This is a genomic window from Clostridium mucosae, assembly GCF_024622765.1.
In the GTDB taxonomy this organism is placed as follows: Bacteria; Bacillota; Clostridia; order Clostridiales; family Clostridiaceae; genus Clostridium.
In genome coordinates this window covers 1-57,671 of the sequence record NZ_JANKAF010000015.1, presented here as the reverse complement: position 1 = coordinate 57,671, position 57,671 = coordinate 1, and the positions used below count along the sequence as shown (strand labels likewise).

At 28.2% G+C, this 57,671-nt stretch carries 49 protein-coding genes and 3 pseudogenes (1 of these 52 running past the window's edge); 45 read left to right on the top strand and 7 right to left on the bottom strand.

What is annotated here, in order from left to right; all coding sequences use genetic code 11:
- Nucleotides 1–1,714, top strand: partial view of an AAA family ATPase gene (locus NSA50_RS19895; protein WP_257446293.1) — the 3' portion only. 1,421 nt of this gene lie to the left of the window's left edge; the window shows 1,714 of its 3,135 coding nt (coding positions 1,422–3,135); the start codon falls outside the window, past its left edge; it ends in the stop codon at nt 1,712–1,714.
- A 144-nt stretch (nt 1,715–1,858) separates the two neighbouring features.
- Nucleotides 1,859–2,660 (top strand): annotated as a pseudogene (locus NSA50_RS14915) (Rpn family recombination-promoting nuclease/putative transposase).
- A 242-nt stretch (nt 2,661–2,902) separates the two neighbouring features.
- Here the strand turns inward: NSA50_RS14915 and NSA50_RS14910 are convergent.
- Nucleotides 2,903–3,790, bottom strand: coding sequence for an AraC family transcriptional regulator (locus NSA50_RS14910; RefSeq protein ID WP_257446290.1), 888 nt, complete (start codon nt 3,788–3,790; stop codon nt 2,903–2,905).
- 142 nt (nt 3,791–3,932) lie between these two features.
- Here NSA50_RS14910 and NSA50_RS14905 point away from each other — a divergent pair, with 142 nt between their 5' ends.
- Nucleotides 3,933–5,279, top strand: a complete 1,347-nt coding sequence (locus tag NSA50_RS14905) for an MATE family efflux transporter (protein WP_257446287.1) — start codon at nt 3,933–3,935, stop codon at nt 5,277–5,279.
- 216 nt (nt 5,280–5,495) lie between these two features.
- Nucleotides 5,496–7,133, top strand: coding sequence for a hydroxylamine reductase (gene hcp / locus NSA50_RS14900; RefSeq protein ID WP_257446284.1), 1,638 nt, complete (start codon nt 5,496–5,498; stop codon nt 7,131–7,133).
- Between the two features lie 346 nt (nt 7,134–7,479).
- Here the strand turns inward: hcp and NSA50_RS14895 are convergent, their stop codons facing one another.
- The gene (locus NSA50_RS14895) at nt 7,480–7,983 is read right to left on the bottom strand and encodes a TetR/AcrR family transcriptional regulator (RefSeq protein ID WP_257446281.1); all 504 of its coding nucleotides are present in this window, start codon (nt 7,981–7,983) and stop codon (nt 7,480–7,482) included.
- Nucleotides 7,984–8,118: 135 nt separating this feature from the next.
- Between NSA50_RS14895 and NSA50_RS14890 the strand changes: the two genes are divergently transcribed.
- From NSA50_RS14890 to NSA50_RS14860, 7 genes are all read left to right on the top strand, one after another.
- A complete protein-coding gene (locus NSA50_RS14890; protein WP_257446278.1) occupies nt 8,119–8,253 on the top strand; it encodes a hypothetical protein in 135 nt (44 codons plus the stop codon).
- Nucleotides 8,250–9,221 carry an alpha/beta hydrolase gene (locus NSA50_RS14885; RefSeq protein ID WP_257446276.1) on the top strand — a complete coding sequence of 324 codons (972 nt, stop codon included), beginning with the start codon at nt 8,250–8,252 and terminating at the stop codon, nt 9,219–9,221. Before NSA50_RS14890 ends, NSA50_RS14885 begins: the two co-directional genes overlap by 4 nt.
- 13 nt (nt 9,222–9,234) lie before the next feature.
- The gene (locus tag NSA50_RS14880; protein WP_257446273.1) at nt 9,235–10,188 is read left to right on the top strand and encodes a poly(ethylene terephthalate) hydrolase family protein; all 954 of its coding nucleotides are present in this window, start codon (nt 9,235–9,237) and stop codon (nt 10,186–10,188) included.
- A gap of 404 nt (nt 10,189–10,592) precedes the next feature.
- Nucleotides 10,593–11,261: a Crp/Fnr family transcriptional regulator gene (locus NSA50_RS14875; protein WP_195263231.1), complete on the top strand. Its 669-nt coding sequence runs from the start codon at nt 10,593–10,595 to the stop codon at nt 11,259–11,261.
- A 428-nt stretch (nt 11,262–11,689) separates the two neighbouring features.
- Nucleotides 11,690–13,117 carry an NAD(P)/FAD-dependent oxidoreductase gene (locus NSA50_RS14870; protein WP_257446269.1) on the top strand — a complete coding sequence of 476 codons (1,428 nt, stop codon included), beginning with the start codon at nt 11,690–11,692 and terminating at the stop codon, nt 13,115–13,117.
- 10 nt (nt 13,118–13,127) lie between these two features.
- Complete coding sequence (locus tag NSA50_RS14865; RefSeq protein ID WP_195263233.1) at nt 13,128–14,381, top strand: NAD(P)/FAD-dependent oxidoreductase; 1,254 nt, start codon at nt 13,128–13,130, stop codon at nt 14,379–14,381.
- A 1-nt stretch (nt 14,382) separates the two neighbouring features.
- Complete coding sequence (locus tag NSA50_RS14860) at nt 14,383–14,742, top strand: DUF1667 domain-containing protein (protein WP_195263234.1); 360 nt, start codon at nt 14,383–14,385, stop codon at nt 14,740–14,742.
- Between the two features lie 149 nt (nt 14,743–14,891).
- Here NSA50_RS14860 and NSA50_RS14855 read toward each other — a convergent pair whose 3' ends face one another.
- Nucleotides 14,892–15,398 (bottom strand): hypothetical protein, encoded by a 507-nt coding sequence (locus NSA50_RS14855; RefSeq protein WP_195429396.1) that lies wholly within the window; start codon nt 15,396–15,398, stop codon nt 14,892–14,894.
- 146 nt (nt 15,399–15,544) lie between these two features.
- Nucleotides 15,545–16,048 (bottom strand): GNAT family N-acetyltransferase, encoded by a 504-nt coding sequence (locus NSA50_RS14850; protein WP_257446266.1) that lies wholly within the window; start codon nt 16,046–16,048, stop codon nt 15,545–15,547.
- Between the two features lie 283 nt (nt 16,049–16,331).
- Between NSA50_RS14850 and NSA50_RS14845 the strand changes: the two are divergent.
- From NSA50_RS14845 to NSA50_RS14825, 5 genes and pseudogenes are all read left to right on the top strand, one after another.
- Nucleotides 16,332–16,602, top strand: a pseudogene (locus NSA50_RS14845) (ACT domain-containing protein).
- Between the two features lie 13 nt (nt 16,603–16,615).
- Nucleotides 16,616–17,979 (top strand): annotated as a pseudogene (locus tag NSA50_RS14840) (DUF711 family protein).
- 249 nt (nt 17,980–18,228) lie between these two features.
- Nucleotides 18,229–18,984 carry a flavodoxin family protein gene (locus NSA50_RS14835; protein ID WP_257446264.1) on the top strand — a complete coding sequence of 252 codons (756 nt, stop codon included), beginning with the start codon at nt 18,229–18,231 and terminating at the stop codon, nt 18,982–18,984.
- A 33-nt stretch (nt 18,985–19,017) separates the two neighbouring features.
- Complete coding sequence (locus NSA50_RS14830; RefSeq protein WP_257446261.1) at nt 19,018–20,250, top strand: hypothetical protein; 1,233 nt, start codon at nt 19,018–19,020, stop codon at nt 20,248–20,250.
- Nucleotides 20,251–20,407: 157 nt separating this feature from the next.
- The gene (locus tag NSA50_RS14825; RefSeq protein ID WP_257446259.1) at nt 20,408–20,926 is read left to right on the top strand and encodes a hypothetical protein; all 519 of its coding nucleotides are present in this window, start codon (nt 20,408–20,410) and stop codon (nt 20,924–20,926) included.
- A gap of 212 nt (nt 20,927–21,138) precedes the next feature.
- Here NSA50_RS14825 and NSA50_RS14820 read toward each other — a convergent pair whose 3' ends face one another.
- Nucleotides 21,139–21,780, bottom strand: coding sequence for a TrkA C-terminal domain-containing protein (locus NSA50_RS14820; protein WP_257446256.1), 642 nt, complete (start codon nt 21,778–21,780; stop codon nt 21,139–21,141).
- Nucleotides 21,781–22,032: 252 nt separating this feature from the next.
- Here NSA50_RS14820 and helD point away from each other — a divergent pair, with 252 nt between their 5' ends.
- The 12 genes from helD (at nt 22,033) to holA (ending at nt 37,811) form a co-directional block, all read left to right on the top strand.
- A complete protein-coding gene (helD, locus tag NSA50_RS14815; RefSeq protein WP_195429400.1) occupies nt 22,033–24,315 on the top strand; it encodes an RNA polymerase recycling motor HelD in 2,283 nt (760 codons plus the stop codon).
- Nucleotides 24,316–24,472: 157 nt separating this feature from the next.
- A complete protein-coding gene (locus NSA50_RS14810) occupies nt 24,473–25,645 on the top strand; it encodes an FprA family A-type flavoprotein (protein ID WP_195429402.1) in 1,173 nt (390 codons plus the stop codon).
- 277 nt (nt 25,646–25,922) lie between these two features.
- On the top strand, nt 25,923–28,232 hold the full coding sequence (locus tag NSA50_RS14805; RefSeq protein WP_195263244.1) for an AAA family ATPase: 2,310 nt from the start codon (nt 25,923–25,925) through the stop codon (nt 28,230–28,232).
- A 522-nt stretch (nt 28,233–28,754) separates the two neighbouring features.
- Nucleotides 28,755–29,090, top strand: coding sequence for an anti-sigma F factor antagonist (gene spoIIAA / locus NSA50_RS14800; RefSeq protein ID WP_195263380.1), 336 nt, complete (start codon nt 28,755–28,757; stop codon nt 29,088–29,090).
- 14 nt (nt 29,091–29,104) lie between these two features.
- Entirely contained in the window at nt 29,105–29,536 is a 432-nt protein-coding gene (gene spoIIAB / locus NSA50_RS14795; protein WP_195263245.1) for an anti-sigma F factor, read from the top strand.
- A 9-nt stretch (nt 29,537–29,545) separates the two neighbouring features.
- Nucleotides 29,546–30,301 (top strand): RNA polymerase sporulation sigma factor SigF, encoded by a 756-nt coding sequence (gene sigF, locus NSA50_RS14790; protein WP_195263246.1) that lies wholly within the window; start codon nt 29,546–29,548, stop codon nt 30,299–30,301.
- A gap of 185 nt (nt 30,302–30,486) precedes the next feature.
- Nucleotides 30,487–30,957 (top strand): stage V sporulation protein AC, encoded by a 471-nt coding sequence (spoVAC, locus tag NSA50_RS14785; RefSeq protein WP_195263247.1) that lies wholly within the window; start codon nt 30,487–30,489, stop codon nt 30,955–30,957.
- Between the two features lie 18 nt (nt 30,958–30,975).
- On the top strand, nt 30,976–32,010 hold the full coding sequence (gene spoVAD / locus NSA50_RS14780) for a stage V sporulation protein AD (RefSeq protein WP_195263248.1): 1,035 nt from the start codon (nt 30,976–30,978) through the stop codon (nt 32,008–32,010).
- Nucleotides 32,011–32,025: 15 nt separating this feature from the next.
- Nucleotides 32,026–32,382 (top strand): stage V sporulation protein AE, encoded by a 357-nt coding sequence (gene spoVAE / locus NSA50_RS14775; RefSeq protein WP_195263249.1) that lies wholly within the window; start codon nt 32,026–32,028, stop codon nt 32,380–32,382.
- Between the two features lie 169 nt (nt 32,383–32,551).
- Nucleotides 32,552–35,050 carry a P-type ATPase gene (locus NSA50_RS14770; protein ID WP_257446245.1) on the top strand — a complete coding sequence of 833 codons (2,499 nt, stop codon included), beginning with the start codon at nt 32,552–32,554 and terminating at the stop codon, nt 35,048–35,050.
- A 168-nt stretch (nt 35,051–35,218) separates the two neighbouring features.
- A complete protein-coding gene (locus NSA50_RS14765; protein WP_257446243.1) occupies nt 35,219–36,763 on the top strand; it encodes a ComEC/Rec2 family competence protein in 1,545 nt (514 codons plus the stop codon).
- Between the two features lie 16 nt (nt 36,764–36,779).
- Nucleotides 36,780–37,811, top strand: coding sequence for a DNA polymerase III subunit delta (gene holA / locus NSA50_RS14760; RefSeq protein ID WP_195263252.1), 1,032 nt, complete (start codon nt 36,780–36,782; stop codon nt 37,809–37,811).
- Nucleotides 37,812–37,856: 45 nt separating this feature from the next.
- Here the strand turns inward: holA and rpsT are convergent, their stop codons facing one another.
- A complete protein-coding gene (gene rpsT / locus NSA50_RS14755) occupies nt 37,857–38,120 on the bottom strand; it encodes a 30S ribosomal protein S20 (RefSeq protein ID WP_008677290.1) in 264 nt (87 codons plus the stop codon).
- A gap of 175 nt (nt 38,121–38,295) precedes the next feature.
- Here rpsT and gpr point away from each other — a divergent pair, with 175 nt between their 5' ends.
- The 4 genes from gpr (at nt 38,296) to lepA (ending at nt 43,017) form a co-directional block, all read left to right on the top strand.
- Nucleotides 38,296–39,270 (top strand): GPR endopeptidase, encoded by a 975-nt coding sequence (gene gpr / locus NSA50_RS14750; protein ID WP_195263253.1) that lies wholly within the window; start codon nt 38,296–38,298, stop codon nt 39,268–39,270.
- A 78-nt stretch (nt 39,271–39,348) separates the two neighbouring features.
- A complete protein-coding gene (locus NSA50_RS14745) occupies nt 39,349–40,449 on the top strand; it encodes a stage II sporulation protein P (protein ID WP_195263254.1) in 1,101 nt (366 codons plus the stop codon).
- A 64-nt stretch (nt 40,450–40,513) separates the two neighbouring features.
- Nucleotides 40,514–41,071 carry a hypothetical protein gene (locus tag NSA50_RS14740; protein ID WP_257446240.1) on the top strand — a complete coding sequence of 186 codons (558 nt, stop codon included), beginning with the start codon at nt 40,514–40,516 and terminating at the stop codon, nt 41,069–41,071.
- Between the two features lie 137 nt (nt 41,072–41,208).
- The gene (gene lepA, locus NSA50_RS14735) at nt 41,209–43,017 is read left to right on the top strand and encodes a translation elongation factor 4 (RefSeq protein ID WP_257446238.1); all 1,809 of its coding nucleotides are present in this window, start codon (nt 41,209–41,211) and stop codon (nt 43,015–43,017) included.
- A 124-nt stretch (nt 43,018–43,141) separates the two neighbouring features.
- Here the strand turns inward: lepA and NSA50_RS14730 are convergent, their stop codons facing one another.
- Nucleotides 43,142–44,053, bottom strand: coding sequence for a patatin-like phospholipase family protein (locus NSA50_RS14730; RefSeq protein WP_257446235.1), 912 nt, complete (start codon nt 44,051–44,053; stop codon nt 43,142–43,144).
- A 218-nt stretch (nt 44,054–44,271) separates the two neighbouring features.
- On the opposite strand from NSA50_RS14730, the gene NSA50_RS14725 reads away from it, so the two are divergent.
- The 13 genes from NSA50_RS14725 (at nt 44,272) to rpsU (ending at nt 57,168) form a co-directional block, all read left to right on the top strand.
- A complete protein-coding gene (locus tag NSA50_RS14725) occupies nt 44,272–44,541 on the top strand; it encodes a hypothetical protein (protein ID WP_195263258.1) in 270 nt (89 codons plus the stop codon).
- Nucleotides 44,542–44,637: 96 nt separating this feature from the next.
- Nucleotides 44,638–45,795 carry a radical SAM family heme chaperone HemW gene (hemW, locus tag NSA50_RS14720; RefSeq protein WP_374940977.1) on the top strand — a complete coding sequence of 386 codons (1,158 nt, stop codon included), beginning with the start codon at nt 44,638–44,640 and terminating at the stop codon, nt 45,793–45,795.
- A 189-nt stretch (nt 45,796–45,984) separates the two neighbouring features.
- Nucleotides 45,985–47,016 (top strand): heat-inducible transcriptional repressor HrcA, encoded by a 1,032-nt coding sequence (hrcA, locus tag NSA50_RS14715; RefSeq protein ID WP_195263382.1) that lies wholly within the window; start codon nt 45,985–45,987, stop codon nt 47,014–47,016.
- Nucleotides 47,017–47,034: 18 nt separating this feature from the next.
- Entirely contained in the window at nt 47,035–47,646 is a 612-nt protein-coding gene (gene grpE, locus NSA50_RS14710) for a nucleotide exchange factor GrpE (protein WP_257446230.1), read from the top strand.
- 56 nt (nt 47,647–47,702) lie between these two features.
- Nucleotides 47,703–49,559, top strand: coding sequence for a molecular chaperone DnaK (dnaK, locus tag NSA50_RS14705; RefSeq protein ID WP_195263260.1), 1,857 nt, complete (start codon nt 47,703–47,705; stop codon nt 49,557–49,559).
- Nucleotides 49,560–49,670: 111 nt separating this feature from the next.
- Nucleotides 49,671–50,801 (top strand): molecular chaperone DnaJ, encoded by a 1,131-nt coding sequence (dnaJ, locus tag NSA50_RS14700; RefSeq protein WP_195429411.1) that lies wholly within the window; start codon nt 49,671–49,673, stop codon nt 50,799–50,801.
- A 181-nt stretch (nt 50,802–50,982) separates the two neighbouring features.
- On the top strand, nt 50,983–52,533 hold the full coding sequence (locus NSA50_RS14695) for a nitrite/sulfite reductase (RefSeq protein WP_257446226.1): 1,551 nt from the start codon (nt 50,983–50,985) through the stop codon (nt 52,531–52,533).
- A 150-nt stretch (nt 52,534–52,683) separates the two neighbouring features.
- Nucleotides 52,684–53,181 carry a thiol peroxidase gene (gene tpx / locus NSA50_RS14690; RefSeq protein ID WP_257446223.1) on the top strand — a complete coding sequence of 166 codons (498 nt, stop codon included), beginning with the start codon at nt 52,684–52,686 and terminating at the stop codon, nt 53,179–53,181.
- A gap of 163 nt (nt 53,182–53,344) precedes the next feature.
- Complete coding sequence (prmA, locus tag NSA50_RS14685; protein ID WP_195263264.1) at nt 53,345–54,286, top strand: 50S ribosomal protein L11 methyltransferase; 942 nt, start codon at nt 53,345–53,347, stop codon at nt 54,284–54,286.
- Between the two features lie 18 nt (nt 54,287–54,304).
- Nucleotides 54,305–55,057 (top strand): 16S rRNA (uracil(1498)-N(3))-methyltransferase, encoded by a 753-nt coding sequence (locus NSA50_RS14680; RefSeq protein WP_257446218.1) that lies wholly within the window; start codon nt 54,305–54,307, stop codon nt 55,055–55,057.
- A gap of 2 nt (nt 55,058–55,059) precedes the next feature.
- Entirely contained in the window at nt 55,060–56,364 is a 1,305-nt protein-coding gene (mtaB, locus tag NSA50_RS14675; protein WP_257446216.1) for a tRNA (N(6)-L-threonylcarbamoyladenosine(37)-C(2))-methylthiotransferase MtaB, read from the top strand.
- A 165-nt stretch (nt 56,365–56,529) separates the two neighbouring features.
- Nucleotides 56,530–56,871 (top strand): histidine triad nucleotide-binding protein, encoded by a 342-nt coding sequence (locus tag NSA50_RS14670; RefSeq protein ID WP_195429419.1) that lies wholly within the window; start codon nt 56,530–56,532, stop codon nt 56,869–56,871.
- 120 nt (nt 56,872–56,991) lie between these two features.
- Nucleotides 56,992–57,168, top strand: a complete 177-nt coding sequence (gene rpsU, locus NSA50_RS14665) for a 30S ribosomal protein S21 (RefSeq protein ID WP_003441547.1) — start codon at nt 56,992–56,994, stop codon at nt 57,166–57,168.
- Nucleotides 57,169–57,671 lie beyond the last annotated feature (503 nt).

Here is a 57,671-nt window from a genome sequence, read left to right as displayed (position 1 = left end):
AAGACATGTAAAAGGAACAGCATATTATGAAAGTGCAGATAAAGAATATAATGAAAAGAAAAATAATTATGAAAAGCTAGAAGATGCCTTTAGAAGAAATCAAGCAGGAATATTAGCTAAAGACTTAATAGAAGGAGAAAATTGCCCAGTTTGTGGGTCTACTCATCATCCAAAGCTTGCAGTTATAGAAGCTGAAAGTATAAATGAAGTAACAGTAAAAGAAGCTAAAGCATTAGCTGACAAGTTTTATGAAAAAAGAGAATCTTATTATAGAGAATTAACTAAGATACAAGCAGAGATAAATTCACTTAAAGAAGAAACGATAAAGCCTATATTTATAGAAATATTTAATAGTGAAAACTTCAAAGATGATATTGAAGGGGCTATAGAAAAGACCAATTTTGAACTGAAAAATAATTGTAGCAATTTAGATAAAATAACTAATAGGAAAAAAGAAATTGAAAAAGTAGTGTCTTTAGAATCAAGTAAATTAAAGCAAAAGCAAGAAATAGAAAAATATACTGAACAGTTACGAGTTGAGCTAGAAAATAAAAATAAAGAACTATTAGCAAAAGAGGGAGAATTAAAAACACAAGAAGCAAATTTACAAAATATAGTTAGTGAATTTAAAGGAACTATAAGAAGCCTTAAAGAGTTAGAAGAGGAACAATTAAAAGTAAATAGTACTCTTGAAAAGCTAAAAGAGGATTATATAAAAGCAGAAAAAGACTTTAATAATATAAAAACTATTTATGATAAAGAAAATGGTAATAGAAGTTCATTGGAGAAAGTTACTGAAAATGCAAAGTCAGAGCTTGATGATGCTTTGAATATGTTTAAAGAAAAGGTTCTAGAATTAGGATTTGAAAATTACAATGACTATTCTTCAAGTAGAATGACAGAGGTGGAAATTAATGCATTAGAAAGAGATATAAATAAGTTTAATATGGATATATCTAATGCACAAAAGGTCTATAATTTATCTTTAGAAGAGTGTAAGGACTTAAATAAAGTCGATATAAGAAATATAGAAGAAACGTTAGAAACTAAGAATAATGAAAAGATTAATTTAGAAAAAACTGAAAAGGAAATTTACTTAAGAATAAGCCAAAATAAAAGAATCATTGGAGAATGTATTAATTACAGTAAATTAATAGAGGCAGATGAAGAAAAATATAAGACTGTAGGTAAGCTTGCAAAAGTGATAAACGGAGATAATCCAAGAAAAATAAGTTTTGAAAGATATGTTTTAGCAGCATATTTTGAAGATATAATTGAAGCTGCTAATATTAGATTTGCCCAAATGACTTGCAATAGATTTGAGCTTTTAAGAAAAGAAGAATTAGGAGATAAGAGAAAAGGGCAAGGATTAGATTTAGAAGTGTTTGATAACTATACAGGTAAGTCTAGAGATGTAAAGACTTTATCAGGAGGAGAATCTTTTAAAGCATCATTATCTATGGCATTAGGCCTTGCAGATGTGGTTCAAAGTTATTCAGGTGGAATACAATTAGATACTATGTTTATAGATGAAGGCTTCGGAACCCTAGATCCAGAATCCCTTGATTCAGCCATCGAATGCTTAATAGACCTACAAGACGATGGAAGAATAGTTGGAGTAATTTCCCACGTTCAAGAACTAAAAGATAGAATAGAAACTAAACTAGAAGTAAGCTCAACAAATAAGGGAAGTAAAGCTGTCTTCAAAGTTTAGACATAAGTTAATAAGGTGAGTTAGTTGTTTAATAAAGCACTCTATAAATAGGAATTTGTCATTGAGATTGAAGGAATAATTTAATATAATAATGGCAAGAACTTAAACGAAAGATAAAATGAGAGAAGTGTAAAGGGCGGTATAATGGCAAAAAGATTAAAAGATTTAAATTTAGAAGATGATTTTTTGTTTGCGAAAGTAATGAGTGATAAGGAAATTTGTAAAGAGTTTCTAGAGAAACTTTTAGAGATTAAAATTGAAAAGATAGAAATGCCAGAAAATCAAAAAAACTATAGAATTACTTTTAGAAAGTAAAGGTATTAGATTAGATATATATGTAAAAGATGAAAATAATACTGTTTATAATGTAGAAATGCAACGTGGGAAACATAAAAATATTCCCAAAAGATTAAGATATTATCAAGGAAATATTGACTTAGACTTAATAAGTAAAGGTGAGGACTATATAAAACTTTCTAAAAGTTATATTATATTTATTTGTACTTTTGATTTATTTGGAGCAGGTAGGCATAAGTATACTTTTGAAACAGTATGTATTGAAGATAATACTATAAAATTAAAAGATGATACAAATAAGATAATATTAAATACTAAAGGGATTATGAAAGATCTAGATGATGAACTTATTGATTTTTTAGAGTATGTTGAACATTCAGATGATAAAACAGCTGAAAAAACTACAGGAACTTTAGTTAAAAATATTCATAAAAGAGTAATTGAAGTTAAAAATAATCCTAATGTGGAGGTGGAATTTATGACACTTTTAGAGCGTGATAGAGAAAAGTTAGAAGAAGGAAGAGAAGAAGGTTATGAAGAAAAGGCATTTGATGTTGCTAAAGAAATGCTTAAAGACAATGAACCTATTGAAAAAATAATGAAATATACAAAATTAAGTAAAGAAGAAATTCTTAAGATAAAAATTTGATAAGATTATATTATTGGAGACCTAGCGGTTTCCTTTTTTATTTCTAAAAATATAGTATATAATTATTGCATAAATTGGAAGTTAATGAGTGGTTTAAAAAGAGTAAGTTTAAAGGTATGGACGACTTGAAATGTGACATTAGGTCGTGTAAAATCTATATGTGACCATCAAATTAAAGAATTGTATTCGAAATTATACGAAAATCGAAAAGTTAATACATATCATTAAGTTTAATTCTCAATTTATAAATTGGTTTTTCTATATTTAGTAGGAGATATTGATAAAAACTTCTTAAAGGTTTTAATAAAATAGGACACATCACCAAATCCAACTTCATAAGCAATTTCTGTTATAGATAAATTGGTATTAAATAAAAGTAATGTTGCTTTTTGAATTCTAAAATAATTAATGTATTGAGTACAAGTTTTCCCAGTTTGAGCTTTGAAGAATCTTAAGAAATGATATTCACTATATTGCGCTATATCTGCTAATTCTTTAATTGATATAGGGTTTTTATAATTGGTTTGAATATATTTAATAACTTCTTTTAATTTTTCAACTTTAATTAAATCACTATAGTTTTCGGAACTTACATTTAGCTTTATATAACCTTCTCTAAAAATAGTAGAAAAAATTAAAAATAAACATCCTTTAATTTCTAGTTGAAATCCATAAAATTTAGTATTGTAGCTTTCTATTAAGTTATTAAAAGAATTAATTATTTTAGCATGTCCAACATTTGAAGATCTTATTATATTTGTAAAAAATAATTTGTTTTTCATTATAGGATTTACAAAGTTAATTTGAGAATAATCTAAAGTATTTCCCTCTATTAAAGATAAATTAAATACAAGAGCTATATAAGATATCTTAGTATTTTCTTTACCTATCATATAATGAATAGCTCCATTAGGAATAATAATGAAATCTCCAGTAGTTACGCTAAATATTTTAAAATCTATACAAATTTCTGCTGAACCATCAAGTATGTATATAAACTCCATTTCATCATGCCAATGTGAATAGAAATCGGCTGAATTTCTAAATTCTACATTATAGACTTCTAGAGGCAATTGAATATTTCCATGGTTAACTTGTTCTTTAAGTTGTAAATAACTTTTATTATCCATAATATCTCCTTTAAATAAAAAAAATAGCAGAATTGTTATAGCTATAAGCAGTTTTCAACGAGAAAAGTAATTCTAATAACAGTATAATACAAAAAGAAATAAATTTCATTATATTAACATCTTTATGATGGTGGAGGAGATTATGGAGGTTGAAGGAAGATTAAAGAAAGACTTAAAAAGTATAACTTGGCCATTATTTATAGAAAGCGCGCTTTTTTCTTTATTGGGTAGTGTTGATACAATAATGTTAGGAAGATATTCTGATAATGCTGTTGCAGCTGTAGGTGTATCTAATCAAATAATATGGATGCTAAATCTTATGTTTGGAATAATAACAGCTGGTACATCTATTTTAATTGCTCAATATTTAGGAGCAAAAAGTGAGCAAAAAACTATAATGCAGGTTGCAGGAATATCTATTGGTGTAAATACAATTATAGGGGTAATTATAAGTTTATTAATGTTTTTTTGTGGAACTGGAATGATGAAATTATTAAATAGCCCGCCAGAGTTAATAAATTTAGGAAATCAATATTTAAAGATAGTTGGTGGATTTATATTTATTCAAGCAATAACTATGACTTTTACAGCTATATTAAAGGCTCATAGTTTAACAAAGATATGTATGAATGCAACTATTATTATGAACATTGTAAACGTAATACTAAATTATATACTTATATTTGGGAAACTTGGATTTCCTAGTATGGGAGTTGCAGGAGCAGCTTTAGCAACTACTTTAAGTAAAGTTATGGGATTGATAATTTTAGGGAAATCTACTTATGATTTACTTTTAAATAAGTTTAGGATATCTATGTTTATGCCATTTCCTAAAGATCATCTTATAAATATACTTAAGATTGGGGTTCCATCAGCTGCTGAGCAAATTTCATATAATTTATCTCAATTAGTTATAACGAGTTTTATAAATCTTATAGGGGTAAGTAGCATGGCTGCAAAAAGTTATGTTGGGACGATAGTTTGCTTTAGTTATATATTTGCATTAGCTGTAGGACAAGGCGGAAGTATATTAATAGGAAATTTAGTAGGAAATAAAGAAGATAACAAAGCTTATAAATTATGTATTTATACAATAAAAAAGGCAGTAATAGTATCAATAGTTATGAGTATTTTGATTGCTATTTCAGGCAAGGGTATTTTAGGATTCTTAACAAATAGCCAAGATATATTATCAATAGCAGTAATAGTATTTATAATAGAAATAGTATTAGAACCTGGAAGATGTATAAATATAGTAGGTATTAATGGATTAAGAGCAACAGGGGATGTTAGATTTCCAGTATACATAGGAATATTTTCAATGTGGACATTTGGAGTTGGACTAGCGTATTTACTTGGAATAAAATTAAATCTTGGTCTTGCAGGAGTATGGATAGCTTTTGCAGTAGATGAATGGTTCAGAGGGATATTAGTATTAATTAGATGGAAAACAGGAAAGTGGAAGGGAAAAGGATTTGTGAACAATTAACAATTGATAATGCATAATTGATAATTAAGGAATAAATTCTTTCGGGGTCAGAAGTAGAAGTTCTTTATTAGGTAAGCTTAGATAAATTAAATTATAAATTTTTTTAATTTTTAATTATTTTGTAACGAGTGTTACCGAATTGAATATAAAATCCTCATATAATGTAAACATAGAAGAAACAAATTAAGATTTAGATTATCAAGGGGGATTTTTTCGATGGAAAATAAGATGTTTTGTTTCCAATGTCAAGAAACAGCAGGATGTACTGGATGTACACAATTTGGAGTTTGTGGTAAATCACCAGATTTAGCAAGAATGCAAGATCTATTAGTATATACAACAAAAGGATTATCAGAAGTTACAACAAGATTAAGAAAAGAAGGAAAAGAAATTTCAGCTGAAATTAATCACTTTATAACATTAAACCTTTTTACAACTATAACTAATGCTAACTTTGACGATGAAATATTCTATGAAAGAGTTAAAAGAGTTTTAGAAATAAAAGAAGAATTATTAAATAAGTTATCAAACAAAGATGGTTTATCAGAAGCTGCATTATGGACAGCGACTACAAGAGAAGAATATGATGCAAAATCAAGAGAAGTTGGTGTATTAGCAACTAAGGATGAAGATATCAGAAGTTTAAGAGAACTTATAACTTATGGATTAAAGGGATTATCAGCTTACATGAAACATGCTAACGAATTAAGTTATGATAATGAAGAAGTAAGTGCATTTATGCAAGAAACTTTAGCTAAATTATTAAATGATAATTTAACAGTAGATGAATTAGTTGCTTTAACTTTAGAAACTGGTAAGGTTGGGGTAGACGGTATGGCTTTACTTGATAGTGCTAATACTGGAACTTATGGACACCCAGAAATTACAAAAGTTAATATAGGTGTTAGAAATAACCCAGCAATATTAGTTTCAGGTCATGATTTAAAAGACTTAGAACAATTATTAAAGCAAACAGAAGGTACAGGAGTAGACGTTTATACTCACTCAGAAATGTTACCAGCTCACTACTATCCAGCATTTAAGAAATATGGTCACTTTGTAGGAAACTATGGAAATGCATGGTGGAAGCAAAAAGAAGAATTTGAAAGCTTCAATGGACCAATACTAATGACAACTAACTGTATAGTACCACCAAAGGATAGCTATAAAGACAGAGTTTTCACAACTGGAGCAGCAGGATTCCCAGGATGTAAGCATATAGATGGTATAGATGGACAAGCTAAAGATTTCTCAGAAATGATTGAACTTGCAAAGGAATGTAAGGCTCCAACAGAAATAGAAAAAGGAGAAATAATTGGAGGATTTGCTCATAATCAAGTAATGCAACTTGCAGATAAAATTGTAGATGCTGTTAAGTCAGGAGCAATTAAGAAGTTCTTCGTAATGGCAGGATGCGATGGAAGAGCTAAGTCAAGAAATTACTACACAGATTTTGCAAAAGCTTTACCAAATGATACTGTTATATTAACAGCAGGTTGTGCAAAATATAAATACAATAAATTAGATTTAGGAGATATCGGTGGAATTCCAAGAGTTTTAGATGCAGGACAATGTAATGATTCATACTCATTAGCATTAATAGCATTAAAACTTAAAGAAGTATTTGAATTACAAGATATTAATGAATTACCAATAGCATTTAATATTGCATGGTATGAACAAAAAGCTGTAATAGTATTATTATCATTATTATATCTTGGAGTTAAGAATATCCACTTAGGACCAACATTACCAGCATTCCTATCACCAAATGTAGCTAAAGTACTTGTTGAAAACTTTGGTATTGGTGGAATCACTAATGTTGAAGATGATTTAAATATGTTCTTAGCATAATAAGAAGATTAAAAACTGATTATTAAAGTGAATTTTATTAATGACATCTAAAAATATTAAGAAGATGATTTCTGTACTTAGCAGAAGTCATCTTTTTTTATTTGGGAAATTATGTTTATTAAAATTTATGATAGTAATTTTTATAAGTAGGAGAAATATATAGTATGTAAAGATGATTTTTACTTAATTTTAAATCTGTAAATATGTATTTTTCATAAATAAAATAATCTAATATTTAAGATCATCAGAAGCAGAGCTTAGTTTAGAAACTAATATTTATTTTTTTGTTGAATGTTCATTAGCTTTACAATAAACTGTAACCTTAAAAGACAACACTAAATATTTTTTACAGATTTCTATTTTTAAGTAGCTTTGTCATTTCTTCGCCTGATTCTTGCATTCCTCTTAAAAACCATTCTTCAATCCATCCATAAATACCATTTGCAATAAAAGCAGCAGTGTAGGCACCAAAGTTTGGATACCCCGCCTTGGGTCCTAAAGCATCCATAATAATATCTTTAAGAAAATAGAAAATGCCTCTATCTCTTAGCAACAAATAAAAATCTTTATATTCTGTAATATAGGCAAATATATCCCCAAGAATATCATCATCGGTATGTTCACTATTTTTGGGGTACTTTTTATTCCATTCATTTAATGTCAAAGACATGTACTCTTTAATGATAGTGTCTTTATCGTCAAAGTTGCGATAAAAAGAAATACGACTGACTTGAGCAGCTGTAGTAATTTCACTTATAGAAATATCCTTCAGCTCTTTTTCTTTCAATAATTTAAGTAAAGCACTGGTAATCTGCTTTTTTACATAACTGGTTTTTTCAACATTATCCACGATGTTACATTTCTCCCTTCTTTGTACCATTTTTTAAAATCCATTGATTGAGCAAAAGTGAGATGTTACACTTGTTACATGTTGATGTTACACTTGTTACATTAAGATGTCAAGTAGAGTTAGGAGGAAAGTATTATGATATTTACAACAAAACGAGTAGTTATTCTTGTTACTGTTATTCTTGTTGCTGCTGTATTAGGTAGATTGGCTGTAAGAGCTATTATGAATCTTATGTTAGGTGGCACAATGTTTGGAGGTAATTTACTATGAAAAATAAAATGAAGAAAGGAAAAAGAATGTTTATATTTATATGCATATTAGCATTTATTATTTCATTTGTTGGCTCAGCTATATTTAAAATAACCTATCAACCTAAGTGGGCTAAAAAATATTCTGTAGATTGGGATAACTCTATAGGTACAATTTATAAAGATATTTCTTACGGTGATAAAGAATCTAATAAATTTGATTTATATGTTCCAAAGGATAATTCAAAAGAAAATTATGGATTGATTGTCTATCTTCATGCAGGAGGTTTTACAACTGGAGATAAAAGTGGCGATGCAGCAATACTTGAATGGTTATGTTCTAAAGGATATGTAACTGCAGGTATAAATTATACACTTCGTACTGATGAAAATGGGGCTAGTGTTTATTCTCAATCTATGGAAATAAAAGAGGCTATGCCAGTTGTTGTAGAAGAAGCCAAAAAACTCGGCTATAATTTAAATGAAATGGTTATAAGTGGTGGCTCAGCAGGTGGAACACTTGCTATGTTATATGCTTATAGGGATGCTGAGGAATCTCCTATACCGGTTAAAATGATGTTCGAGATGGTTGGACCATCAAGTTTCTTTGCTGAAGATTGGGATGTTTATGGACTAGATAAAAGCAATGAAGCAGCTGCGGGACTATTTGGAGTAATGCTTGGTAGTGAAATAGATAAAGATATTATTGGAACAGATGGACTTCAAGAAATAATTAAACCAATATCAGCTTATGCATGGGTAAATGAAAATTCAGTTCCATCTGTAATTGCTTATGGAAAATACGATAAAATATGTCCATTTAAAACTGCAAGACATCTAGTTAATGCATTAAAAGATAATAATGTAGATTATAAATATTTTGAAGCACAACATTCAGGACATGGACTTCAAAATGATTCTAAGCTATATGAAGAATTTATGGATACAGTTATTAGCTATTTAGATAAATATATGCCAGTAGAAAAATAAAAGTGAGGTAAAAATGCAAAAATTCTTAGAAATTATTGGAGTTATATTATTAATAATAATTGGAGGAGTGTTTATTTTATTAAAAGTAATAGAATACAGAGTGAATCATTACTATAATTATTTAGAAACTGAAAAAAATTTAGAAAAGAAGTATTCCGAGTTTGGAGAGTATGAAGTATCATTTAAATCCTTTGATGCTGATAGTGATGTATTTAAAAAATATGAAATATGGTATCCAACTGATTTAGAGAATAGTAATAAAAAATACCCATTAATTGTTGTTGCAAATGGTACTGGGATAACGGCATCAAAATATAAAGCCTTTTTCAAACATTTGGCATCTTGGGGATTTGTAGTAATTGGAAATGAAGATGAAAATTCAAGAAGTGGTGAATCTTCTTCAAAATCTTTAGACTATGTTTTAAAATTAAATCAAGATAAAAATAGCATTTTCTATAATAAAATAGATACTGATAATATTGGTATTGGTGGACACTCACAAGGTGGAGTTGGAACAATTAATGCTGTAAATAACTGGGGCAATGGTAAATTATATAAAGCAATGTATACAGCAAGTGCAACATCACCATTTTTGGGACAAGAAGGCCATCTTGGTACTGACTGGGCTTATGATGTAACAAAAATAAATATACCTTATTTCTTTATTGCAGGAACAGAATATTTTGATGCAGGAGAAGCAATAAGCATAGAAGAAACAACAGGTCAAGGAATATGCCCATTATATGCGATGAAGGATATTTATAGTAAATTAACTACTGAATATAAAGTTATGGGAAGATTAGTGAATGTAGACCACGGAGCAACATATCAAAAAGCAGATGGATATATGACAGCTTGGTTTATGTATTGGCTAAAAGATGATTTACAAGCTGGTGGTGTATTCTTTGAGGAGGATTCGGAGATACTTACAAACGCTAACTGGCAAGATGTTAAAATAAATAAGTAATACACAACTCTATAAAAAAGTAGAACTCAGTTTGTACCATTCTGCTTCTAAATATTAGTATATTGTAAATTAAAAATGTATAATATCAATATTAGTTTAAAGCAGAGACTTCGCAATAAACAATATTTGTAGTTTTTAGATGTACACTTTATATCATAGCTTTTTATTTTTTTTTATGTATAATTTATGATAGTATAATATTAATAAATTACAAAGCAATTTAAATTGATAATGGACAATTGATAGTGGATAATTAAGGAGGTTTTGCACAGCAAAACTTAAATTAAATTGGTGCGCAGCACCTTTTATTTAAAAATCCCTGGGGTTTTTTCTTAATTGTCCATTATGCATTATCAATTATCAATTATAAAAATGTTCGCATTTTTATACAAAGGAGAGTTCGTATGATAGATATATTAAAGAATACTTGCTTTTTTAAAGGTATTTCTGAAGATGAAATAGGAGAAATTTTAAAAAGCGAATCATATATAATAAAATCTTATAAAAAGGGTGAAGTAATAGCAAACCAAGGAGAAAAGTGTAATAGTTTATCTGTTGTAATTGAAGGAAAGGCTGTAATACAAACTATATATGAAAATGGAAAAGTATTAACATTATCCTATTTTAATGTAAGTGATGTATTTGCAGAAGCACTATTATTCTCTAAAGAGAAGGAATATCCTGCAACAGTTATGGCTTTTGAAAATTGTAAGGTATTATCTCTTCCTAAAAAAAGTGTTTTAGGAATAATTCAAAAAAATACAAAATTTACAGAAAACATATTAGAACTTTTATCTCAAAAAATAGTTATATTAAATAGAAAAATAAATTTAATAGAATTAGATTCAATAAGAAGGAAGATATGTAAGCTTTTACTTGATAATTATAAAAGAAACAATACATTTTCATTAAAAATATCATCTAAAAAGGATTTAGCTGAAGAACTTGGAATACCAAGGCCATCTCTTTCAAGAGAGCTAATAAATATGAGAGATATGGGGCTTATAGAGTTTACTTTAAAAGAAATAACTATATTAGATCTTGAAGGGCTAGAAGATGAATTTTTTATTTAGTAATAAAAATAAATAGGCAGACCCTATGAAAGAAGTCTGCCTATTATTTGGTATATATAAATTGTAAAGGGATAACTTAAATTAACCCGTGCAACAAATATATTATAATGGAATATTTTAATAAATTAAATAGAATTTAGAGAATTTAGCATAATTGCCAAAAAAGTTTAATAATCTTTGTATAAATTCTATATGAAAAATATTATATAGATAAAATTCTGAAAACTATATGTACCATTGGAAAAATATATGATATAATGGGGTCATAATTATTTAATGTGCTAAGAGAAGTTAGAGTTAAGCATAAAAATAAGATTTAAGTCTTATTTTTGTGCTTTTTTTGTTATCTAAACACCGATTACAGTGATAATTTAAATTATAAAAAATTGGTTAAACTAAATTTAAATAATATTAATGGGGGTATATATATGTATGATGTTGCCATAATAGGAGCTGGTGTTATAGGAGCTTCTATTTTTAGAGAACTAACTAAATTTAATTTAAAAGTTGTAATTTTAGAAAAAGAAAATGATGTAGCCATGGGAACTACAAAAGCAAATTCAGCTATAATTCATTCTGGGTATGATCCGGAGTATGGAACGCTAATGGCAAAATACAATGTAAAGGGTAATGAAATGTTTGAAGACTTATGCAAAGAGCTATCTGTACCCTTTAAAAGAAATGGTTCATTAGTAATAGCTTTTAATGAAGAAGAGTTAGAATTATTAAAAGTTTTATATGAAAATGGTATTAAAAATAAAGTAAAGGGATTAGAACTCTTAAATAAAGAAGAAGTTTTATTAAAAGAGCCTAATTTAAATAATGATATATTAGGTGCATTATATGCTCCAACAGGAGGAATAGTAGGACCATTTGAATATACAATAGCTTTAATTGAAAATGGTATAGAAAATGGGGGAGAAATCAAATTAAGTAGTGAAGTTATAGGAATAGAAAAAGATGATATTTTTAAAATTAACATAAAAGATAAAGAAACAGTAGAAGCAAAATACGTAATAAATGCAGCTGGTGTTTATTGCGATAAGATTCATAACATGATATGTGAAGAGAAATTTGAGATAACTCCAATTAGAGGAGAATATTATGTAATTGATAAGAATGAAGGTAAGATGTTTGAACACACTATATTTCAATGTCCTACAAAGCTTGGAAAAGGTGTACTAGTTACTCCGACTGTTCATGGAAACTTAATAGTAGGACCGAATGCAGAAACTATTGAAGATAAAGATTCAGTAAAAACAACAAGTAAAGGTTTAGAATATATAAAAGAAACTGCTTCAAAGACAACAAATAAAATAAATTTTAGAAATTCAATTAGAAATTTTTCAGGCTTAAGAGCACATTCTGATAATGGAGATTTTATTATAGAAGAAAATGAAGATGTTAAAGGATTTATAGATGTAGCTGGTATGAAGTCACCAGGATTATCTGCTGCTCCAGCAATAGCTATAGATATATTAGATATATTAAAAAATGCAGGACTTAAGATGGATAAAAATGATAAATTTAATCCATATAGAGAGCAAATCAGATTTATGGAACTTTCATTAGAAGAAAGAGCTGAGGTAATAAAAAAGGATAGTAGATATGGAAGAATCATATGTAGATGTGAACAAATAACTGAAGGAGAAATAGTAGATGCTATAAAAAGATCCTTTGGAACTATTTCATTAGATGGAGTAAAGAGAAGATGTAGACCAGGAATGGGAAGATGCCAAGGGGGATTTTGTGGACCACGTGTTCAAGAAATTATATCTAGAGAGCTTAATATACCGTTAGAAAATATAGTTTTAGAAAAAGATGGTTCATATATTTTAACTGGAAAGTCAAGATAGGGGGATAATTATGAGTTATGATTTAATTGTAATAGGTGGAGGTCCTGCAGGTCTTGCAGCTGCATATGAAGCTTATTTAAATGGAGTAAGAAATATCTTAATAATTGAAAGAGATAGAGAGCTTGGAGGGATACTAAACCAATGTATTCATAATGGATTTGGACTTCATACTTTTAAAGAGGAGCTTACAGGTCCAGAGTACGCAGACAAGTTTATAAAGTTAGTTCAAAGTAGTGAAATAGATATTAAACTTGATACAATGGTTCTAGAAATAGAAGAAGATAAAAAAATACATGCAATAAATTCTAATGATGGCTATATGATTTTGGAAACAAAGGCAATTATATTGGCAATGGGATGCAGGGAGAGAACAAGAGGAGCTATAAATATTCCAGGGGATAGACCTTCAGGGGTATATACTGCAGGAGCAGCTCAAAGATATATAAATATGGAAGGATATATGCCGGGCAAAGAAGTGGTAATCTTAGGCTCAGGTGATATAGGACTTATAATGGCTAGAAGAATGACATTAGAAGGTGCTAAGGTAAAAGCAGTTGTAGAGCTTATGCCATATTCAAATGGACTTAATAGAAATATAGTTCAATGCTTAGAAGATTATAATATACCATTATATTTATCACATACAGTTGTAGATATAATTGGAGATAAAAGACTAGAAAAAGTTATAATTTCAAAGGTTGATGAAAATAAGAGACCTATAAAAGGAACAGAGTTAGAATTTGAATGTGATACATTGCTATTATCAGTTGGATTAATTCCAGAAAATGAGTTATCAGATAAAGTAGGAATAGAATTAGATAGAAGAACTAATGGACTTGTTGTAACAGAAAGCATGGAAACTAATGTTGATGGAATTTTTGCTTGTGGAAATGTAGTTCATGTACATGATTTAGTGGATTTTGTTACTGAAGAGGCTAAACATGCTGGAAAATCAGCTGCAAAGTATTTGAAAAACATATTAAAGAAGGAAAATTATATAAATATAAAAAATGGTAATGCTATAAATTATACTGTTCCTCAAAAGATTTGTATAGAAGATATAGATGAAAAATTGACTGTATTTATGAGAGTAAATAATGTCTATAAGGATAAAGTGCTTGTTGTTAAATCTGGAAATAAAGAAGTTACAAGGCTAAAGAAAAGGCATTTAGCACCATCAGAAATGGAGAGAGTAGTCTTAAGTAAGAAGCTATTAAGCAATATAGAAGAAGATTTAATTATTTCTTTAGAGGATGGTGAATAAAATGGAAAAGAATTTGATTTGTATATGTTGTCCTATGGGATGTCATTTAAAGGTCAACATTGAAGAAAACAAAGTAAGTGGAAATGGATGCAAGAGAGGTATTGATTATGGGATTAGTGAAATAACAAATCCTGTTAGAGTAATAACTACAACTGTTAAGATAAAAGATGGTGAACTTCCAGTGCTTCCAGTAAAAACAAAGGGAGCTATTCCAAAAGAGCTTAACTTTAAATGTATGGAACAGCTTAAAAAACTTGAAGTAGTTGCGCCTGTTTCTGTAGGTGAAATAATTCTTAAAGACATATTAGGAACAGGAATTGATATTGTAAGTTGTAGAGATATAAAAAGCATTAAAGCTTAAATAATATTAAATTTAAAATAGAAGTATAAAGGAAGAAAAATGATTAAAGATGACTGGCTATTAATAGCCAGTCATCTTATTTAACATAAATATATGTACAAATTAAAATTTATCTGCCAATTTTATAATAGTTAATTACATATTAGTAATTAATGAAGTAGCTCGATTATTTTCATTTTCATTAAAGCTAATTGAATAGCTTCAAGTATTTCCTTTTTACTTATATTTTTTTCACTACCATAATGAGGCTGTAATCTTTGAATTAATACATCACTAGCACTATTTATAGCATCTAGTTCAATATTTTTTAGGTTACTACTATCGTATTTCAATACTGATTCAAGATTATCTAAAGAATTATAAAGTGCACTACCGTTCACGCCATTTCCTGAAAGTAATATTTCACCACTCTCTAACACATTTTGTAATGCATAGACATTAATAATTAGGTCTTCTACATTGCGGTTAAAATCTTCTTCTGTTGGGGAAGCTTCCGTAATTGCATAAATAGAGTTTTGTGTATTAATAGCTAACCATAGAACTCTATCAGCATAGGTATTTAATTTATTATTGTTTAACTGAAAATATTTATAAAGAGAAAATGAAAAAAGGATTAATACCGTAGCACATATACTTATTATTATTTTTTTTCTCATGGAAAGCTCCTCCTAAAAAACTAGGTATTAGTAAATATAACTTCAATATTAATTTTTCCTAAGGGTATAACGAAACCTTATATCCTTTTAAGTCATTGATTTTACTTACTTAAAATTGATTTTGAATAGAATTTTATACGTAACATCTATAAATCTTTGCAATACATGACTTCAACAGCATCACAAAATTTTTGTGATTTATCTGTTAGAACAAATCCATGATTTTCATAAAATTTACGTGCTCTAATATTTTCTTTAAATACCCATAGCATAACTTTGCTAAATCCAGCATTTTTTATATCTCTTAAAATATAATCCATCATTACTGTTCCGTATCCTTTTCCCCAATTATCACATAAACTATGAATACAAATAATCTCTGAATATCCCTTTATTTCTTCATCCCTTGCTTTATCCCAATATGCAATACAATGAGGATTTTCATTAATGGACAATATGAATCCATTTCCAATATTTTTGCTAAGTAACATATTATATAACTCTATAGCTTCATTAATGTTAGTATATTTATCTAAATTTTCTTTAGACAAAATTTTGTTAAATGCATTTTTCCATGATTCTGTTTGAATGTAAGCCAATGTATTAGCATCACCAGCTTTTACTCTTCGTATATTAATAACGCTCATCATACTTACCATCCTTTTAATTTTATATTTTTATTATACATTAAATATGGTTATAATTACATGAAAATAAAAATATTAACATTATATCTTTAAATTCCTTCACAATAGTATGATAAATCAACACTTAATTAATACAGAGCCTAATTTTTTATTTTAAAAGAATAAAGTTTGCTAGAACCACGAATGATGGAAGTTAAAAATTGACAAACTTACGGACTAGAGATAAAATTATAATAACTTTTCAGATTATTTAGAAAAATACAATAAAAATAGGAGTTGAATATTTATGAAAGCAATTTTAACAGTAATAGGAAAAGATAAAGTAGGAATAGTTGCAGGCGTTAGTAACGAATTATTAAGATTAAACATAAACATCTTAGATGTTAATCAAACTATAATGGACAAATTACTTTACAATGATAATGATGTTAGATTTAAAAGAATCTAATTCTACCTTTGATGATATTAAAAGTGCATTAGTAACAAAAGGCGAAGAACTTGGAGTAGAGGTTAAAATCCAAAGAGAAGAAATATTTAATTCAATGCATACTTTATAATTGGAGGTTAGAGATGAATAGTAATAATATATTAGAAACCATAAAGATGATAGAAGAAGAAAAACTTGATATAAGAACTATAACTATGGGTATTTCATTATTGGATTGTATAGATTCAGATGGAGATAAGGCAAGAGAAAAGATATATAATAAAATAGTTAGTAGTGCTAAGGACTTAGTAAAAGTAGGAAAAGAAATTGAAAATGAATTTGGGGTTCCAATAGTAAATAAAAGAGTAGCTGTAACTCCTATATCAATAATTGCTGGAGCTACAGATGAAACAGATTATGTTAAGTTTGCAAAAACTTTAGATAAAGCAGCTGAAACTCTAGGTATAGATTTTATAGGTGGTTTTTCAGCTTTAGTACAAAAGGGATATACTAAAGGCGATAAAATACTAATAAATTCAATACCAGAAGCATTAGCTAAAACTAGCAAAGTATGTTCATCTGTAAATGTAGGTTCAACTAGAGCTGGAATAAATATGGATGCAGTTAGAGAAATGGGAGAAGTAATTAAAAAAACTGCTGAATATACAAAGGATACAAAGGGATTTGGTTGTGCTAAGCTAGTTGTGTTCTGTAATGCAGTTGAAGATAATCCTTTTATGGCAGGAGCCTTCCATGGAGTTGGAGAAGCTGATAAAGTTATAAGCGTTGGAGTTAGTGGACCTGGTGTTGTGCAAAGGGCATTAGAAAAAGTAAAAGGAGAATCTTTTGATGTAGTTGCAGAAACTATAAAGAAAACTGCATTTAAGATTACAAGAATGGGACAATTAGTTGCAAAAGAAGCCTCAGAAAGATTAGGAGTACCATTTGGAATAGTAGATTTATCATTGGCTCCAACACCAGCAGTAGGAGATTCAGTTGCACATATACTAGAAGAAATGGGACTTGAAGTAGTTGGAACCCATGGTACAACAGCAGCTCTTGCATTATTAAATGATGCTGTTAAAAAAGGTGGAGTTATGGCATGTAGTCATGTAGTCATGTAGGAGGATTAAGTGGGGCATTTATACCAGTTTCAGAAGATGCAGGAATGATTGATGCTGTATTAAATGGTTCATTAAATTTAGAAAAACTAGAAGCTATGACTGCTATATGTTCAGTTGGATTAGATATGATTGCAGTTCCAGGAGATACCCCAGCAGAAACAATAGCTGCTATGATTGCAGATGAATCAGCAATAGGAATGATTAACAATAAAACTACAGCAGTAAGAGTTATACCAGCTCCTGGCTGTAAGGTAGGAGACTTAGTTGAGTTTGGAGGATTACTTGGAACAGCTCCAGTAATGCCTGTAAATAAATATTCATCTTCATTATTTATACAAAGAGGCGGAAGAATACCAGCACCAATTCACTCATTTAAGAATTAGTAATAAATTGTGAATATAAAGGCTACGATAACTAGATATGTTCTATAAGCTAATAGCTTACGCAAAGAAGTACTAGGCTCATTAATGATATCCATTAAATTGGAGATATTATATAAAAATCGGAAAGTTAATACATATCATTAAGTTTAATTCGCAATTTATAAATATCGTGTATAATATAATAGAGTAATCACAAGAGAGAAGGCAAAATAAAGTGCTTTCTCTTTTGTTATTTTAGGGGGAGAAATTATGAGATGTGTTGTAATACATGGAAGTCCAAGAAGGGGTAATACTTGGGATGTATTAAATATTGCAAAAGAGGAAATGAAAAAACATGGTGAAATTGAATTTGTAGATATTGAATTACGTAAAGAAAGCATACCTTATTGTAATGGATGTTTTTTATGCATTTATAAAGGTGAAGATAAATGCCCACACAATGAAAAGATAAGTTATATAGTTAATGAAATTGAAAATTCAGATGCTATTATAATCACTTCACCTGTTTATTCAATGCAAGTTAGTGGGCTTTTAAAAATATTTATAGACCATATGTCATATAATTTTCATAGGCCAAAATTTTTTACAAAAAAGGCATTAGTAATTACTACTACTGCAGGGGCAGGTCATACATCTTCAGCAAAGTATATTAGGGATGTCTTATATTATTGGGGATTTAATTTTGTGGAAATGATACCAATAGCATATAGAGCAACAGAATTAAATGATAAAAATGTGGAAAAAATAAAATGTATATCTAGTAAGTTTAGTGAAGATTTGATATCTAGAAAAATACACAAACCAAAAGTAAAATCTATATTTATGTATAATTTATGGAGAAAATCAGGAGAAACACCTTTTAAAGAAGGAGATGCAGATTATAGATATTGGAAGAATTCAGGGCTTGCAAAATTTGTTTATCATCCTGATATTAAAATTGGAGTTTTAAAAAGAGCAATAGGGAATGCTACTTATAAATTAATGGGCGGCAAAGTAGAAAGTTAGTGTGATTATAAGATTAGACTTGGGGGATTAATAATGGACTTAATAAACTCTATATATTTAGAATGTAGTGACCAATGGTGGAAATCAGATAGATATTTCAAATTGGATATGAAAAAATATACTAATATAGAAAAGAAAAATAAAGAAAAGAACTTAGATAATTATATAGATTTAATAATTAAAAAAATAAGTGAATTTCCAAGTGAAGATAGTAAGAAGAAAGAGTGGCAAAAGGATTTTAATAAAATTATAGACGATTTTATAGAAAGTGAAGAAGAAACTTTTAAGCTCGGAATAATTAATAAAAATCTTAAGAATGACTTTTTTAATAGCACTAAAAGGTTTATAAAAGAAGCAAAACAATTTGATGATAATTTAAGTTATAGTGATATAGGGCAAGCTATGAGGAATGTTTGGATTATAAATATTCTTCAAGCAGCATTTGGAGAAAAAGTACAGTTGTCTAAGGCTATATTTGGATATAGTATGTTATATCCATATACAGATAATTATTTAGATAATACAAAGATAAATGATGCAGATAAGAAAATATTTAATAATAAATTGAAAAAGAGATTAAATGGAGAGAACATTGAAGGGAATGATTCGCATGAAGAAGATGTTTATAAATTAGTTAGTTATATCGAAGAAGACTTTAAAAGAAATGATTATAGTGAGTTATATAAATCTTTACTTTCCATTCATAAAGGTCAAATAAGAAGTTTAAAACAACAAGATATCGTTACTATTCCTTATGAAGAGGATATTTTAGGAATATCTATTGAAAAAGGTGGATCATCAGTACTAGTAGATGGATTTTTAACAAAGGGAAAGCTGAATAAAGATGAAATATCTTTTTGTATTTTTTATGGTTTCTTGCTTCAACTGGCAGATGATTTACAAGATATTAAATCTGATATAAATAATAATCATATAACTATAATGTCACAATTAGCTCCTAAATATAATTTAGATAAAATAGTAAACAAATTAATAAATTTTACAACTTTATTTTTGGAAAAAGACAGTTGTTTTAAAGGAAAAAATATACCTGAATTAAAAGAACTTATAAAAACAAATTGCATAATGCTTATATTGTTTTCAGTAGTATTAAGTAAGGAGTTTTTTTCAAGTGAATATATAAAAATAATAAATGAATATCTGCCCTTTTCTATAAAATATATTGAAAATATAAATTTTAAGATTAGAAAAAAATTTAAAAAACTAGAGTTTGAAGATGCAGTTAATTATATATTGGAAAATTAATAAAAATAACGGAGCTGTAACATAATTAAAAATGTAAAATGTAAAATGTAGAATGTAAAATTAAGGTGGTATTTCATACTGAGGTTTTGATTGAGTATAATAAATAGATAACTAATTCATAGTAATTGTTATCTATATAATGCAAAGGGGTATGTAAATGAAAAATTTTATTAAAATAATTTTACTTATGGGTATATCATTACTTTTGCTAATAGGATGTAATTCTAAAGAACAAGAAAAAACTGTAGATAATTTCATTAACAAGTTACTATCTGTAAAGACATATGAGAGTATTACATTTGGGGAGGATTTGGATAAATACGCAGAGGAGTCAAAAGCAAATTTTGGGGAATACTTTACAGAAAACGGATTTGACACTTTAATGACTAATAGAATTCTTCATTTTTATTATACTGTTATAAATGAGAATAATATAAAGGATATAACAGATATTAAAATAGTAAAAACTAAAGAATCAGAAAATGATACTTATACAAATTATGAATTTATACATTATGAATATGAAGTGTCTTATAAATTAGAAACAGATGATAAGTCAATAGATATGACAGATTATATGGTTTTTAAAGTGATGAAAGATAATACTTCTATTATCGATGAGGTGTCTATATTAAAAGAAAAAAGTAGCATTTTCACTAAATATTTAAGTGATTAAAATTACCGAGTAAGTTAATTTTAACATTATAAATAGAATAATATTTATAAATTATATATTAAGGTAGTTCAAAATGAACTACCTTAAATTTATGTCATAAATTAATAAATTAGTATAACATAGTTTAAGATAATATAAATTTAGAAGTATTTCAGTATGAAATACAACATTCATTTTAAATTTTTAAATTCTAAATTAAACATGCCCCGTTATTATAATTCTTTATCAGATGATGGTAAAGAAATATAGTTTTTAACTGTTTCTAAAACTGAATCTTCTCCAACATAAACTATTATATCTTGTGAATGTATTTTGAAGTACGGGCCAGGTGATAAGAATAAATCGCCATCCCTCTTAACAGCAATTATAGTAGCTTTTGTATTATGCCAAAAGTTAAGTTCACCAATACTTTTATCTACAGCAATACTATTTTCTTCTACTATACTTTCAAAAGGGATAATAGAACCAACATTTCTTAGCTGAGTAGCAAATTCAATTATTGCATTAATATTTTTTTCAAGCTTATTATCGATATCTTTTCTTTTCTTTATTAAATCAAAAGTGTCGCTATTTAAATGAGTAAAATCTGATTTTGTTTTGAATTTATTTAAAAATTCTTTTGCATAAGTTTTATTATTTATTATGATTCCACTTTTTTCATTAATAGTAACAACATTCATATCTTTTAATAATGCTAAGGATCTTCTAATAGTTTCTGGAGATACATTATATATACTAACTAAAGTAGTTCTTCCTGTTATTTTACTTCCTTCTAAAAATTCATTATTTATTATTCTATGAGCTATATCAATAGCTATTTTTATATAATTAGGGGTTTTTGTTTGCTTAGACAATATTAACATCTCCTTTACGTTAAGATTCTAACATACAATATTGGAAAGTAAAATACCTATTGAAATATATAATCTATAAATGAGGTAATATAAGGAATAAATGTATTGTTTGAAGTAAATAATTGGAATATAAGAAGGTTATATATTAATGTTAATTAATAATTTTTAATTGTTTAGTTATGTGCTTTATAATTGAATTTAGATTTTAATTAGCCTATAATTAAGGCATTAGTTGAATTTAGAGGTAGTGATATGAATAATAATTTGAAATTAGAACAAGAAATATTAAAGGAAAAAAGGAAAAAGATAGATAATGAACTTTTAGAGAAGAAAAAGAGCTATGAAGTTATAGAAGGCAAGTTAAAAGCTTTAACAAAAGAATCAAAGGGAAATTATAACGAAGAAAAAGAAACAACAGAAAAAATATATTCTGTATTAAAAAAAGATATAAAGAATTATGAGGAGGCTATTAAGGTTCCTTATTTTGGTAGGGTTGATTTTAGGGAACTGAGAGGCCAAGACGAAAGTATATATATAGGCAAACAATCAGTTAGTTCAACTATAGATGGAGAAGAAATAGTAGTAGATTGGAGAACTCCAGTAGCTGATTTATATTATAGTGGAACTGGAGGATATGCATATTATAAATCTCCACTAGGAATAATAGAAGGAAACCTATCTCTAAAAAGAAAATTTTTATTTAAGGAAGATTCTTTAAATGAAATATTTGATGAGGGGATAAACGAAATTATAGTAAAAACAGGCGATGAAGGAAATGACTTAGTTGATGAATTTTTAAAAATAAATCTTGAGGAAAGTAGAGGAAAAAAATTAAAAGAAGTAGTAGCAACTATCCAAAAGGAACAAAATGATATTATAAGATGGCCTAAGAATTTACCTATTATAGTTCAAGGTTCAGCTGGTTCTGGGAAAACTACTATAGCCTTACATAGACTTGCCTATTTGATTTATAGATATTCAGAAACTATGAAAGGAAAAGATATTTTAGTTCTAGCTCCTAATAAGTTGTTTTTGGATTATATCTCAGATATATTACCTAATTTAGGTGTTGATGAAGTTAATCAAACTACTTTTCAGGATTTAGTACTTAAGCATCTGAAAATTAGAAGTAAGGTAAAGGGAAAAGATGAAAAACTTAAGGAGTTAATTGAATCTGACGATGCAGAAAAATGCAAATTAATAATAAATTCATCTAAAATAAAAGGAACATTAGCATTTAAATCTATTATTGATAGATACATTGCATTATTAGAAAGTGACTCTGTTGATATAACAGATATAATGATTGGAGATTATTTATTATTCAATAAAAGAGAAATAATGAGGCTTTATCTTAAAGACTTAAAGAATTTTCCAATAAATAAAAGAAAAGATGAAATAAAAAGATATTTAGGATTAAAGCTTAAAGAGAGAATAGAAGTCCTTTGTCTGCAAGTAGATTTAGAATGGGATATAAAGATTAAAGAAATAAAAATTAAACAAGAAGATTGTGAAGATAGAAGAAAGCAATTAATACAAACTTATTCAGAAAGAGATGAAATAAAAAATAATATAAAAAATAACTCAAAAAAAGAAATGAATGAGTATTTTAAAAGCTGGAGAGGAATAACTTCTAAGGACATATATGTGGATTTATTTAAAAATGAAGATTTTTTTGAACTTGCTACTTTAAATAAAATACCAAAAGAGTTATCACAATTCATGAAGGAAGAAATTATTTCAAACTATAACAAAGGAATTATAGATGAAGATGATTTAGCACCACTTTTATATATTAATATTCTTTTAGAAGGTGTTGAAGAAAAAGAAAAATACTCTCATATAGTGGTGGATGAAGCACAAGATTATAATCCATTCCAAATTTATTTAGTAAATAGATTAACAAGAGGAAATTCTCTTACTTTAGTTGGAGACATTGCTCAAGGAATATATTATTATAAAGGGATAAAGAATTGGAGTGATATAGTAGATAAGGTCTTTGATGGAAAGGCAACTTATATGCAGCTTACTCAAAGCTATAGATCTACAGTTGAGATTATAGATTTTGCTAATGGTGCGCTAGATGCACAAGAGTTAGACTTGAAAAGAGCAAAACCTGTATTAAGACATGGAGAATTACCTAAAATAATAAAATGTAATAATAGCAAAGATGCAGTAAAAAATATAAATGATATAATTACTGAAGTTATGGATAAAGGGAAAAGTAGTATTGCAATAATAACTAAAGGTGTAGAAGAAGGAAAAACTTTAGAAAAGCTTATAAAAAAGAATTCGCAATTTAAAGCAACATTAATAAAAGGGAATGAAAAAGAGCATAATGATGATATATTGATAATACCATCCTATTTAACAAAGGGATTAGAATTCGATGCAACAATTATTTATAATCCGAGTAAGTCTAATTTTAAAAATAATTTATTAGATCAAAGGCTTTTATATGTATCATTAACAAGGGCTTTGCACTATGAATATATAATAGAAGTTGATAATATAACAGATATGATAAAAATATAAAAGTTATAGAAAAATTAAATAAAAAGTTATAGAAGAATTAAAATATAGATGATAAATACACAAAAAAAGTCGAATTGCATAATTGTTTGACAAAAGTATTTATGGTAAAATATTACTAAAATATATATAGTAAAAGATTAAAGTTGGAGGTAGGGATATGTTACAGGAAGAGCTAAAGAATAATATATATTGGGTAGGGGTTAAAGACCCGGATTTAAAAATATTTGATATAATAATGGAAACTAAAAAAGGAACAACCTATAACTCTTACGTAATAAATGACGAAAAAGTAGCTGTAGTAGATACTGTTAAAACTGGATTTTATGATGAGTTTAAAAATAATTTAAAAGAAGTAATTGGTGATAGGAAAGTAGACTATGTTATAGTTCAGCATACTGAATTAGATCATAGTGGATCATTAATAAAATTAATTGAAGATTATCCTGAAATAAAAGTAGTAGCATCTAAAGCTGCATTAAATTATTTAAAGAATATATTAAATAGAGATTTTAATGCCGTAGAAGCTAAAGAAGAGATTTCACTTGGAGAAACAAGTCTTAAATTTATAAGCGCACCTAATTTACACTGGCCAGATACTATTTTCACATATGTAAAAGAAAGAAATTTACTATTTACATGTGATTTTACTGGTTCTCATTATTGTCCAGAAGGCGGAATTACAGAAAGTTTGAACCAAGATTATTTTGTAGAAATGGAATACTACTTTAATTGCATAATGGGACCATTTAAAAAGTTTGTACTAATGGGCTTAGACAAGATAAAAGACTTAAATATAGAATGTATTGCACCTAGTCATGGACCAGTTCATGTTGCTAATATAGATAAGATTTTAAATCTTTATAAAGAATGGGCAACAGAAGCAGAAGTAGATAAAAATAAGGTAGAAATATTTTATATTTCTGCATATGGAAATACAGAAAATATGGCTAACTTTATGAAGGAAATGCTAGAAGAAAAGGGATTTAATGCAGATGTAACAGAAATAACAACTATTCCTTTAGAAGAAAGTATAGCAAAAATAGAAAGAGCAAGAGGATTTATGGTTGGATCTCCAACAATAAATCAAGATGCAGTTAAACCATCTTGGGATTTATTATCATTAGTTAATCCTATAATAAATAGAGGAAAACCTGCATTAGCATTTGGTTCTTATGGATGGAGTGGAGAAGGAGTAAGAATGCTAACATCAAGACTTAAAGATTTAAAGCTTAAAGTAGTTGAGCCAGGATTATCATTCTGTTTTGTGCCTTCAGAGCAAGATTATAAGAATGCAGAAGAAATGGTAAATAAGTTTATAGAACTGATGTAGTTAAAAAACACTAGTAAAAGAAAGATCTGTGAATAAAAAAACACAGGTCTTTTATTATTTTACAACAAAATATTAACTAAAAATATATAATTATGAAAAAGAAAGTATTAGTCATAATAAACTTTCATATATATTTAATATGATATAGATAAAAATAATTAAATTTTAAAAATTATTCCCTAAAAAAGCATCTTAGGAATATCTATATAGTAAATACTAAAAAAGGGGGGAAACTGCTTCTTAATAATTGCTAAAGCAATTTTAAAGTGGAAAATATATGAGAAAAGAGTTAACTTCACAAGAAGTAAAATTTAATTTTAAATTCAAAGAAAGTGATTTGAAAGGCAGTGTAACAAAAATTCCTGAAATAGATAGTGAGTATGAAAAGATTGGAAGAGCTCTTAATATAAATAAAGAAGGCTATAATCTTTATTTAATTGATTCATTTTCTAAGGAAAAACTAAAGAAACTGCAAGGTTATATAGAGGAGCAGTATAAATATCTGGAACCTCCAAAAGACATTTGCTATGTTTCATTAGAGGATGATAAAAAGCCAGAAGTATTATTTGTTAGTAATGGTAATGGTAAAAAGTTGAAGGACGCAGTTGAAGAAATAAGAAATAATTATATAGAAATAGTAGAGGAGTTCTATAATACTTCATCTGAAGATGAAAAGGATGAGCTTATAGAAGAAATACAAAGTAAGAGAAATGATTATATAAGTGAATTGATGGAGATGGCAAAAAAAGAAGATTTTGAAGTGAAAGTCACTAATAAGGGTTTTGCTTTTATTCCATTAATAAATGGCAAGGTAATTAGCGAAAGTGAATATGATAAATTAGAAAAAAATAAGAAAGAAGCTATTGTAGCAAAAGCATCTATTTTAAAGAAAAAAGCAGAAGTAGTTTTAGGAAAATTAAAAGATATAGAAACTAAATCAATAAAAAAGTTAAAGGAAATATATAGTGACTTCTTAGCAAAGGAAATGGAAGGATATAAGGACGAGGTTTTACTTGAATTTATAGATGATGATGCAGCTTATGAATATTTAGAAAGATTATTTATATCAATTGAAAAGGAAATTATAAATTGCTATACAATGGATATTGATGAAGATGAAGAACAACTTTATCAAGTTATAAATAAGTATGATATGCATTTACTTGTTGACAATAGTTCAAGGTCTACACCACCTGTTATTTATGAAGAAGATCCAAATATAAACAATTTAATGGGTTTTATAGAGTATGAGAATCATAATGGTGTATATACGACAGATATATCCTTAATAAATCCAGGAACTTTACTAAAAGCAAATGGTGGATGTTTAATTGTTAGAATGAGCTCACTAGCTACTAATTCATATTCTTACTACCATTTGAAGAAGGCTCTTATAACTAATAAAATAACATATGATAATTCAAAATCATATGTAGAAGTAATATCAATAAGTGGATTAAAGCCACAACCAATACCTATAAATGTAAAAGTGATCTTAATAGGTGATCAGGAAACTTATGATACACTGTATAGCTTAGATGAAGATTTTAGAAAGTTATTCCCTTTAAGGGCTGAATTTAATCCTATTGTAGAGGCAAATGATAATGTTACATCTTATATAAATAAATCTATAAAAAATAAAGTAAAGCAAAATAATCTTATGCCTATTACAGAAGATGGAATAAATGAAATAATCAAATATCTATCAAGAACTGCTAATAGTAAGACTAAAGTAAATATAGATACTACTGAAATAGAAAAATTAATGATTTTAGCAAATGATAATGCAAAAAAGAGAAAGTCATTAATGATAGAATCTAAAGATATAGTAGATATTGCATATGCTAAAGAAAGAATAGAAGATGAATATGATAAAATGTATAAAGAAAACAAAATTTTAATATCTGTTATAGGAAAAAGAGTAGGAGTTATAAATGCACTAGCTGTTTTGGATACTGGATATCATTCTTTTGGAAAGCCTATGAGGATAACATGTGTATCTCACAAAGGATCAGGAAGAATAATAGATATTCATAAAGAAAGTAGATTAAGCGGAAAAATACATGAAAAATCAATAAATATATTAAAAGGATTACTAAATAATATAATTAATCCATATGAAGAAATTCCAGTAGATTTTTATTTAAGTTTTGAGCAAATTTATGGTTTACTTGATGGAGATAGTGCATCAGTAGCAGAGATTATATGTATTTTATCTTCATTAAGTAAAAGACCTATAAAGCAAACAATTGCAGTAACTGGCTCTATAAATCAATTAGGGGAGGTACAAGCAATTGGAGGTGTTAATGAAAAAATTGAAGGTTTCTATAGGGTATGTGACTTTTTAGATACAGTTAAAAATAAAGGAGTTTTAATTCCTTCTTCAAATAAGGATGAATTAATATTAATACCAGAAATTGAGAAGTCTATAGAAAATGGGGATTTCCATATATATACTATGGATAATCTAGATGATGCAATAGAAACTTTAATATTAGAAGAAGGTGAATCATTAGAAGATTTTTATACAAGCTTACGATCAGAAATAAAAAAATATAAAAAAGTTAAAAAAGAAAAACAAGAATAGTAATATAACTAAAAGACATAGTCTTAGAAATTTATTTTAATGTAGAATTTAGTTTGTTCAATTTCAATTAATCTTGACTACTTTTACAAAGTTAATCTCTTACTTTTATAAAGGGGGTCGCGTTTCGCGACCCCCTTTTAGGCTTACACATTAATTTTTTCTTCTAAAGGGTATAACGAAACGTCATATCCTCTTAAGCTATTGATTTTACTTACTTAAGTTAGGGTTTAAATAGAATTTTTTTATCTACTATTTAAATATGCATAAAACTAAGTATTTTTAATTTTTAATAAAAATTTATAACATATATTACATAAATTTATATTGAGTAATAAATTAAATATTAAAATTTCTATTAATTTAAATATAATAAGATAAAAAAGTTATTATTTTATTTGACTATGAATAAAATAGTATGTTAAAATTATGGAAAAAGAAGGAAAATAATTTTAAATAACTATTGAGGAGGTGGGTGGTGCTGGTCGCACAATTAAATGGCTTTCTGCGGCAGCCCCAGTTTGTATGTATCTAAAATTCGATAAAAATGAAGACAAACTAGTTGTTAGCTTAATGGGTGAGTTAGATCATCATAGTGCTGAAGAGGTAAGAGTTAAAATAGATGATAGGATAGATAGAGATAACATAAAAAAAGTTATATTAAACTTTAATGGAGTAACATTTATGGATAGCTCTGGAATTGGTGTAGTTATAGGTAGATATAAGAAAATGCAAAATAGAGATGGGAAACTTTGTGTAGCAGAAATAAATAAAACTGTTAATAAAGTTTTTGAAATATCAGGTATGTATAAAATTATTGATGTATATAGCAATATAGATGAAGCTGTAGTCAATATTTAATGGAGGGGTTTAAAATGGTAGATAATAAAGTAAGTATAGAATTAATGAGTAAATCCCAAAACGAAGGGTTTGCAAGGGTTGCAGTTGCTGCATTTGTTTCCCAATTAGACCCAACAGTAGAAGAACTAACAGATGTAAAGACAGCGGTATCAGAAGCCGTAACAAATTCTATAATACATGGTTATGAAAACAAAAAAGAGGGTATAATCAAAATAGAAGCTACTATAAGTGGGGATGAAATAACTATAAGTATTGAAGATTTTGGCAGAGGAATTACAAATGTTGAGCAAGCAATGGAACCACTATATACTTCAAAGCCAGAGCTAGAAAGATCCGGAATGGGATTTACAGTTATGGAAACATTTATGGATAGCTTAGAAGTAAAGAGCGAAGAAGGTAAAGGAACTAAAGTTGTAATGAAGAAGAAATTCAACACAGTAAGTTAGGTGAAGTATATGGAAAATGGAAGTGTAAGAAAAGAGGCGTATAATTATGAAGAAAACTCACAATTAATACCTCTAGCAAAAGCAGGTAATCAAGATGCCATGAATAAAGTCATTGAGATGAATTTACCTCTTGTATCATCCATTAGTAAAAAATTCCTTAATAGAGGGTATGATTACGAAGACATATTTCAAATAGGTTCCATAGGGTTAGTTAAAGCTATAAATAATTTCGATGATAAATTTAATGTTAAGTTTTCTACCTATGCAGTTCCTATGATAATAGGGGAAATAAAGAGGTTTATTAGAGATGACGGAATAATAAAGGTAAGTAGAAATGTAAAAAGTTTAGCTAGGAAGTTACATTTTGACAAAGAACAACTAACTAAAAAATTAGATAGGGAACCAACTATTGAAGAGCTATCTGAGTTTTCAGGCGTAGACAAAGAAGAAATACTGTTTGCTATAGAATCTGCTGCTAGTATGCAATATCTATATGATACTATTCATCAAGATGATGGAGCACCTGTTTTACTTATAGACAAACTAAGTGAAAAAGGTGAAGACGATAGTGATATGATAAATAAAATTGCATTAAAAGAAGCACTAAGAAGCCTCGATAGTAAGTCAAGACAAATAATAATGCTTAGATACTTTAAGGATAAAACACAAGTTCAAGTTGCTAAGATGCTAGGTATAAGTCAGGTGCAAGTATCTAGAATTGAAAAGAAAGTATTAGTATTAATGAAACAAAAACTACAAGAATAAAGAAAAAATATTAAATTACAAATGATAACAAAGGGAAAGAAAAAAATGAATAAGTTATAATAAAAATCTTTTGAAATTATATCAAAAGATTTTTTTTTGTTGAAAAAATTTTGAAGTATATTCCAGTGTTATATTTATTATAATTGGGATAATAAAATTATACATATTTAGAAAGGAGTAATATTATGGCTAAAAAAAAGACACCAAGTGAACAACAAATATTAAATAAATTTCAAACTATTACAGATCAGACAAATCCAAAGCCTAAAATAGTTAGAAATTGTGCAAGGGCTTTTTTAGTTGGAGGGGCAATTTGTACATTAGGTCAAATTTTTCAAACACTTCTAGTTAAATATGGATTTCAAGAAGAAGAGGTTAAAATGTTGTTACCAATAATTATGGTATTTTTAGGAGCTCTATTAACTGGAGTAGGAATATACGATAAAATAGCATCTTTCGGAGGCGCTGGAACGGTAGTTCCGATAACAGGTTTTTCAAATGCTGTTGTTGCTCCAGCCATAGAATTTAAAAAAGAAGGTTTCGTGTTTGGAGTAGCAGCTAAAATGTTTACCATAGCAGGACCAGTATTAGTATATGGTATAGGAAGCTCCGTAATAATAGGTATTATTTATTATTTTATACAAGTATTAAAATAAAAAGGAGGAAGGAATAATATGAATACTAATAATTTAAATGTAAAAAAAGTTGGAAAGCAAACTGTAAAACTTCAAAATCCTCCTAAAATAATAGCAACATATTCTATTGTTGGACCAAAAGAGGGTGAAGGACCATTAAAGGAATATTTTGATGAAATATTAAATGATGATATGTTTGGAAAAGAAAGCTATGAAAAAGCTGAGAGCGAAATGATGTATACAGCAATAACAAGTGCAATAAATCGCGCTGGATTAAAAGAAGAGGATATAGATTATTTATTTGCTGGAGATTTATTAAATCAAATAACATCTTCATCTTTTGCAGCTAGAAAATTAAATATACCGTTCTTTGGATTATATGGAGCTTGCTCCACTATGTCAGAATCATTAAGTGTGGCTTCTATGATGATAGATGGAGGATTTGCTAATTATGTTGTTGCCTCTACTTCATCACATTTTAGTTCAGCAGAAAGGCAATTTAGATTTCCTTTGGAATATGGGTCACAAAGAAGTCCATTGGCTCAATGGACTGTAACTGGTTCAGGAGCTATGGTTCTTGGAAAAGAGGGTAACTTTCCAGAAGTTACTTATATAACAACAGGAGTTGTAAAAGATTATGGAATAAAAGATCCAAATAACATGGGTGCAGCTATGGCACCAGCAGCAGTAGATACCTTAGCAAGGCATTTCAAGGATACAGGTAGAGACCCTAAGTTTTATGATGTAATTGCAACAGGGGATTTGGGTAAAGTAGGTAAAGAAATAACATGTAAATTACTATTAGAATATGGATATGATATAAGAGAAAATTACTTTGATTGTGGAGATATGATATTTGATGATGTAGTTCAAAATACAGACTCAGGAGGAAGTGGGTGTGGGTGCTCAGCTGTGGTAGCATCAGGATGCTTCTACAAAAAATTAATGAGAAAAGAAATAAAAAATCTTTTATTAATTTCTACAGGAGCTCTTATGAGTACAACCTCATCTTTACAAGGTGAAAGTATTCCGGGCATAGCACATGCTGTAGCAATAGAATTTAAAGAAAAGTAGAAAGGGGAGACTAGTATGGAATATTTAAGTGCCTTTATAGTAGGTGGAATAATATGTGTAATAGGACAAATTCTTATGGACACTACTAAATTGACACCAGCAAGAATTCTAGTAATCTTTGTAACATTAGGGGTAATATTAGGTGCCTTTGGAATATATGATAAATTAGTTGAAATAGGTGGAGCGGGTGCAACAGTTCCTTTACCTGGGTTTGGAAATTCTCTTGCTAAAGGTGCAATAAAAGCTGTTGAAGAAAAAGGATTAATAGGTGCTTTTACAGGTGGGATAACAGGAACAGCTGCAGGAATAACAGCTGCAATTTTCTTTGGATACATAATGGCGTTAATATTTAATCCTAAAACAAAATCTTAATAGATTATAGTAAATATTAGAAATTAATACTTTAAAAAAATGGCCTAACAACTTATACTATAAGTGTTAGGTTTTTCTTTTTTTAGTTAAATTTAAAAAATGATACAATTAAAATAACTTTAAAAATAATAGTAATAAATGGCGAATTATTAGAGGTAGGAGGAGGAAAATGAAAAGTTATTATGGAAATAGCTGGACGAAGGTAGTAGATTCACTTGGAAGCAATGTCAATAAAGGGCTTTACGAGTATGATTGTAACTTAAGAAAAGAAGAGGATGGGGATAATAAAATTTCGCTTCCATATTCTAGAGGGGTATTTAAATTAATATTAGATATTTTAAAAGAAAAATACTTGTACTTATATTTATTACTTATAACTATTTTTTTATTAAATAAATTTTACATAGTTAGTTTACTAACAATATTTTTACTATTATTTAATTTAGGGTTTAAATTATATCATGAGATTTCTAAGGAAAAAGAAATAGAAATTTTACAAAATTTAAATACTTCCCAAGTACTAGTCTTACGAGAAGGAATAGAGAAATTAGTGGAAGCAGAAGATTTAGTAAAAGGAGATATAGTTTATTTTAGAAAAAATTCTATAATTGCAGCTGATATTCGAATTATAGAGAGTGAAAATCTTAAAGTAGATGAAAGTAGTGTAACTGGAGATCGATTTTTAAAAGATAAATTTTCAACAAAGCTTGATAATGAAATATCATCTATTGGCGAAATGAGTAACATTCTTTTTAGAGGTTCTTTAGTAAAAGAAGGTTCAGGAAAAGGGATAGTTATAGGAGTTGGAAATAATACACAACTAGGAAAGTTAATAAGAATAATAGATAATTCAAAGGGTAAAAAGGATATTGCTATAAATAAGATGGAGGAAATTTTATTTAAACTTGTATTATGCCTAATTATTGTACAAGCAATTTTTATAGTTGTATTTCCTGGGAAATTAATTGACAAAAAACAACTATTTATACAAGGGGTATTTGCAACAATTTGTATTTTTGTTCCGATTATAATAACGTATTATGGAAAATACATAAAAGAAAAGATTTTAAGGGAAGATGATATTGAACTAACAAATTTTTCAGCCTTAGATTTAGTAAATGACATAAAAATATTTTTCCTGGACAAGCTTGGGACAATAACTAAAAAAGAATTGTTTTTAGATAAATTATACACAAATGAACAAATTTATAAATCTAATACAATAGATATTAATGATATAAATATAAAAAGACTTTTAGATATATCAATACTATGTAATAATGCAAAATACAATAATGATAATAATTGGTCAAAAGGAAACATGCTTGAAGTAGCATATGTAAAATATGGAGTTGAGAATTCTATTTTTAAAGGCAATTTAGAAAGTAAAAATAAAAGGAAATTCCAAATTGATAGAGGCTCTAATGAAAATATGATAACTACAGTCAATAAAAATAGAAATGGATATAGAGCAAATTCTAGAGGAAGTTTAGAAGCAATATTAAATAGTTGTACTCATATACTTATTAATGGAATAGAAAGAGAAATGTCGTCAGAAGATATAATGAAGATTAAACTTGCAGATTTGAATTTTTCAAAAGAAGGATTAATAACAGAAGCATTTGCATATAGAAGCTTTAATTATGAGCCTTCAGAATTTGAAAATATAGAAAGCAATTTGGTGTTTGTTGGAATTATGGCTCTAGAAAATCCTTTGATTGATGATGTAGTTGATGATATTGGAAGTATTATGGATCAAGGTGTGTTACCAATTATATTTACTGAGGATAATAAAATAGCTTCTGAAGTTTTTGGCAAAAAAATAGGTCTTATATCATCACTAGAACAAATTACTACAGGTGTTGAATTAGAATCTTTAAGTGAAGAGGAAATGCTTAGAGTTGTTTCTAAAACAAGGATTTATTGTAAGCTAAACCCTGAGCAAAAGAATAAGATTATATCATTATATAATACCGATGGATATAAATTTTCTATTGAAGGCGAAACGTTAGGTGATATTTCTCTTATAAGCTTAGCAAGAGTTGGAATAGTTAAAGGAAAGCTATCCATGTTACTCAAAAAAATAGGAGATATATATACTTATAAAAGTAGTATTAAGGCTTTCTTTAAATTAAAAGAAAAACATGCTGAAGTAGAAGAGGGGATAAAAAGAGGAATAAGCATATACACCATAGCTATGCTATGTGAAATTGTATTTTTAAATTTAAAATATTATATAACAAGTGGACTAGTAGTAGACGAGTATTTTATTATATTAATGAATTTTTTTATGCTTTCACCTATAATAATCATAAATATGATATATGGGAATGATGTTTATAAAGGCAAAAAAGTAGCTTTAAGATGTATATTATTTTGTATTATACCTGTAGTTGCACTTTATTTTATAAAAGATAATTATGACATAATAGGATTTTCTTTAATGGGATTAATGCTGATTATAGATACTCTAATTAATTGTCGAATATTTAAAAGAGGAAATTTAAAAGGATTAAAGTTATTAGTATTAACTATATTCATTTATATAATATCGTTATTTATATTAATTATGATAACTAAATTTACTTACTCTATGATATTTGTTATTGTGATATCTTGGTTAATATTTATTTTTTTATTAGGAGATTTAATTATAAAAAAATGGTAAAAATTATTAATGAGGTGTTGCCATTTGGACTATGAAGAAAAAATAAATATATTACCATATATATTTATTACTTTTATATTATCAAGTTATATATTTATAATTTCAAATAAAAATATTTGGCTAGCAATACTTATTGCTAGCTGTTTTTTTATAATGCTAATATTCAAAATGAATTTGAGGTTAACTATTATTCTTATAGCTTTCTTTTTTATACCTATAATTAATAATATTTATTATTATAATTTTGAGGTTCACGAAAAGGAAAATGTGCGAATAATATCGCTTAATTCTTATGGAGCAACTGCTGAGGTATCAAAAAGAAAGATATATTTAACTGGCAATTTAAAAAATGTTAAATTAGGAGAAAGGCTTATAATAACTGGAGAGTTTACTAAAGAAATAAATAAAGAAAAAGGGGTAATAGGAGAGTTTAAAGTAGATGAATTTAAGAAATTAAATGTTGATTTAAAAGGTAAAATATATAGGATGAGAGAGTATATATTTTATGCATTAAAGGAAAAGTTAGGATATAGAAGAGCGGCAATAGTTACATCTATATCGTTTGGATATTCAGATTTTTTAGATAAAGATGATGAAGAAGATATGAAAAATCTGGGGGTACTTCATGCAATTTCTGTATCAGGCCTTCATATGGTTTTAGTTTACTCTATATTAAAAAAGATATTTGGAAGCAAACTTGCGCCTATAGTTTCTATAATCTATGTAATATTTACAGGTGCTGCTTTATCAACTGTAAGGTCCTATATAATGATGTTATTTATGGGATTAGCAACTCCTTTAAAAAGAAATTACAATCAACTTGCATCATTATCTATGGCTGGTATTGTATTGGTTTTATATAAGCCATATAGCATATTTGAAGTAGGCTTTCAATTAAGTTTTTTAGCTACTCTTGGAATAATAATATTTAATAAAACAATAAATAAAAAGTTATATAGATTTCCTAAGTTTTTAAGGGAAGGTGTATCTATTTGTTTATCATCACAAATTTTTACATTTCCAATTTTAATAATATATTTTAAAGAGTTCTCTTTGGGGTTTCTTATGGGAAATTTAATACTCTTACCTTTAATAAATATAGTAGTTGTGCTAGGAAATTTATTAGCTATTTTAGTTAAAGTTAACCTTCTGTTTAACTATATATCATTTATAACTTATTATGTAACTTTATTTATAGATATATCAACAGAGTGGCTACTAAATATAACACCAAATTCTTTATATTTAAATGAAATAGTAATTATATGCTATATTGTTATGTGGATTACATGTTACTTTTATTATAAAGGCTATGGAAGGGTTATTTATTTCCCTCTAATACTAGTTTTCTATTATTACATACTAGTATATAGCCCATTTCCTAAGATAGAATATTATAAAGATGGAATAATATCAATAAGTTTTAAAGGAGAGCGTAGTGTAGTTGCTTTGAAAAAAAGTGTGGATTTAGAAAAATATAAAATAGTAACTTTATCACAAAATTCATATAATAATTTTAATACTATAAGAATAAGTGATGGTTATCAAATGTTAAAAGATAATAAAGATATTATATTAAAAGGTAGAAATAAGAATTATGTACTTAAGATATCAAAAGGGAAAAATGATTTTAATTATGATATAATAGATTTTAAGTCAAGTAATTATGGTAAGATAATTTTGCTTGAAAATAATATTTTAGTATTTAATTAAAGAAAGGTAGATTAAGTTGATAGATTTTGATGCACTAGAAGGTGAAGTTAAAAAGAGTAAAATAGAAAATTCTTATATTTTTTGTGGTTTAGATGAGGAACTTATAAAAGAAGGAATAAACTTAATTGTAAATGATACTGTAGATAAATCTTTACTAGATTTAAATTATATAAGGTTAGATGGATTAACTACAAATCTTGATGAAATTATGAATGCTTGTGAAACAATGCCTTTTATGGGGGATAAAAAAGTTGTAGTTGTATATAGAGCAGCGTTTTTAAAAGATAAAACAGATAGTGCAAACACTAAAACTTATAATGAAGTATTAAAATATCTAAAGGATTTACCTCCTTATACAGTACTAATAATGTATTATTTATTTAATGATAAAAGAGATACTCCTAAAAAGAATAATAAAATAAAATCCTTAGATAAAGTTTCTAAAGTAGTTTATTTTGATAGGCTTAAAAAAGATAGGTATTATAAAAAAGTAGAGGAAGTATTTAAAGCTAATGGAAAAGAAATAGGAAAGATAGAAGCACGATATTTTGCTGAAAAGGTCCAAAATAATTTTGATATAATTAAGAGGGAAGCAGATAAGATTATATCCTATACTAATGGAGCTCAAATAACTAAAAGAGACATAGATAAGCTTATAGCTAATTCTAGTGAAGATGATATATTCGATTTAATTGATTTAATATCTCAAAGAAAAGTAGAAAGAGCAATTGATTTATTAGATGAATTATTATTTAAAAGCGATCAACATATGCTGATAATAAGCAATATAGAAAATAATTTCAAAAGACTATATGAAATTAAAGTTCTTAGTCAAAATGGAGTTAATATAAATGATCTTGCAAGTAAGTATAGGCTACCAACTTTCATATGCGAAAAGCTTGTTAACCAATGTAATAAATTTACTATAAAGCAATTGCAAAAATTAATGGAAATTTGTTTAGAAACTGAAAAAAAGCTGAAAACATCTGGTGTAGATAAAACTATGGAGATGGAACTAATGCTTTTTAATATATTTATGGTAAAGTAATCATAAAAAATAATAGCCGGTCCAATGGACCGGCTTCTTATTTGATTACGCCATAGCGTTTAACTTTGCAGCTAATCTTGATTTCTTTCTAGCTACCATGTTCTTGTGACATACTCCTTTTTGAGCTGCCATGTCTAAAGCTTTAACAGCCTTAGGGAAAAGAACGTTAGCTTCTTCTGCATTATTTGCAGCAACAGCAGTTTCAAACTTCTTTATAGCAGTCTTTAAAGCTGATTTTATCATTCTGTTTTGAGCAGTTTTAGCTTCTGTAACTTTAATTCTCTTTTTTGCTGATTTAATATTTGCCATTCTAAATTCACCCCCTTAATAATTTTATAGGGTCTCTTTGCAGTTTTGGGGAAATCTGCGTTCGAGTTCGTTTTTAACATACTAGATTATATCATTGAAAGTTTATAAGTTCAAGTATTAAATTATAACATTAAGGAAAAATAAGAGGGATGGAAGATTTTTAGGAGGTATTTTTATGATAAATGTAAGAACAGATTTAGCTATAGAAGCACGAGATATGTATACAAAAGAAAATAAAAGAGATCTTGATGGAGTTATTGTAGAAGAAGAGAAGGAAGATGATATAAAAATAACTACAGTAACTATAGAAAGTGACGAAGCAGGAAAGGAGCTTGGAAAACCTAAAGGGAATTATATTACTATAGATTTCCCGGAATTCACACATTATGATGGAGAATCTATGGATAAAGTTTCTAAGGTTGTTGACAATGTATTAAAAAGATTGGTTGATATATCAGAAGATAAGACAGCTTTAGTAGTTGGACTTGGAAACTGGAATGTAACTCCTGATGCACTTGGGCCAAAGGTAACAGAAAAAATTATGGTAACTAGACATTTGAAACAAGTTATGCCAGATGCGATAGATGATTCAGTGAGACCAGTTTGTTGTATATCTCCAGGCGTTCTAGGTGTTACTGGAATAGAAACAGGAGAAATAGTGAAATCTTTAGTAGATAGAATAAAGCCAGATTTAGTTATATGTATAGATGCATTAGGCTCTAGAAAGTTAGAAAGAGTTAATAGAACTATTCAAATAAGTGATACTGGAATTTCTCCAGGAGCAGGTGTTGGTAATCATAGGATGAAAATAAACGAAGAAGTATTAGGAGTAAAGGTTATTGCAATTGGAGTTCCAACTGTGGTTCATGCATCAACAATAGCAAATGATACTATTGATTTACTACTTGATGAACTTATAAGTAAGGCTGAAAGTGGAAAAGAATTTTATAATATGCTAAAATCAGTAGATAAAGTAGAAAAAAGCGCTTTAATAAAGGAAATACTAGATCCTTTTGTTGGAGATTTAATGGTAACACCTAAAGATGTGGATGCAGTTATAGAGTCTTTAGCTAAAATAATTGCTAATGGAATAAATATGGCAGTACAACCAAACTTAGATATGGAAGACATAAATAAATTTATGAATTAATCAAATAAATTTTGATAAAAGTATTAATAATTATGTAACTCCCTTAATATAAATAATAGAGAGAAGGGGGAGTTGCCGTTGTATTCATTAAGACAAACTATACCTAAACAAAAATCAAGAGGTGTTAGAGGAAAACCAGCTTCTGCTAAACCTAATTTTAATGTTGGATATGCAATAATTATACTTGCTGTTATTGTGTTTTTTATAAGAGCAATGGGAGTTATAAATAAGTACAATGAACGAGGTGGTTATGCATATGTTCAAATGTTAAACTTTACTATGCCAGTTGTGAAAACTCAAGTATATGATGAAGGCGAATATGTAGAAAATAACCTTTCAGTAAAAAATGTAGTTTTAGAAGCTTTAGGTCTTAGAGGGTTTAGTACTTATGGAATAGTTGGAAGAGAAATAAGTTTATTTAAAGATAGTACTTTAGGGGATTCTATTTTAGGATCAGCAATAAAAAAATTAACACCATTTTCATTAAAAAATGATAGTATAGCTAAAATGACTTCAGAGGATATTGCGGAATTAAATAAAGTAAGTGCAGCATATGATCCAAGTTTAAAGAAAGTATTAGATAACTCAAAGCCAGAAATTCTTATATTCCATACACATACAACGGAAAACTATGCTGAAGCGGGAAAAGATACTACAGATAGTAATTTTAACGTTGTAGGTGTTGGTGATGTTTTAGCAAAAGAGCTTGAAGAAGGATATGGAATATCAGTAATGCATGATAAAACAAATCATAGTGTTTCTTATAATGATAGTTATACAAGATCGAATGAAACTTTAAGAAAGTACTTGGATAAATATGGAGATTTTAAAATAATCATAGATTTGCACAGAGACAGTGTATCTAATAAAGATGCAGTTACAGTTAATTTAAATAACCAAAATTTAGCTAAGATGATGTTTGTTACAGGACAAAACAGTACAAGATATTCAGCTAATAAAGCTTTAGTTGATGAATTGTATAATACAGCTAATACCCTATTTCCAGGAATAATTAGAAATACTTATGAATATGAAATTGCAGCAACTTCTATTAATTATAGTTTAAGTGATAATTTTGTACTTATAGAAGTAGGAGCAAATGTAAATACTGCTCAAGAAGCAAAATTAACTGCAAAATATATAGCAAGAGTATTGGCAGAACATTTAAATAGGAATTAAATTGAATAAAAGTTGATATTTATGAGCATCCTTTTAGATAATAAAAAAACTAGGGGGTGCTTTTTTGTTTAATAAAAAAGTCTTAATAGGAACAATAATTTTTTCCTTGTTAGTTTTCATTGGCTTTGTCCAAATTAATATTGTAAATACTAGAGCATTATCACCAATTGGTAATGGTGAAGATAACTATCAATTAGTAAAAGAAGAATTTGGAGAAGATTTTGAGGAATTTATAAGAGATAATGCAGAAGTTAAAATTTATACTACTGATGAAAATAATGAAAATACAACTATAAAAGTATCAGATAAAGAGTTTATGATAAATGCTAATAATCCAATAACAGAAAAAATTTATATGTTAGGAAGTAATATATATAATGGGTTTAATAGTATAAAGAATAAAATTAATGAGAAAATAAAGAGTGATTATAAAGATGAAGAAATAAACTCTATAAATGAAAGCAATGAAGAAAATGGAGATAGTAAAGAAGGTTCAAATGATACAGAAGGTGTAAATGATAAAGAAAGTGAATCTAGTGATAAGGATAAAAATACAAACTCTAAAACAACTAATGATAAATTAGACAAAATAGTTGATGACTTTTTAGAGAAATCTAATTAAATATAGTATTTTACAGGGTTTAACAACTTCATATTTATATTGACATGTATCCTAGGCATTGTGATATAATTTACTTTGATTTAATTATAATGGGGGTGAAGTGACTATTAACCAAAAAAACGGTTGTAGTTTTATATATGAGTAGTAATAGACAAAAACATATTAGAAATTTTTCAATAGTTGCCCATATAGATCATGGGAAGTCAACCCTAGCGGATAGATTATTAGAAGCCACAGGAACTCTAACACAAAGAGAAATGGAAGAGCAAATCCTTGACAATATGGAAATAGAAAGAGAAAGAGGAATAACTATTAAGTCTCAAGCAGCAAGACTTATATATAGAAGATCAGATGGAGAAGAGTATATATTAAACTTAATAGATACTCCTGGTCACGTAGATTTTACATATGAAGTTTCAAGAAGCTTAGCTGCATGTGAAGGTGCAATATTAGTTGTAGATGCTACACAAGGTGTTCAAGCACAAACTTTAGCTAATTGTTATTTAGCATTAAACAATGATTTGGAAATAGCTCCAGTAATAAATAAAGTTGACTTACAATCTGCAAGACCAGATGAAGTTAAACAAGAAATAGAAGATATAATAGGAATAGAGGCACAAGATGCTCCAATGATTTCTGCTAAAACAGGGTTAAATATAGGAGATGTTTTAGAAACAGTAGTAGAAAATATACCTGCGCCAGATGGAGATGAAGATGCACCTCTTAAAGCTTTAATATTTGATTCATATTATGATAGTTATAAGGGTGTTGTTTCATATGTAAGAATATTCGATGGTGTAGTTAAGCCAGGAACTAAAATTAAGTTAATGGCTACAAATAAGGTATGCGAAGTTACAGAAGTAGGTGTATTTACTCCTAAGACACTACCGATAGGTGAATTACGTGCAGGAGATGTAGGATATATCGCTGCATCTATTAAAAATGTAAGAGATGCAAGAGTTGGTAATACTATAACTGAAGCAGATAGACCAACAGCTGAAGCTATGCCAGGATATAAGCCAGCCGTACCAATGGTATATTCAGGAATTTATCCTGTAGATGGAGCAAAATACCAAGAGCTTAAAGATGCTTTAGAAAAGCTTCAAATAAACGATGCTGCTTTAAGTTTTGAGCCAGAAACATCTATAGCTTTAGGGTTTGGATTTAGATGTGGATTCTTAGGATTATTACATATGGAAATAATTCAAGAAAGAATTGAAAGAGAATTTAATTTAGATATAATTACAACTGCACCATCAGTTATATACAAGGTAATAAAAACTAATGGTGATATAATAGAACTTACAAATCCTACAAACCTTCCAGAAGCAACAGAGATAGAGTATATGGAGGAGCCAATAGTTAAGGCAAGTATAATAGCACCTTCTGACTATGTTGGAGCTGTAATGGAATTATGTCAAGAAAGAAGAGGAACCTTTATTGACATGCAATATTTAGAGGAAACAAGAGTTTCTATAAATTATGATATTCCATTAAATGAAATAGTATATGATTTCTTTGATACATTAAAATCTAGAACAAGAGGATATGCATCATTAGATTATGAATTTAAGGGATATACTCAAACTGAGCTAGTTAAGCTTGATATAATGTTAAATGGAGATGTTGTAGATGCTTTATCTATGATAGTACCAAGAGAAAAAGCTTACGAAAAAGGAAGAGGAATTGCTGAAAAGCTAAAAGAAATAATTCCTAGACAAATGTTTGAAGTTCCAATTCAAGCAGCAGTTGGTTCAAAGATAATAGCAAGAGAAACAGTTAAGGCTATGAGAAAAGACGTTCTTGCTAAATGTTATGGTGGAGATATATCAAGAAAGAAAAAGCTGTTAGAAAAGCAAAAAGAAGGAAAGAAGAGAATGAGACAAGTGGGATCAGTTGAAATACCACAAGAAGCATTCATGGCAGTTCTTAAAGTAGATAAATAAATTTAAATATCAAAAAGGCTAAGTTTCATAAGGAGACTTAGCCTTTTTGATAGATAACTGTAAGAGTAAGGTGGTAATATTATAGTTTATTATATTCAAGTTTATCTAAAATTGTGAATGCGAATTATTTTAAATAAATGTTTTCGATGTAATTGTATAAAGATGATAAGTCATAAGTATCAGCTACTAACTTTAAATAAGGAATAAATTTATAATCATCCATTTCAATAAACTTAGATATTTTTGGATTTATTCTAAAATATTTAGATTTTAGAATTTCTTTGCAGTACATGTCTTCTAAATCTGACATCCCATCCATTAAAAGAGCTAATAATGGGGATTTCATTTTAGCTAATGGGTGGAATGACCATTGAAATATTCCCCATTTTTCCGTTTTGCCATTGATTTTTTCAGGACTATCACCAGTACCTATTGAAAGTAGTCTTATTTGGTCTAGGCTATAAGAGGGGCCAAGAGAGGCCAAAGCAGTTAATAATGAAATAGCAGTAGGAGAATTAGCAATAACGCCACCATCTATAAAACCCTTATATGATGGAAAGTATGTAGGAGCAGCTGAACTTGATAAAATAGTATCTTTTACACTAAAATCACATGTTGAATTTTTAGATAAATTATTAAAAAATACTGGTTCCCAAGAATTTCCGGTTAATCCCTTTACATGAAATGCGGGAATAAAAATAAATTTTTTTAAGTCTCCAATTTTTAGATTATCATCGAAATAATTCGAGATAATATTCTCTAAATTAATATTATTAAACTTCGGACGAAATAGATTAAAATGAGAGGGAGAAAAAATTTTTTTTGCAGTAGGATTACTATATAAATTATTTATTTCATTAATAGAAACCTCTGTTGCTAATAAGGAAGCAATTATTGAACCAGTTGAAGTACCTGTAAATAAGTCAACTTTATCTAAAAAGTTTGGATATTTAGAACAAATTCTACTTAAAATTTCTACACTTAAGGCACCCTTAATTCCACCACCATCAAAGGCGAGTATTTTAAATGTTTTCAAAATAAACATCTCCTTATATAAACTATTTTTAGTGGTAATCTATAAATAATATATTCAACAAAAGAGTTATTGATATATAAAGTAAAATAAAAATTTAATATTTAACTAAAGTATAAGTAGTCATTAAAATTTAGCTGTTTAACAAATATATTAGTAATTAAAGTTAATAAAGGAAAATATACTTAAATTGTATAAAATATTTAAGTGGGGTGTATATTATGTTAGAGGCAAAATTGAGAGACGTGAATAAGAAGGGAAAGGTATTAAGAAATTTAGGTTTAGTAACTGGAACTATTAAAAGAAAAAATGGAGAAATATCATTAATATCAATGGTTGGTTATAAATTAGAAACATATATTTCAAGAAATGGATTAAAAACAAGAATGAAAATAAATTTTGAAGGCGATATAATTGACACAATTATTGAAAGAGCTCAGAAGGATGTAGTGTTACACAATATTATTAATATAGATCTTATAGAAGTATAAAAATAGGAGAATAAATTATATTATATAATTTATTCTCCTATTTTTATCTTTTCATTTTAATGCATTTCTGTATAATAGCAATAAAGAGAAATTTAAATGATAGAAAGAGTGATTATAGAAATGAAAAATTTAAAAGAAGTAGCACTTTATATACATATACCATTTTGCAAGCAAAAATGTTTTTATTGTGATTTCCCATCTTATGCCTCATTAGATCATCTTAAAGATGATTATGTGGATGCGTTATGTAAGGAGATAGACGAAAAAGTAATAGATTATAAAATTAAAAGCATATTTATAGGTGGAGGAACTCCATCATATTTAGAGACTAATCAAATATATAAATTATTGAAAACTATAAGTAAACTTAATTTAACAGAAAATATGGAATTTACAATGGAATGTAATCCTGGAGCCTTGGAAAAAGAGAAATTAGAAACTATGCTAAGAGGTGGAGTAAATAGAATAAGCATGGGACTTCAAGCAGTACAAAATTCACTTTTAAAAGATATAGGAAGAATACATAGTTTTAAGCAATTTGAAGAAAATTTCAATTTAGCTAGGGAGGTTGGATTTAAAAATATAAATGTTGATTTGATGTTTGGATTACCAAATCAAAAAGTAGATGAATGGAAAGAATCTTTAGAAGTAATTGCAAAGTTAAATCCAGAGCATATTTCTGCTTATAGCCTAATAATAGAGGAAGGAACAGCATTTTATAAATTATGGGAAAGAAATAAACTAATATTACCGTCAGAAGATGAAGAAAGAGAGATGTATTCAATTACTAAGGAAATACTTAAGGAGCATGGATACGAGCAGTATGAAATATCTAATTATGCGAAATCAGGATATGAATGCTATCATAATAAGGTTTATTGGCAATGTGATGACTATTTAGGAGTTGGATCTGCTTCAAGTTCGTTTATTGATGGTAAAAGAATAAAAAATATAGAAAATGTGAAACTCTATATAGAAAAAATTAATAATAATGAAAGTATTATAGAAGAAATAATTAAAAACTCTAAAGAAGATAATATAGAAGAGTTTATATTTATGGGACTTAGAATGAATAAGGGGATAAGCCTTAATGAATTCAAAAAAAGATTTGGAATAGATATAAATAGTATATATAAAGATATTATAGAGAAAAATATAAATAAAAAATTACTCGTATTAGAAAAGGATAATTTAAGGTTAACTGACAAGGGAATTGAGTTATCTAATTTAGTTATGAGTGACTTCATACTGTAAAATGTGGTACGTAGAAAACGAGAGCGTGTTTTAGAAAACGAAAGAAAAATAAAAATAAATTAATAAAATTAAATGAGATTATTTAATTTATCAGTTATTCCAATTGACAAAAAAGGTAATAAGGAATATATTGATATTGTAGTCATTAGCACTCGACGATAATGAGTGCTAACAGATAGAGGTGATGTAATGGCTATTGATGAAAGAAAAATAAAAATACTTCAGGCTATCATTAATGACTATATCATGACAGGGGAACCAGTAGGTTCAAGAACAATAGCTAAGAAATATGATTTAGGAGTTGGATCAGCAACAATAAGAAATGAAATGGCTGATCTAGAGGAAATGGGTTATCTAGAACAACCACATACATCCGCAGGTAGAATACCTTCTAATAAAGGATATAGGCTATATGTAGATAAGTTAATGGAAACTGGAAGATTAACTCGAGAAGAGGAACTCAAAATAAGGGAGTACATTATAAATTCAGCAATGTATGAGGTTGATAAGATAGTAAAGCAAGCTTGTTCATTGTTATCAGAGCTTACTAATTTAACGACTGTAGTACAGACTCCATCTGTGAGAAGTAGCTATATAAGATCTATTCAATTGCTCGCTATTGATAGTCATAATTTGGTTTCAGTAATAGTAGCAGATAGTGGAATTATTAAGAATCATAGAATAAGAGTAAACAATATGCCAAAGCCTGAAACTATTCAAATGATAAATGAAGTCTTAAATATGAGGCTAAGAAATTTAACCATTGAAGAAATTAACTTGGAAGTAATTAATAAGCTCAAAGTAGAATTAAATGGCTATGATGAACTATTTAATGGAATATTACCAGCTCTATATGAAACATTAAAAGAAGCTAACAATACAGAAGTGTTTGTTGAAGGTGCTACAAATATTTTTAATTATCCTGAGTATAATAATATCGAAAAGGCTAAGGAAATTCTTTCTTTAATTAATGATAAGGACAATTTGATAGATTTGATAGAACCTAGTAGTGATATAACCATAAAAATAGGCGATGAAAATTATTTTCCAGAGGCTAAGGAGTGCTCAATTATATCGGCGGAATATTCATTAGATGGAAGACCGATTGGTAAGATTGGATTAATTGGACCAAAGAGGATAAATTACTCTAAGGTTATAGCTATTATGGGGCAAGTTATGAAGGAGTTAAATAAGAGCTTAAGAAATCAAATTATAGAATAAAAGAGATGAGGTGTTGTTGTGGAAGATAACAAAGAAGTAATAGAAGACTTAGAAGAAACAATTGAAGCAGAAAATGTTGAAGATATAAATTCTACTACAGAAGAAGTAGAACAAGAAACAGATCAATCTTCAGATGATATAGTTGAAGAAAATAATGATAAGGAAAATAATCTAGATATTATGAGAAAATTAAAAGATGAAAATAAGAAGCTAAATAATGAAGTTGAAGCTTTGAAAGAAAGATTACTTAGAATATCAGCAGAATATGACAATTACAGAAAAAGAACAACTAAAGAAAAAGAAGGCATTTATACAGATGCATGTACAGATGTATTAAAAGAAATGATACCAGTACTAGATACATTAGAAAGAGCAATAGCTGTTGAAGGAAGTGTGGAAGACTTTAAAAAAGGAATAGACATGACTATAAAAGGATTTAAAGGCTCTTTTGAAAAATTAGGAGTTGAAGAAATAGATGCAACTGGTGAATTCGATCCAAATCTTCATCAAGCAGTCATGCACGTTCAAGATGAATCACTTGGTACTAACTCAGTAGTTGAAGTATTCCAAAAGGGATATAAAAGAGGCGAAAAGATAATTAGACATACAATGGTAAAAGTAGCTAATTAATTATTGATATTAACTAAACTTATATTAAAAAGATAGTTTTTAGGAGGAAATATATTATGGGAAAAATAATAGGAATTGATTTAGGAACAACTAACTCATGTGTAGCTGTTATGGAAGGTGGAGAACCAGTAGTAATCAGCAATTCAGAAGGTGCAAGAACTACTCCTTCAGTAGTTTCATTCCAAGCAAATGGAGAAAGATTAGTAGGGCAAGTAGCTAAAAGACAAGCGATTACAAACCCAGATAAAACAATAATATCAATAAAGAGACATATGGGTACAAATTATAAAGTTAATATAGATGGTAAAGATCATTCACCACAAGAAATATCAGCAATGGTACTTCAAAAAATAAAGGCTGATGCAGAAGCTTATTTAGGTGAATCAGTAACTCAAGCAGTTATAACAGTTCCTGCATATTTTAATGATTCAGAAAGACAAGCGACTAAAGATGCTGGTAAAATAGCTGGATTAGAAGTATTAAGAATAATAAATGAACCTACAGCTGCAGCTTTAGCTTATGGTTTAGATAAAATGGATACAAACCAAAAAATCTTTGTTTATGACTTAGGTGGTGGTACATTCGACGTATCTATCCTAGAACTTGGTGATGGAGTATTCGAAGTTTTATCAACAAATGGAGATACTAAATTAGGTGGAGATGACTTTGACCAAAGAATAATGGATCATATAGCTGAAACATTTAAAGCTGAAAATGGAATAGATTTAAGAAATGATAAAATGGCACTTCAAAGATTAAAAGAAGCTGCTGAAAAAGCTAAGATTGAATTATCATCATCAATGCAAACAAACATTAACTTACCATTTATAACAGCTGATGCAACAGGTCCAAAGCATATTGATATGAACTTAACTAGAGCTAAATTCAATGAAATTACACATGATTTAGTTCAAAGATCAATAGAACCAATGAAGAAAGCTTTATCAGATGCTAACCTTTCATTAAGCGACATCAATAAAGTAATATTAGTTGGTGGATCAACAAGAATTCCAGCTGTTGTAGAAGCAGTTAAAAACTTTACAGGAAAAGAACCTTCAAAGGGAGTAAACCCAGATGAATGTGTTGCAGTTGGAGCAGCTATTCAAGCAGGTGTATTAACTGGAGAAGTTAAAGATGTATTATTACTAGATGTTACTCCATTAACATTAGGAATTGAAACATTAGGCGGAGTTGCTACACCACTTATTGAAAGAAATACTACAATTCCAGCTAAGAAGAGTCAAACATTCTCAACTGCAGCAGATGGTCAAACATCAGTTGAAATTCACGTGGTTCAAGGTGAAAGACAAATGGCAGCTGACAATAAGACTTTAGGTAGATTTACATTATCAGGTATTGCACCAGCTCCAAGAGGAATTCCTCAAATTGAAGTTACATTTGATATAGATGCAAATGGATTAGTTAAAGTATCAGCAGTTGATAAGGCAACTAATAAAGAAGCTAATATAACTATTACAGCTTCAACTAACTTAAGCGAATCTGAAGTAGAAGCAGCAGTAAAAGAAGCAGAAAGATTTGCTGAAGAAGATAAGAAGAGAAAAGAAAAAATAGAAGTCAAGAATAATGCAGATCAAGTTGCATATCAAACAACTAAAACTTTAGAAGAACTTGGTGATAAGGTAACAGCTGACGATAAAGCTAAGATCGAAGCTAAACTTGATGAATTAAATAAAGTTAAAGATGGCGAAGATTTAGAAGCTATCAAGAAAGCAATGGATGAATTAAATCAAGAATTCTATGCAATATCATCTAAGATATATGCTGATGCTAATGCAAATGGTGCAGCAGGAGCAGGATTTGATCCAAACAACATGGGAGGAGCAGGTGCAAGCCAAACTCCACACGATGATAATGTTGTAGATGCAGATTTTGAAGTTAAAGAAGATAAATAATACTTTGAGACAATAAATAGTTGTAACCTATTAGTCTAATAGATATAATATATGAGGGAAGGCAAGAGTCGTCTTCCCTTTTATAAAGTAAAAAAATGGTGGTGAAAATAGATGGCAAATAAAGACTATTATGCATCCCTTGGGCTTGAAAAGGGAGCTTCAGATGAAGAAATAAAAAAGGCCTTTAGAAAGCTAGCTATAAAATATCATCCTGATAAAAACCAAGGAGACAAAGAAGCAGAGGATAAGTTTAAAGAAATAAATGAAGCTTATCAAGTGCTTTCAGATCCTGAGAAAAAAGCAAGATATGATCAGTTTGGAACGGCTGATTTTGATGGAAGTGGATTTGGATCAGGTGGATTTGGTGGCTTTGACTTCTCAGATATGGGAGGTTTTGGAGATATATTTGATAGCTTCTTTGGTGGTGGCGGCGGTGGCAGCAGAAGACGAAATGGACCACAAAGAGGTGCTGATTTAGAATATACAGTTAATTTAACGTTTGAAGAGGCAATATTTGGAGTAGAAAAGGAAATTTCTATAAATAGAAGTGAAACTTGTGATTCATGTAAAGGTAGTGGAGCTAAAACTGGAACTTCAGCAAAGACTTGTCCAACATGTAATGGGCAAGGTCAAGTAAGAGTACAAAGACAAACACCTTTAGGAAGTTTTGTTAGTACTTCAACATGTAATACATGTGGTGGTAGTGGTAAAGTAATAGATGAACCATGTAATACATGTCATGGAAAAGGAAATGTTAGAAAGAATAGAAAAATAACTGTTAATATTCCAGCTGGAGTAGATACAGGAAATGTTATGCCGCTTAGAGGACAAGGAGATCATGGAACTAATGATGGCACTCCAGGAGATTTATATGTAAGAATAAATGTTGCTCCATCTAAGAAATTTACAAGAAAGGGAAATGATATATATATAGATACTCATATATCTATGGGAAAAGCAGCATTAGGAACTGAAATAACTGTTGCAACTGTGGATGGAGATGTAAAATATACAATCCCAGCAGGAACACAATCAGGTACTTTATTTAGATTAAAAGGAAAAGGTGTTCCAAGAGTAAATTCATCAGGTAGAGGAGATCAATACGTTAAGGTAATTGTTGATATCCCTAAGAACCTAAATGACAAGCAAAAAGATGCGCTAAAGGCATTTATGGAAGCATGTGGAGAAAATGTTGGTGATGTAACTCCTCATAAAAAAGGACTTAAAGATTTATTTAAATAAAAGGATTAGCGTGACGCTAATCTTTTTTTATAAAATCTATAATATATGCACACAATACTAAAAGTGATATACTTACATTATAAGTTTTCCCTATCATTACTATAGGAATATCTAATAAATGCAGATTATATTTAGTGATATAATTAACAATAGTATGAATTTAATAAAGAGGTGGTAAAAAATGAATAAACTAAAAGAAGTTCTATATGGAGAAATAGAAGAATTTAGAAAAGAAGGACACAAATTTTTAAATGGGGAATTAAATGTAATGCAATTTAAACATGCATCTGGAGGATTTGGTGTATATGCACATAGGGGTGGTAAGGAATTTATGATAAGGCTTAGAATTCCTTCAGGTATAACTAATGTTGATGAGATGTATAAAGTCTATGGCTTTGCGGAAAAGTATGGATTAGATAAAATACATTTTACAACACGACAAGCAATTCAATTACACGGACTAAGTATAGATGAAGTTTGCGATTTAATGAAGGAAGCTTTAGATAATGATATATATACTAGAGGTGCAGGTGGTAATTATCCAAGAAATGTTGCTATGTCACCATTATCAGGTGTTGATCCAGAAGTGGAATTTGATGTAACTCCTTATGCTATAGCTGTAGGAAATTATTTTTTAGAAAGAATATATACTTATAAGCTTCCTAGAAAACTAAAGGTTTCATTTTCAAGCAGTGAATATGATGCAGCACATTGTACAGTTCAAGATTTAGGTTTTGTTGCGGTAAATAAGGATGGAAAAAAATATTTTCAAATATATTTAGGTGGAGGATTAGGACAAAATCCTAGAAAAGCAGTTAAATATTATGATTTAGTTGAAGCAAAAGATGTACTTTATTATGTAGAAGCAATGGTAAGCTTATTTAAAGCTGAAGGAAATTATGAAAATAGAAATAAAGCGCGTGTTAGATATATTTTAGATAGAATGGGCGAAAAGGATTTCTTAGAATGTTATAAAAAGCATATCGAAGAAGTTATGGAAAAGGGTAATTTAGAAATACAAGTTGAAGATAAGGTTTATAATAAAGAAGGAATAGAAGTAGCAATTAATAATCCAAGAATTATCAAACAAAAACAAACAGGATTATATAGTGTTTATCTTCATCCAATTGGAGGACAATTACCTGTTAGTGATTTAAAAGCAATTTTAGATACTATAAAAAACTTTGAAGATGTAGAAATTAGATTAGCTATGACAGAAGGAGTTTATTTTAGAAACTTAAACGGCAATGAAGCAAAAGAGTTATTAGAATTAACTGAAAACATGGGTGCTAAAACTGATTTCGAACAAAGTGTATCTTGCATAGGGGTTCCAACATGTCAAATTGGTATATGCAATAGCCAAGGAACTTTAAACTCAATAATGGAATACTTTAAAGAAAAAGAATACAAATCAGATGTATTACCAAAAGTTTACATATCAGGATGCGGTAATTCTTGTGGAGTTCATCAAATTGGGGCTATAGGATTTACAGGAAAGAAAAAGAGAGTTGGAGAAAAGATAGAAGAGTGTTTTGCTATGTCTGCTGGTGGATCATTTGGTGTAGGAAAAACAAACTTAGGAAATCCTTATGGTGATATTCCAGCAAATAGGATTCCAGAACTTTTATATGAACTTTCTAAAGAAATAGAAGCTAGCAATTTAAAATTTGAAGAATATCTAGAAGAAAAAGAAGAAAGTTTTAAAGAAATAGTAAATAAATACGCAGTATAGATATTTAATTAACTACCTTCGCCTTATAGTAGAAAATAATTATGATAATAAATATTTACAAATAATTATTATCGAGTATAATTTAAATATATAATTATATGAGATTTTGGAAAAGATAAAATAGAAATCTTAAAGTAAGGAGAAGGGAAAATGAAACAAGTAAAATTTCAAGGATCACCAATAACATTAGAAGGAAATATATTAAATGTTGGAGATAAGTTACCAAACTTTTCAGTTACAACAAATGATTTAGGAGAATTTACTCTTAATGATACAAAGGGTGTTAGAGTATTTTTAACAGTACCTTCAATAGATACACCAGTTTGTGATATGGAAGTAAAGAGATTTAATAAAGAAGTAGATAGTTTAGATGGAGTAACTTGTTATACTATTTCAATGGATTTACCATTTGCACAAGCAAGATGGTGTGGATCAGAAGGAGTAGAAAAAGTTAAGACCTTATCAGATTATAAGGATAGAAGATTTGCTAAGGCTACTGGAACTTATGCTAAGGAATTAGGTTTATTAACAAGAGCATCATTTGTTGTAGATTCAAATGGTATTGTAACTTTTGTTGAATATCTTGATGAAATAACAAGTGAACCAAGTTATGATAAAGTTTTAGAAGCAGCTAAAGCAGCAAAATAATATATATTAAAAATTAAAAGTATTTGGGTTTACCAAATACTTTTAATTTTTATATTTTATTTAAAAGGAATTAATTACTTTAGTTTTAAATATAGACAGAAAGTTAACATAAGTGTAAAATAATAAATTAGTCAAAGTATGTTTGAAAGGACTGATTTAATAAATGCAAGGAACTTGGATAGAGGTTAGAGTTATAACTAAAAGTGAGGCGCTAGAACCTGTTTCTGGAATATTTTATGGATTAGATTGTAAAGGAGTTGCAATTGAAGATCCAAATGACATATTAGAAAGAGAACAAGGACCATTAACTTGGGATTTTGCAGATATCAATGTATTAGAACATAAAGGAAAAGTTGCAGTAGTTAAAGCTTATTTTTCAGAAGAAGATAATATAGATGAGATAATAAATTATGTAAATGAAAAAATGAGTGAAATTAAGGAACTTGGAATTGATACAGGAGTAGCTAAAGTAGAAAGTGAAAAAATGTTTGAAGAAGACTGGGCTAATACATGGAAAAAGTATTATAAGCCAACTAAGGTTGGAGAAAAGATAGTTGTAAAGCCTATATGGGAAGAATATGATGCCAAGGGGGAGGAACTAGTAATAGAGCTTGATCCTGGTATGGCATTTGGAACAGGTACACATGAAACAACAAGAATGTGTATGCAATCTTTAGAAAAGTATGTAAAGGAAGATAGTACTGTTTTTGATGTTGGATGTGGATCAGGAATTCTTGCTATAGCAGCAGCAAAACTTGGTGCTAAAATGGCTGTTGGAGTTGATTTAGATCCAGTTGCAGTTGAATCTGCTAAAGAAAATGTTGGATATAATAATTTAGATAATATACAAATACTATATGGTAATTTAGTAGAAGTAATTGATGGGAAAGCAGACATAGTTGTTGCTAATATAATTGCAGAAGTTATATGTATATTAACAGAAGATGTAAAAAGGGTTTTAAAGGATAATGGATACTTTATTACTTCTGGAATAATACATGATAGGGTAGATATGGTTACTAAAAAGCTTGAAGAAACTGGCTTTGAAGTAGTAGAGATAAATAAAGATGGGGAATGGAACTGTATAGTTGCCAAAGTAAAATAGTTTTAAGGAGAATGAACAATGCATAAATTTTTTACTCCTAAAGAAAATTTTATAGACAATAAAGCCAAAATCTTAGGTGATGATGTAAAACATTTATATAAAGTATTAAGGCTAAATGAAGGGGATAAAATAGTCTTAAATAATTGTGCTGGTGAAGAATTTTTAGCTACTATTTCATCTATAGCAAAGCAAGAAGTACTTGTTGAGATAGAAGAAAAACTTCAAATAAACAATGAAAGTAGTGTAAAGATATATTTATTTCAAGGATTGCCAAAGGCGCAAAAGATGGATTTAATAGTACAAAAAGGTACAGAACTTGGAATTACTGAGTTTATACCAACTTTAACAGAAAGAGTTGATATAAAGCTAAAAGGCGATTTTAAAAAGTTAGATAGACTAAATAGAATAGCTTTAGAAGCAGCTAAGCAAAGTAAAAGAAGTTTAATACCAAATGTAGTGGAGCCAATAACTTTTAATGAAGCTTTAGATAAAATGAAGAATTTAGATCTAGTTATAGTTCCATATGAAAACGCAGAAAACTTTGGAATTAAAACTTTATTTAATAGCACTGATATTGATAAGACTAAAATAAAAACTGTTGGAATACTAGTTGGTCCTGAAGGTGGATTTGAAGAAGATGAAATAAATAAACTAAAAGAAAATGGTGCTTATATAGTAACTTTAGGAAGTAGAATCCTTAGAACAGAGACAGCAGGTTTTGTAGCTACTTCTTTAGTTCAATATGAGCTAGGAGATTTAGGAGGAAATTAATAATGAAAGTTGCATTTTCTACATTAGGATGTAGAGTTAACGTATATGAATCAGAAGCAATGGCTGAAAAGTTTATAAGAGAAGGCTATGAAGTTGTGGATGCGAGTGAAGCAGCTGATGTATATGTAATAAATACTTGTACTGTTACTAATATGGGTGATAAAAAATCAAGACAAATTATAAGTAGAGCAAGAAGATTGAATGAGAATGCTACAGTAGCAGTTGTAGGATGTTATTCACAAATTGCACCTAAAGAAGTTTCAGAAATACCAGGAGTAGATGTAGTTCTTGGAACAAGAAATAAAGGCGATGTTGTTTACTATGTAAATAAGGCTAGAGATGAAGGAAAGTCACAAGTTCATGTTGAAGGTGTACTTAAAAATAGAAAGTTTGAAGAATTAAATATAGAAGAATATCAAGATAAAACAAGAGCATTCTTAAAAATACAAGATGGATGTAATAGATTTTGTACATATTGTATAATTCCATATTCAAGAGGATCAGTATGTTCAAAAGATCCTAAGAAAGTATTAGAAGAAGTTAATAAATTAGCGGAGCATGGATTTAAAGAAATAATATTATCTGGAATACATACAGCTTCTTATGGATTAGATTTAGAAGGAAGTGTAAACTTAATAGACATAATAGAAGAGATAGAAAAAGTAGAAGGAATAGAAAGAATAAGAATAGGATCAATTGAGCCTGCATTCTTTACTCCTGAAGTTATAGAAAAGATAAAGAAGTTTAAGAAGTTATGCCCACATTTCCATTTATCACTACAAAGTGGATGTAATGCTACACTTAAGAGAATGAATAGAAGATATACTGCTAAAGAATATGCGGATTCTGTAAAGCTACTAAGAGAAACTATGCCAGATGTATCTATAACAACAGATGTTATAGTTGGTTTTCCAGGAGAAACGGAAGAGGAATTTAATGAAACATATGAATTCTTAAAAAATATTAAGCTTACTAAAACTCACGTATTTAAATATAGTCCAAGAAAAGGAACTAAAGCTGCAGATATGCAAGATCAAATTGATGGAAGCATAAAGGAAAAAAGAAGTAAGTTATTAATAGAATTAAGCAATAAAAATGAAAAAGAATTCATAGAAAAATTCATAGGAAAAGAAATGGATGCACTTATAGAAACAGAAGTAAAAGGTAAAGATGGTATCTATGAAGGATATACAAGAAACTATATAAAGGTTCAAGTACCATGTACATGTGCAGATGTTACTGGTAAAATAGTTGATATAGAAATTATAGAAGTAGAAAATGAAATAGGAATAGCAAAACTGTTATAGAATTGATAGGTTACAATGCATAATGGATAATTAAGGTGATAATTTAACTTTGTTAAATTATTGGAATAATTATTATATTTTATATAAAAATAAGTTTATAATCAAACTAATAAAAAATTATCAATTGTCAATTAACCATTATCAATTAAAGAAAGGGGTGAATTTATGGATTGTATTTTTTGCAAAATTATAAATGGGGAAATACCAAGTAAAAAGATTTATGAGGATGAAAAGGTCATAGCTTTTCATGATATAAGCCCTGAAGCTCCTGTACATTTTTTGGTTATACCTAAGGAGCATATACAAAATGTAAATGAATTAAATGAAGAAAATTCTAATATTATTTCACACATTTTCTTAGTTATTAATAAACTAGTAAAGGAGCTAAATATAGCTGAATCAGGATATAGAATTGTTAATAACTGTGGAAAAGATGGTGGTCAGACAGTTGACCATATTCATTTTCATGTGCTAGGACAAAGAGAATTAAAATGGCCACCAGGCTAAAGAGTTTTTTATCTCAGAGGTTGACTTTAAGATGTGCCTATTGTATAATATAGCGTGTGTTATTAAGCCCGTAGCTGAGTTAAATTAATTAATTTGAGCTAGCGGAGGGAGGGATAATAGATGTCAGAAATAAAAGTTGGAGAAAACGAAACACTTGAAAGTGCATTAAGAAGATTCAAGAGAAAATGCGCTAGAGCTGGAGTTCTTTCAGAAGTTAGAAAGAGAGAACACTATGAAAAGCCAAGCGTGAAGAGAAAGAAAAAATCAGAAGCTGCTAGAAAGAGAAAATTCAAGTAGAAACTATTTTGGTTTGAAATTTTAATAGAACTTAATTAGAAGCTATTATTGGAGGCTACAATTTATCCAATAACTCTGAATGTATTATTTATAATACATTAAGGTTGAGGACTATAGTTATATATTTTAGCAAAAATAAGTGTAAGAATTATTATACTTGAATTAAAGGGAATAAACAGGATTTAATTAATTGGATATTCTAAAGAAGTAGATCTTGTTATAGTACCTTCCTCAGCAGTTATAAAAGAAAAAATAAAATTATTAAAGGAACGGCTACACCATAGGTGTTAATAACATTTAAGATATAGCTAGGTTTTAATTAGCTTAGTTATGACAAATTAAAGTCAATTTATAATAAGAAGATTAACTAATAAATAAAGGGGCTGTTGCAAAATGATTTTTAATCATTTTGTAGCAACCTCTTTTTTTGCATTTTAAAATTGATATTTTAGGGGTTATAATAAAAACATACTATGAAATATCTGGTTAAATATTTATTTTGT

Bases quoted from the DNA above. Each gene is read 5' to 3' on its own strand.
- NSA50_RS14910 (WP_257446290.1), bottom strand. From the start codon at position 3,790: ATGGATAATAAAAGTTATTTACAACTTAAAGAACAAGTTAACCATGGA.
- NSA50_RS14905 (WP_257446287.1), top strand. From the start codon at position 3,933: ATGGAGGTTGAAGGAAGATTAAAGAAAGACTTAAAAAGTATAACTTGG.
- hcp (WP_257446284.1), top strand. From the start codon at position 5,496: ATGGAAAATAAGATGTTTTGTTTCCAATGTCAAGAAACAGCAGGATGT.
- NSA50_RS14890 (WP_257446278.1), top strand. From the start codon at position 8,119: ATGATATTTACAACAAAACGAGTAGTTATTCTTGTTACTGTTATTCTT.
- NSA50_RS14885 (WP_257446276.1), top strand. From the start codon at position 8,250: ATGAAAAATAAAATGAAGAAAGGAAAAAGAATGTTTATATTTATATGC.
- NSA50_RS14880 (WP_257446273.1), top strand. From the start codon at position 9,235: ATGCAAAAATTCTTAGAAATTATTGGAGTTATATTATTAATAATAATT.
- NSA50_RS14875 (WP_195263231.1), top strand. From the start codon at position 10,593: ATGATAGATATATTAAAGAATACTTGCTTTTTTAAAGGTATTTCTGAA.
- NSA50_RS14870 (WP_257446269.1), top strand. From the start codon at position 11,690: ATGTATGATGTTGCCATAATAGGAGCTGGTGTTATAGGAGCTTCTATT.
- NSA50_RS14865 (WP_195263233.1), top strand. From the start codon at position 13,128: ATGAGTTATGATTTAATTGTAATAGGTGGAGGTCCTGCAGGTCTTGCA.
- NSA50_RS14860 (WP_195263234.1), top strand. From the start codon at position 14,383: ATGGAAAAGAATTTGATTTGTATATGTTGTCCTATGGGATGTCATTTA.
- NSA50_RS14855 (WP_195429396.1), bottom strand. From the start codon at position 15,398: ATGAGAAAAAAAATAATAATAAGTATATGTGCTACGGTATTAATCCTT.
- NSA50_RS14850 (WP_257446266.1), bottom strand. From the start codon at position 16,048: ATGATGAGCGTTATTAATATACGAAGAGTAAAAGCTGGTGATGCTAAT.
- NSA50_RS14835 (WP_257446264.1), top strand. From the start codon at position 18,229: ATGAGATGTGTTGTAATACATGGAAGTCCAAGAAGGGGTAATACTTGG.
- NSA50_RS14830 (WP_257446261.1), top strand. From the start codon at position 19,018: ATGGACTTAATAAACTCTATATATTTAGAATGTAGTGACCAATGGTGG.
- NSA50_RS14825 (WP_257446259.1), top strand. From the start codon at position 20,408: ATGAAAAATTTTATTAAAATAATTTTACTTATGGGTATATCATTACTT.
- helD (WP_195429400.1), top strand. From the start codon at position 22,033: ATGAATAATAATTTGAAATTAGAACAAGAAATATTAAAGGAAAAAAGG.
- NSA50_RS14810 (WP_195429402.1), top strand. From the start codon at position 24,473: ATGTTACAGGAAGAGCTAAAGAATAATATATATTGGGTAGGGGTTAAA.
- NSA50_RS14805 (WP_195263244.1), top strand. From the start codon at position 25,923: ATGAGAAAAGAGTTAACTTCACAAGAAGTAAAATTTAATTTTAAATTC.
- spoIIAA (WP_195263380.1), top strand. From the start codon at position 28,755: ATGTATCTAAAATTCGATAAAAATGAAGACAAACTAGTTGTTAGCTTA.
- spoIIAB (WP_195263245.1), top strand. From the start codon at position 29,105: ATGGTAGATAATAAAGTAAGTATAGAATTAATGAGTAAATCCCAAAAC.
- sigF (WP_195263246.1), top strand. From the start codon at position 29,546: ATGGAAAATGGAAGTGTAAGAAAAGAGGCGTATAATTATGAAGAAAAC.
- spoVAC (WP_195263247.1), top strand. From the start codon at position 30,487: ATGGCTAAAAAAAAGACACCAAGTGAACAACAAATATTAAATAAATTT.
- spoVAD (WP_195263248.1), top strand. From the start codon at position 30,976: ATGAATACTAATAATTTAAATGTAAAAAAAGTTGGAAAGCAAACTGTA.
- spoVAE (WP_195263249.1), top strand. From the start codon at position 32,026: ATGGAATATTTAAGTGCCTTTATAGTAGGTGGAATAATATGTGTAATA.
- NSA50_RS14770 (WP_257446245.1), top strand. From the start codon at position 32,552: ATGAAAAGTTATTATGGAAATAGCTGGACGAAGGTAGTAGATTCACTT.
- NSA50_RS14765 (WP_257446243.1), top strand. From the start codon at position 35,219: ATGAATTTGAGGTTAACTATTATTCTTATAGCTTTCTTTTTTATACCT.
- rpsT (WP_008677290.1), bottom strand. From the start codon at position 38,120: ATGGCAAATATTAAATCAGCAAAAAAGAGAATTAAAGTTACAGAAGCT.
- gpr (WP_195263253.1), top strand. From the start codon at position 38,296: ATGATAAATGTAAGAACAGATTTAGCTATAGAAGCACGAGATATGTAT.
- lepA (WP_257446238.1), top strand. From the start codon at position 41,209: ATGAGTAGTAATAGACAAAAACATATTAGAAATTTTTCAATAGTTGCC.
- NSA50_RS14725 (WP_195263258.1), top strand. From the start codon at position 44,272: ATGTTAGAGGCAAAATTGAGAGACGTGAATAAGAAGGGAAAGGTATTA.
- hemW (WP_374940977.1), top strand. From the start codon at position 44,638: ATGATAGAAAGAGTGATTATAGAAATGAAAAATTTAAAAGAAGTAGCA.
- hrcA (WP_195263382.1), top strand. From the start codon at position 45,985: ATGGCTATTGATGAAAGAAAAATAAAAATACTTCAGGCTATCATTAAT.
- dnaK (WP_195263260.1), top strand. From the start codon at position 47,703: ATGGGAAAAATAATAGGAATTGATTTAGGAACAACTAACTCATGTGTA.
- dnaJ (WP_195429411.1), top strand. From the start codon at position 49,671: ATGGCAAATAAAGACTATTATGCATCCCTTGGGCTTGAAAAGGGAGCT.
- NSA50_RS14695 (WP_257446226.1), top strand. From the start codon at position 50,983: ATGAATAAACTAAAAGAAGTTCTATATGGAGAAATAGAAGAATTTAGA.
- tpx (WP_257446223.1), top strand. From the start codon at position 52,684: ATGAAACAAGTAAAATTTCAAGGATCACCAATAACATTAGAAGGAAAT.
- prmA (WP_195263264.1), top strand. From the start codon at position 53,345: ATGCAAGGAACTTGGATAGAGGTTAGAGTTATAACTAAAAGTGAGGCG.
- NSA50_RS14680 (WP_257446218.1), top strand. From the start codon at position 54,305: ATGCATAAATTTTTTACTCCTAAAGAAAATTTTATAGACAATAAAGCC.
- mtaB (WP_257446216.1), top strand. From the start codon at position 55,060: ATGAAAGTTGCATTTTCTACATTAGGATGTAGAGTTAACGTATATGAA.
- NSA50_RS14670 (WP_195429419.1), top strand. From the start codon at position 56,530: ATGGATTGTATTTTTTGCAAAATTATAAATGGGGAAATACCAAGTAAA.
- rpsU (WP_003441547.1), top strand. From the start codon at position 56,992: ATGTCAGAAATAAAAGTTGGAGAAAACGAAACACTTGAAAGTGCATTA.